Source organism: Devosia naphthalenivorans (assembly GCF_003056355.1).
Classification (GTDB): domain Bacteria; phylum Pseudomonadota; class Alphaproteobacteria; order Rhizobiales; family Devosiaceae; genus Devosia; species Devosia naphthalenivorans.
The window spans coordinates 1-57,671 of the sequence record NZ_PYVW01000009.1 but is presented as its reverse complement, the minus strand read 5'-3'; the positions used below and the strand labels follow the sequence as shown (position 1 = coordinate 57,671).

52 protein-coding genes (1 of these 52 running past the window's edge) are annotated in these 57,671 nt (G+C 60.9%); 29 read left to right on the top strand and 23 right to left on the bottom strand.

What is annotated here, in order from left to right:
- The 3 genes from secD to C8264_RS12480 form a co-directional block, all read left to right on the top strand.
- Positions 1–1,735, top strand: the 3' portion of a protein-coding gene (secD, locus tag C8264_RS12490; RefSeq protein WP_108461316.1) for a protein translocase subunit SecD. The gene continues 812 nt to the left of window position 1, outside the view; 1,735 of the gene's 2,547 nt are visible here — the last part of the coding sequence; its start codon lies beyond the left edge, outside the window; the stop codon is at positions 1,733–1,735.
- Positions 1,736–1,877: 142 nt separating this feature from the next.
- Positions 1,878–2,270, top strand: a complete 393-nt coding sequence (locus tag C8264_RS12485; RefSeq protein ID WP_108461315.1) for an Mth938-like domain-containing protein — start codon at positions 1,878–1,880, stop codon at positions 2,268–2,270.
- Positions 2,270–3,115, top strand: coding sequence for a phytoene/squalene synthase family protein (locus tag C8264_RS12480; RefSeq protein ID WP_108461314.1), 846 nt, complete (start codon positions 2,270–2,272; stop codon positions 3,113–3,115). The genes C8264_RS12485 and C8264_RS12480 overlap by 1 nt, the downstream gene beginning before the upstream one ends.
- Here the strand turns inward: C8264_RS12480 and trmFO are convergent.
- A complete protein-coding gene (gene trmFO / locus C8264_RS12475; protein WP_108461313.1) occupies positions 3,112–4,491 on the bottom strand; it encodes a methylenetetrahydrofolate--tRNA-(uracil(54)-C(5))-methyltransferase (FADH(2)-oxidizing) TrmFO in 1,380 nt (459 codons plus the stop codon). The genes C8264_RS12480 and trmFO overlap by 4 nt on opposite strands.
- 218 nt (positions 4,492–4,709) lie before the next feature.
- Positions 4,710–4,859 carry a DUF1127 domain-containing protein gene (locus C8264_RS12470; RefSeq protein ID WP_074797262.1) on the bottom strand — a complete coding sequence of 50 codons (150 nt, stop codon included), beginning with the start codon at positions 4,857–4,859 and terminating at the stop codon, positions 4,710–4,712.
- 510 nt (positions 4,860–5,369) lie between these two features.
- On the opposite strand from C8264_RS12470, the gene C8264_RS12465 reads away from it, so the two are divergent.
- Positions 5,370–5,867: a GyrI-like domain-containing protein gene (locus tag C8264_RS12465; RefSeq protein WP_108461312.1), complete on the top strand. Its 498-nt coding sequence runs from the start codon at positions 5,370–5,372 to the stop codon at positions 5,865–5,867.
- On the opposite strand, the gene aat is transcribed toward C8264_RS12465, so the two are convergent.
- The 5 genes from aat to C8264_RS12440 form a co-directional block, all read right to left on the bottom strand.
- Positions 5,851–6,498, bottom strand: a complete 648-nt coding sequence (gene aat / locus C8264_RS12460; protein WP_108461311.1) for a leucyl/phenylalanyl-tRNA--protein transferase — start codon at positions 6,496–6,498, stop codon at positions 5,851–5,853. The genes C8264_RS12465 and aat overlap by 17 nt on opposite strands.
- A 49-nt stretch (positions 6,499–6,547) precedes the next feature.
- Entirely contained in the window at positions 6,548–7,894 is a 1,347-nt protein-coding gene (gene accC / locus C8264_RS12455; RefSeq protein ID WP_108461310.1) for an acetyl-CoA carboxylase biotin carboxylase subunit, read from the bottom strand.
- Positions 7,895–7,905: 11 nt separating this feature from the next.
- Positions 7,906–8,400: an acetyl-CoA carboxylase biotin carboxyl carrier protein gene (gene accB, locus C8264_RS12450; RefSeq protein WP_108461309.1), complete on the bottom strand. Its 495-nt coding sequence runs from the start codon at positions 8,398–8,400 to the stop codon at positions 7,906–7,908.
- Between the two features lie 34 nt (positions 8,401–8,434).
- Entirely contained in the window at positions 8,435–8,872 is a 438-nt protein-coding gene (aroQ, locus tag C8264_RS12445) for a type II 3-dehydroquinate dehydratase (protein ID WP_108461420.1), read from the bottom strand.
- An 80-nt stretch (positions 8,873–8,952) separates the two neighbouring features.
- Positions 8,953–9,816: a DsbA family protein gene (locus C8264_RS12440; RefSeq protein ID WP_108461308.1), complete on the bottom strand. Its 864-nt coding sequence runs from the start codon at positions 9,814–9,816 to the stop codon at positions 8,953–8,955.
- Between the two features lie 44 nt (positions 9,817–9,860).
- On the opposite strand from C8264_RS12440, the gene C8264_RS12435 reads away from it, so the two are divergent.
- Positions 9,861–11,126: a pyridoxal phosphate-dependent aminotransferase gene (locus C8264_RS12435; RefSeq protein ID WP_245893143.1), complete on the top strand. Its 1,266-nt coding sequence runs from the start codon at positions 9,861–9,863 to the stop codon at positions 11,124–11,126.
- A 53-nt stretch (positions 11,127–11,179) separates the two neighbouring features.
- Here C8264_RS12435 and C8264_RS12430 read toward each other — a convergent pair whose 3' ends face one another.
- A complete protein-coding gene (locus C8264_RS12430; RefSeq protein WP_108461418.1) occupies positions 11,180–13,897 on the bottom strand; it encodes an Rne/Rng family ribonuclease in 2,718 nt (905 codons plus the stop codon).
- A 610-nt stretch (positions 13,898–14,507) separates the two neighbouring features.
- On the opposite strand from C8264_RS12430, the gene C8264_RS12425 reads away from it, so the two are divergent.
- The 5 genes from C8264_RS12425 to prfB all read left to right on the top strand — a co-directional run bounded on the left by C8264_RS12425 (position 14,508) and on the right by prfB (position 20,529).
- Positions 14,508–15,761: an N-acetylmuramoyl-L-alanine amidase gene (locus tag C8264_RS12425; RefSeq protein ID WP_108461307.1), complete on the top strand. Its 1,254-nt coding sequence runs from the start codon at positions 14,508–14,510 to the stop codon at positions 15,759–15,761.
- Between the two features lie 181 nt (positions 15,762–15,942).
- Positions 15,943–18,450, top strand: coding sequence for a penicillin-binding protein 1A (locus C8264_RS12420; RefSeq protein ID WP_108461306.1), 2,508 nt, complete (start codon positions 15,943–15,945; stop codon positions 18,448–18,450).
- Positions 18,451–18,948 carry a peptide deformylase gene (locus tag C8264_RS12415; RefSeq protein WP_108461305.1) on the top strand — a complete coding sequence of 166 codons (498 nt, stop codon included), beginning with the start codon at positions 18,451–18,453 and terminating at the stop codon, positions 18,946–18,948.
- 70 nt (positions 18,949–19,018) lie between these two features.
- A complete protein-coding gene (locus tag C8264_RS12410) occupies positions 19,019–19,336 on the top strand; it encodes a hypothetical protein (protein ID WP_108461304.1) in 318 nt (105 codons plus the stop codon).
- 67 nt (positions 19,337–19,403) lie between these two features.
- Positions 19,404–20,529, top strand: a protein-coding gene (gene prfB, locus C8264_RS12405; protein ID WP_108461303.1) for a peptide chain release factor 2 whose coding sequence is annotated in 2 segments (ribosomal slippage) — positions 19,404–19,472 and positions 19,474–20,529 — 1,125 coding nt in all. Because the reading frame shifts where the segments join, the coding sequence is not laid out codon by codon here.
- Between the two features lie 30 nt (positions 20,530–20,559).
- Here prfB and C8264_RS12400 read toward each other — a convergent pair.
- Both C8264_RS12400 and C8264_RS12395 read right to left on the bottom strand, forming a co-directional pair.
- Positions 20,560–21,651 (bottom strand): M23 family metallopeptidase, encoded by a 1,092-nt coding sequence (locus tag C8264_RS12400; protein WP_162783612.1) that lies wholly within the window; start codon positions 21,649–21,651, stop codon positions 20,560–20,562.
- A gap of 202 nt (positions 21,652–21,853) precedes the next feature.
- Positions 21,854–22,342 carry a peroxiredoxin gene (locus C8264_RS12395; protein WP_108461301.1) on the bottom strand — a complete coding sequence of 163 codons (489 nt, stop codon included), beginning with the start codon at positions 22,340–22,342 and terminating at the stop codon, positions 21,854–21,856.
- A 147-nt stretch (positions 22,343–22,489) separates the two neighbouring features.
- Here C8264_RS12395 and C8264_RS12390 point away from each other — a divergent pair, with 147 nt between their 5' ends.
- The 4 genes from C8264_RS12390 to gatB all read left to right on the top strand — a co-directional run bounded on the left by C8264_RS12390 (position 22,490) and on the right by gatB (position 28,508).
- Positions 22,490–25,975 (top strand): AsmA-like C-terminal region-containing protein, encoded by a 3,486-nt coding sequence (locus tag C8264_RS12390; protein ID WP_162783611.1) that lies wholly within the window; start codon positions 22,490–22,492, stop codon positions 25,973–25,975.
- Positions 25,976–26,044: 69 nt separating this feature from the next.
- A complete protein-coding gene (locus C8264_RS12385; protein ID WP_108461417.1) occupies positions 26,045–26,356 on the top strand; it encodes a chorismate mutase in 312 nt (103 codons plus the stop codon).
- A gap of 44 nt (positions 26,357–26,400) precedes the next feature.
- Positions 26,401–26,913 (top strand): GNAT family N-acetyltransferase, encoded by a 513-nt coding sequence (locus C8264_RS12380; RefSeq protein WP_162783610.1) that lies wholly within the window; start codon positions 26,401–26,403, stop codon positions 26,911–26,913.
- 176 nt (positions 26,914–27,089) lie between these two features.
- Complete coding sequence (gene gatB / locus C8264_RS12375; protein ID WP_425430680.1) at positions 27,090–28,508, top strand: Asp-tRNA(Asn)/Glu-tRNA(Gln) amidotransferase subunit GatB; 1,419 nt, start codon at positions 27,090–27,092, stop codon at positions 28,506–28,508.
- Between the two features lie 20 nt (positions 28,509–28,528).
- Here the strand turns inward: gatB and C8264_RS12370 are convergent, their stop codons facing one another.
- From C8264_RS12370 to ruvX, 8 genes are all read right to left on the bottom strand, one after another.
- Positions 28,529–29,113: a carboxymuconolactone decarboxylase family protein gene (locus C8264_RS12370; protein ID WP_108461297.1), complete on the bottom strand. Its 585-nt coding sequence runs from the start codon at positions 29,111–29,113 to the stop codon at positions 28,529–28,531.
- 57 nt (positions 29,114–29,170) lie between these two features.
- The gene (locus C8264_RS22175; RefSeq protein WP_162783609.1) at positions 29,171–29,359 is read right to left on the bottom strand and encodes a hypothetical protein; all 189 of its coding nucleotides are present in this window, start codon (positions 29,357–29,359) and stop codon (positions 29,171–29,173) included.
- A gap of 48 nt (positions 29,360–29,407) precedes the next feature.
- Entirely contained in the window at positions 29,408–30,298 is an 891-nt protein-coding gene (locus C8264_RS12365) for a DMT family transporter (protein ID WP_108461296.1), read from the bottom strand.
- Between the two features lie 108 nt (positions 30,299–30,406).
- Positions 30,407–31,525, bottom strand: a complete 1,119-nt coding sequence (dprA, locus tag C8264_RS12360; RefSeq protein WP_108461295.1) for a DNA-processing protein DprA — start codon at positions 31,523–31,525, stop codon at positions 30,407–30,409.
- Positions 31,526–31,528: 3 nt separating this feature from the next.
- Positions 31,529–32,128 carry a glycerol-3-phosphate 1-O-acyltransferase PlsY gene (gene plsY, locus C8264_RS12355; protein ID WP_425430679.1) on the bottom strand — a complete coding sequence of 200 codons (600 nt, stop codon included), beginning with the start codon at positions 32,126–32,128 and terminating at the stop codon, positions 31,529–31,531.
- Between the two features lie 73 nt (positions 32,129–32,201).
- Positions 32,202–33,512 (bottom strand): dihydroorotase, encoded by a 1,311-nt coding sequence (pyrC, locus tag C8264_RS12350; RefSeq protein ID WP_108461294.1) that lies wholly within the window; start codon positions 33,510–33,512, stop codon positions 32,202–32,204.
- Positions 33,509–34,495: an aspartate carbamoyltransferase catalytic subunit gene (locus C8264_RS12345; RefSeq protein WP_108461293.1), complete on the bottom strand. Its 987-nt coding sequence runs from the start codon at positions 34,493–34,495 to the stop codon at positions 33,509–33,511. The genes pyrC and C8264_RS12345 overlap by 4 nt, the downstream gene beginning before the upstream one ends.
- A gap of 67 nt (positions 34,496–34,562) precedes the next feature.
- Complete coding sequence (gene ruvX, locus C8264_RS12340; protein ID WP_108461292.1) at positions 34,563–35,024, bottom strand: Holliday junction resolvase RuvX; 462 nt, start codon at positions 35,022–35,024, stop codon at positions 34,563–34,565.
- Between the two features lie 69 nt (positions 35,025–35,093).
- On the opposite strand from ruvX, the gene C8264_RS12335 reads away from it, so the two are divergent.
- The 5 genes from C8264_RS12335 (at position 35,094) to C8264_RS12315 (ending at position 38,460) form a co-directional block, all read left to right on the top strand.
- Complete coding sequence (locus C8264_RS12335; protein WP_108461291.1) at positions 35,094–35,618, top strand: hypothetical protein; 525 nt, start codon at positions 35,094–35,096, stop codon at positions 35,616–35,618.
- Between the two features lie 87 nt (positions 35,619–35,705).
- Complete coding sequence (gene gatC / locus C8264_RS12330; RefSeq protein WP_108461290.1) at positions 35,706–35,993, top strand: Asp-tRNA(Asn)/Glu-tRNA(Gln) amidotransferase subunit GatC; 288 nt, start codon at positions 35,706–35,708, stop codon at positions 35,991–35,993.
- Positions 35,994–36,476, top strand: a complete 483-nt coding sequence (locus C8264_RS12325) for a GNAT family N-acetyltransferase (protein ID WP_108461289.1) — start codon at positions 35,994–35,996, stop codon at positions 36,474–36,476. It abuts the gene before it with no gap.
- A 61-nt stretch (positions 36,477–36,537) separates the two neighbouring features.
- On the top strand, positions 36,538–38,022 hold the full coding sequence (gene gatA / locus C8264_RS12320; protein ID WP_108461288.1) for an Asp-tRNA(Asn)/Glu-tRNA(Gln) amidotransferase subunit GatA: 1,485 nt from the start codon (positions 36,538–36,540) through the stop codon (positions 38,020–38,022).
- Between the two features lie 120 nt (positions 38,023–38,142).
- A complete protein-coding gene (locus C8264_RS12315; protein WP_205245673.1) occupies positions 38,143–38,460 on the top strand; it encodes a hypothetical protein in 318 nt (105 codons plus the stop codon).
- A 190-nt stretch (positions 38,461–38,650) separates the two neighbouring features.
- Here C8264_RS12315 and tyrS read toward each other — a convergent pair whose 3' ends face one another.
- Together tyrS and C8264_RS12305 are read right to left on the bottom strand one after the other, a co-directional pair.
- Positions 38,651–39,901, bottom strand: a complete 1,251-nt coding sequence (gene tyrS, locus C8264_RS12310; protein WP_108461286.1) for a tyrosine--tRNA ligase — start codon at positions 39,899–39,901, stop codon at positions 38,651–38,653.
- 152 nt (positions 39,902–40,053) lie between these two features.
- Positions 40,054–40,716, bottom strand: coding sequence for an alpha/beta hydrolase (locus C8264_RS12305; protein ID WP_108461285.1), 663 nt, complete (start codon positions 40,714–40,716; stop codon positions 40,054–40,056).
- A gap of 285 nt (positions 40,717–41,001) precedes the next feature.
- On the opposite strand from C8264_RS12305, the gene C8264_RS12300 reads away from it, so the two are divergent.
- The 8 genes from C8264_RS12300 (at position 41,002) to aroA (ending at position 49,404) form a co-directional block, all read left to right on the top strand.
- Complete coding sequence (locus C8264_RS12300; RefSeq protein ID WP_108461415.1) at positions 41,002–42,141, top strand: cysteine desulfurase family protein; 1,140 nt, start codon at positions 41,002–41,004, stop codon at positions 42,139–42,141.
- Between the two features lie 66 nt (positions 42,142–42,207).
- The gene (gene sufB, locus C8264_RS12295; protein ID WP_108461284.1) at positions 42,208–43,710 is read left to right on the top strand and encodes a Fe-S cluster assembly protein SufB; all 1,503 of its coding nucleotides are present in this window, start codon (positions 42,208–42,210) and stop codon (positions 43,708–43,710) included.
- 180 nt (positions 43,711–43,890) lie between these two features.
- On the top strand, positions 43,891–44,640 hold the full coding sequence (gene sufC / locus C8264_RS12290) for a Fe-S cluster assembly ATPase SufC (RefSeq protein ID WP_108461414.1): 750 nt from the start codon (positions 43,891–43,893) through the stop codon (positions 44,638–44,640).
- A gap of 3 nt (positions 44,641–44,643) precedes the next feature.
- A complete protein-coding gene (gene sufD / locus C8264_RS12285; protein ID WP_108461283.1) occupies positions 44,644–45,876 on the top strand; it encodes a Fe-S cluster assembly protein SufD in 1,233 nt (410 codons plus the stop codon).
- A 109-nt stretch (positions 45,877–45,985) separates the two neighbouring features.
- Complete coding sequence (locus C8264_RS12280) at positions 45,986–47,206, top strand: cysteine desulfurase (protein WP_108461282.1); 1,221 nt, start codon at positions 45,986–45,988, stop codon at positions 47,204–47,206.
- A gap of 14 nt (positions 47,207–47,220) precedes the next feature.
- The gene (locus C8264_RS12275) at positions 47,221–47,616 is read left to right on the top strand and encodes an SUF system Fe-S cluster assembly protein (protein WP_108461281.1); all 396 of its coding nucleotides are present in this window, start codon (positions 47,221–47,223) and stop codon (positions 47,614–47,616) included.
- A 53-nt stretch (positions 47,617–47,669) separates the two neighbouring features.
- Positions 47,670–48,050: a HesB/IscA family protein gene (locus C8264_RS12270; protein WP_205245672.1), complete on the top strand. Its 381-nt coding sequence runs from the start codon at positions 47,670–47,672 to the stop codon at positions 48,048–48,050.
- Positions 48,051–48,123: 73 nt separating this feature from the next.
- Positions 48,124–49,404 carry a 3-phosphoshikimate 1-carboxyvinyltransferase gene (aroA, locus tag C8264_RS12265; RefSeq protein ID WP_108461279.1) on the top strand — a complete coding sequence of 427 codons (1,281 nt, stop codon included), beginning with the start codon at positions 48,124–48,126 and terminating at the stop codon, positions 49,402–49,404.
- Here aroA and C8264_RS12260 read toward each other — a convergent pair.
- The 3 genes from C8264_RS12260 to parE all read right to left on the bottom strand — a co-directional run bounded on the left by C8264_RS12260 (position 49,401) and on the right by parE (position 54,481).
- Positions 49,401–50,468 carry a GGDEF domain-containing protein gene (locus tag C8264_RS12260; RefSeq protein WP_108461278.1) on the bottom strand — a complete coding sequence of 356 codons (1,068 nt, stop codon included), beginning with the start codon at positions 50,466–50,468 and terminating at the stop codon, positions 49,401–49,403. The two genes, aroA and C8264_RS12260, sit on opposite strands and share 4 nt — an antisense overlap.
- Positions 50,469–50,618: 150 nt before the next feature.
- The gene (locus C8264_RS12255) at positions 50,619–52,148 is read right to left on the bottom strand and encodes a DEAD/DEAH box helicase (RefSeq protein ID WP_108461277.1); all 1,530 of its coding nucleotides are present in this window, start codon (positions 52,146–52,148) and stop codon (positions 50,619–50,621) included.
- Between the two features lie 311 nt (positions 52,149–52,459).
- Positions 52,460–54,481 carry a DNA topoisomerase IV subunit B gene (gene parE / locus C8264_RS12250; RefSeq protein ID WP_108461276.1) on the bottom strand — a complete coding sequence of 674 codons (2,022 nt, stop codon included), beginning with the start codon at positions 54,479–54,481 and terminating at the stop codon, positions 52,460–52,462.
- 185 nt (positions 54,482–54,666) lie between these two features.
- On the opposite strand from parE, the gene C8264_RS12245 reads away from it, so the two are divergent.
- Positions 54,667–54,975 (top strand): hypothetical protein, encoded by a 309-nt coding sequence (locus C8264_RS12245; RefSeq protein WP_108461275.1) that lies wholly within the window; start codon positions 54,667–54,669, stop codon positions 54,973–54,975.
- 584 nt (positions 54,976–55,559) lie between these two features.
- The gene (locus C8264_RS12240; RefSeq protein ID WP_108461413.1) at positions 55,560–57,080 is read left to right on the top strand and encodes an ABC-F family ATP-binding cassette domain-containing protein; all 1,521 of its coding nucleotides are present in this window, start codon (positions 55,560–55,562) and stop codon (positions 57,078–57,080) included.
- The last annotated feature ends 591 nt before the right edge of the window (positions 57,081–57,671 follow it).

The window sequence follows — 57,671 nt, the reverse complement described above, 5'->3', positions numbered from 1 at the left end:
CCAGCAACGCGCCATGCCTGTCGTCAGCTTCCGGCTGGATACCCGCGGCGCCGTTACCTTCGGGCAGATCACGTCCTCCAATGTCGGCCAGCGCTTCGCTATTGTGCTCGACAACTCCGTTGTCACCGCGCCGGTTATTCAGTCTCCCATCACCGGAGGCACCGGGCAGATTAGCGGTGATTTCACCACCGCAACTGCCAACGATCTTGCCGTGCTGCTCCGCGCCGGCGCCTTGCCCGCCAGCCTCGACATCATTGAAGAGCGCACCGTCGACGCCAGCCTTGGTGCCGATTCGATCCAGCATGGTTTGACGGCAGGTATCGTTGCCTCCGTGCTGGTCATTGCCTTCATGGTCGTTGCCTATGGCCTCTGGGGCGTCTTCGCCAATATCTCGCTGATCCTCAATATCGTGCTGATCTTTGGCGCGCTCTCCATGCTTGGTGCAACGCTCACTCTGCCCGGTATTGCCGGCATCGTGCTCACCATCGGCATGGCCGTCGACGCAAACGTGCTGATCTACGAGCGCATGCGTGAGGAGCAGAAGGCTGGCAAATCGCCCCTGCAGGCGATCAATGCGGGCTTCGAGCGTGCGTGGGGCACCATTGTCGATTCGCACCTGACCCAGCTCATTGCGGCAATCGTACTCTACTTCCTGGGCTCCGGCCCGGTGCAGGGCTTCGCTGTCACGCTGGGCCTCGGCATCCTGACGTCACTCTTCACGTCCTACACGGTGACGCTCTATTTCGTGGGCATGTGGTATCGCAACAAGCGGCCCAAGACCCTCAAGATCCAGCATTTCCGCTTCATTCCGGACGGCACCAAAATACCGTTCATGAAGATCTCGCGCTATGTGATCGCGTTCTCCATCGTCGCGAGCCTGCTCTCCATCGGGTCGGCCTATTTCAAGGGCTTCAATCTGGGCATCGACTTCGTGGGCGGCACGGCCATTGTCATCCAGCATGAAGATGGCCCGGCCGACGTTGGTAGCGTACGCGAGCTTCTGGCTGATCTCGAACTGGGCGAAGTGCAGGTTCAGGGCTTCGGTACCCCCGAAGACGTTCTGGTACGTGTGCAGGCCCAGGAAGGCGGCCAGGATGCTGACCAGGCTGCCGTAACCAAGGTCCGTGATGCTTTGGCTACGGAGAACTACACCGTCCGCAGTACGGAGGCCGTTAGCGGCACCGTGTCTGGGGAGCTGGCCTGGAAGGGCGCCATTGCGGTTATCGTCGCTCTTGCCGCGATCCTGATCTACATCTGGTTCCGCTTCGAATGGCAGTTCGCCCTGGCAGCGGTGACCACGACGACGCACGACATCATCATGACCATCGGTCTGTTCTCCATAACGGGGCTCGAGTTCAACTTGACCTCGATTGCGGCGGTGCTGACTCTTGTGGGTCTGTCACTGAACGAAACGGTGGTGGTTTCCGACCGCGTTCGTGAAAACCTGCGAAAACATCGAAAGATGCCACTGCCTGACCTGATCGATCTGTCGATCAACCAGACCATCGTGCGTACGTCCTTGACGCAGTTCACCGTGTTCCTGGCCCTAATTCCGCTGGTTATCTTTGGCGGCGAGGTCATCCGCAGTTTCACCATCGCCATGACCTTCGGCTCGCTGGTGGGCATGTATTCCTCGATTATCGTCAACGGACCGATCCTGATCAATTTCGGCCTCAAGTCGCGCTCTGAACAGGATGATCTGCCCGCAAAAACCGCGGACGGTGCATCGGTATAAGTATTGCTCACACACCGGGTCATTCCCGCGAAAGCGGGAATCCCACTTTGGTGTCGAAGAGAAATGAGATTCCCGCCTTCGCGGGAATGACGCGGAGGGTCCGGAACCAGACCAAACCCCGCCCGTTCCCGCCAAACTATGGATGCACACAGTGAACGACACCGGGCACTATCCATACCAGGTCGGCATCGACGCCTATGGCAATGGCGGCTTCCGTTTCGCGGGCATGTCGCACCGTGGGTCCCTGTTATGCTTGCCAACCGGCATGCACGCCTGGGCGGCTACCACGCCGGCCGAGATCACCCGAGAATCACTGGAACGGGTCTTTGCCGCGGCTGATCAGATCGATGTACTGCTGATCGGCTTGGGCCCGGGCGTTGCGGCTTTCCCAAAGGCGCTGCGCGAAGAACTTCGTGAACGCAGGATCATCGTGGAAGCGATCGGAACTGGTGGCGCCGTGCGCACCTACAACGTGCTGCTCGCCGAGGAGCGGGCCGTCGCCGCAGCCTTGCTTGCGGTCGAGAGTGTGCGCTGATGGCTGAAGGCAGCTACGCTCATGCGGCCGAGGCGCTGCGGGCAGGCGACCATGACCGCTATCTTTCAACGCTGGTCCTTAGCGGCCAACATCGTGACGCCGTCACCGCGCTTTACGCCTTCAACGCAGATATCGCCGCCATTCGCGAGCGCGTCAGCAATCCCGCGCCGGGCGAAGTCCGCCTGCAATGGTGGAGTGACGCCCTAACCGGCGAAGGCCACGGTGCAGTTCGGCAGAACCCGGTCGCCGATGCGTTGCTCGACAGCATCCAGCGCTACAACATACCGACCGGAACGCTGTTGCGCCTGATCGGCGCCCGCCGCTTCGATCTCTACGATGACCCGATGCCGGACCTTGAAACCTTCGAAGGCTATGCCGGGGAAACCAATTCGACGCTCTATCAATTGGCCGCGATGATTCTCAATGACGGCGCAATGGTAGAGACCGGCGACGCCGCCGGGCACCTCGGCGTGGCCCACGCCATGATCGGTCATCTACGAGCTTTGGATTACGTCTCGTCTCAAGGCCGCATCATGCTCCCCTGGACCATCATGGAGGCCAATGGCGTGCGCGAGACAGAGTTGTTTTCGCGCACCGACAGTGAAGGTCTGCAGGCTGCTTTGGGCCAGATCAGTGAATTGGCGAGCATGCACCTGGGCAAAGCTGAGGCAGCTATCAAGCTGCTTCCCGGCAAACTCAAAGCAGGCTTTGCCATGCTTCCCGTCCTGCGACACCAACTGGATCAGATCGACCAGCGAAACAGCTCCCCCTTCGAGCCCCTGCCAGAGGAGCCCGATTGGCGCAAAATCGCCCGCATGACCTGGTGGGCATTCCGGAACCGCTAGGCCCAGGCTTTCAGGTCCTCCAGCGCCCGAGACGTAATCGCCTTGCGCTTGGCCATGGTTTTATCGTTGCCACGCCAGCGGGTAACCCCTTCCGGCCGTGTGATGCTCACCTCCGGAAACAGCCCAAAATTGACGTTCATCGGCTGAAAACTGCGAGCCCCGCTATAGCCCTCGGCCTCAATATGACCCCCCGTGATATGGTCAACCAGTGCGCCCAGCGCCGTAGTGCGCGGTGGCGTTGCCATCGGTTCGCCGCGCGCGTCGGCCGCTGCCAATCGCCCGGTAATCAGGCCAATCGCCGCACTCTCGACATATCCTTCCACGCCCGTGACCTGGCCGGCAAATCGGATGCGCGGGTCAGCCTTGAGCTTGAGATCCGGCCCCAGAACCTTGGGCGAGTTGAGGAACGTGTTGCGGTGCAGCCCGCCCAACCGGGCGAATTGCGCATTCTCCAGGCCGGGGATCATGCGGAAAATCTCGGCCTGAATGCCGTAGCGCATCTTGGTCTGGAAGCCGACCATGTTCCACAAAGTGCCCAAGGCATTGTCCTGCCGCAATTGCACAATGGCGTAGGACTTTACAGTCGGATCGCGCGGATTGGTCAGGCCAACTGGCTTCATCGGCCCGTGGCGCAAAGTTTCCACGCCTCGCTCAGCCATCACCTCAATCGGCAGGCACCCATCGAAGTAAGGCACCTTTTCCCAGTCCTTGAACTCGTGCAGCGGCGCGGTCTTCAGCGCCTCGACAAATGCAAAGTACTGATCCTTGTTCATCGGGCAGTTGAGGTAGTCAGCCCCCGTGCCGCCTGGGCCGGCCTTGTCATAGCGCGACTGCGCCCAGACAATGTCCATATTGATGCTGTCGTAGTGCACGATCGGTGCAATGGCATCGAAGAACGCCAGCGAGTCTTCCCCGGTCTTCTCTAGGATGGCCTCCGCCAGGGCGGGCGAGGTCAATGGCCCCGTGGCGATGATGACGTTGTCCCATTCTGCAGGGGGCAGGCCGGGGACCTCCTCACGCGCCATGGTGATGTTGGGATGGTTCTCGATGGCCCGGGTAACCTCGGCTGAGAAGCCGTGCCGGTCGACCGCCAGAGCGCCACCCGCGGGCAGCTTGTGCTGGTCAGCCGCGCGCATGATCAGCGAGCCGCAGCGGCGCATCTCTTCATGCAGAAGTCCGACGGCATTGTGCTCATGATCGTCCGAGCGGAAACTGTTGGAGCACACCAGCTCGGCCAGGCTATCGGTCTGGTGAGCGTCGGTGCCGCGTACCGGGCGCATTTCGTGGAGGATGACTTTGGCGCCGGCTTCGGCCGCCTGCCAGGCAGCTTCAGAGCCGGCAAGACCGCCGCCGATGATATGGATGATTTTGGACATGATGGGCAGATACCAAGCCGGTCATGTTGAGGCAATCACTCGTTTAGCCCGCACCCTAGTGAAGCTCTCAACGTTAGCACTATGCTAACGAAAAGCAGCTTTCACGGGCAATGTGTGACATCGGGGTCGAACGTCATATTACGCATAGAAAAACACCCGCATCTCAAAGAGAAGCGGGTGTTCGAAATGCCAGTTCTGAAAGATCAGTGGAGCAAGTCTTAGAGGCCAGCAGCATGATCGCGCGCAATGCGATTGATGTCGGTGCGCGAAATGCCCAGATCGTTGAGCTGACGATTGTCGAGAGCGGCAAGCTCACGAACGGTTTGCTGGTAGGCTGCCCACTTCTTGAAAGTCTTACGAATGTCCATTTGTAGTCTCCTGTCGTTTACGGGTTCATATTTAGGGCAGCACTCACCGTATGAGCAGGTAGTCTTTGGTCAAACGCGCCATGCATTCTACGCGGGTCTCTGGGAGCGGCCGTTCACCTTCCGTTAAGACGAGCGGCCGCCGGAAGAAAATCCGGCGGCCACTAGGAAAATACCGGCGAGCTTACTCAGCGATCAAACAGCGCTCGCGTCATCTTGGAAAAATCGGGCCCGTAATGCCCAGCAAATCTGCATCCCTCGTTGAGGGCACATCCATTTCCCGCAAAGTCTGACGGATATCAACCAGACGCTTCACACGCCATACCGCGCGCACGAACATGGGTCGCCCTCCTGGGCCATGGATAGAACTCCCGCAACCATGATGCATTTCCCGCCCTCCCGCCATTCCGCCTGTTTTCATCTCAATCATGCATCTCACGCATGGCAAAATTCTCTGCCTCCCGTGTCGAATTCCCGCGCGCTCATTCGTCTTGATCTGCAAAGGAGAAAGCAATGCTGACACTGCCAAAGGTAATAGAGCGTTCGGTTCAACCCTACGCCTACATGAATTTCACGGTTCGAATGGACCAGATGCAGACCCCTGCAACGACAGGGTTTCCTGCCATCTTTGCCCATTTGGCAGAGCATGGAATAGACCCAGTTGGACCGGCGTTCTACAACTACCGGCGGATCAATATGTCGGACACGCTTGATGTAGAAGCCGGAGTGCCAGTGCGTGAGCCGGGGCAGGGCACTGACAAGATCCAATTTGGTACCCTGCCGGCCGGCCGCTATGCCGCCCTGACCTGGTTTGGTCACCCCGACAAACTCGAACCCGCCACCGCTGTACTCATCGGGTGGACCCGCCTGATGCAAATGCCCTTCGACATGGAAGAACGCGCCGGCAGTGATCACTTCGCGTGCCGATTAGAGATCTACGAAACTGATCCCCAGGAAGAACCTGATATGGAGGAATGGGTTACTCACCTGGAGTTCAAGCTGAAGGGCTGATGTTAAGCTTGTCCCAGGCATTCCAGTCGGCTTCGAGTTGAAGAGCGTCCGCAAGGCGCTCTTCATATTCGGCGCGCGGGATCTCCACTCCGCCAAGGGACTCCAGATGATCGGTAATGAACTGTGTGTCGAGCAGAACGAAGCCTCCGGCATTGAGGCGCTCAACAAGGTGCGCCATCGCCATCTTGCTGGCGTTTGTTTTGCGATGGAACATGGATTCGCCGAAAAAGGCACCGCCGATCGCTAACCCGTAGAGACCGCCAACTAGTTGGTCACCTTCCCAAACTTCTACAGTATGGGCGACCCCGCGGCGGAACAGCTCACCATAGACGGACCTGATGGTTTGGTTGATCCACGTCGAGTGCCGATCCTCGCCAACTGTGGCGCACCCCTTGATGACCGCGTCGAAGTCCGTGTCCACCTTGATGGTATACGGTGACTTGCGAATGGCCTTGCGTAAGCTGCTCGAGAGGTGAAAGCCGTCGAGCGGAATGATGCCGCGCAGCTCTGGGCTGACCCAGAACAGGTCTTCATCCGTCGCGTCTTCGGCCATGGGGAAAATGCCGGCCCGATAGGCTCGGATGATGAGCTCGGGGGTAATTTCGATATCGAAAGGGCTGGGCTTGGACATGGGCTGTGTTGCGTAGAAAAGCGAAAGGGCGCAGAGCGCCCCTTCAAGTTCAGACCTTGTTCTCGGCCAGGTATTTTTCCAGCCAGTGAATGTCGTAATTTCCTGCCAGAATATCCGGCTCGCGAATGAGCCTCTGGAACAGCGGCAGGGTGGTCTTGATACCATCCACCACAAACTCATCGATCGCACGGCGCAGGCGCTGCAGGCACTCGTCGCGCGTACGGCCATAGACGATCAGCTTGCCGATCAGAGAGTCGTAGTAGGGCGGGATCTTGTAGCCCTGGTACACGGCAGAATCCACGCGGACGCCAACGCCGCCGGCCGGGTGATAGAAGGTTATCGTTCCCGGGGAAGGAGCAAAGGTTTGAGGGTCTTCGGCGTTGATGCGAACTTCGATGGCGTGGCCTAAAAATCCCACATCCGACTGGCGCATCGACAGCGGCTCGCCTGATGCTACGCGAATTTGCTCATAGACAATATCGATGCCAGTGATGCGTTCGGTAACGGGATGCTCGACCTGCAAACGGGTGTTCATCTCGATGAAATAGAATTCACCGTTCTCGTATAAAAACTCGATGGTGCCAGCACCCGAGTATTTCAGCTTGCGCATGGCCGCGGCACAGATTTCGCCGATCTTGTCGCGTTCCTCGGCCGAAATCGTGGGGCCACCAGCCTCTTCCCAGACCTTCTGGTGCCGGCGCTGCAGCGAGCAGTCACGCACACCGAGGTGCACGGCATTGCCTTGGCCGTCGCCGAGCACCTGCACTTCGATGTGCCGCGGTTTGCCGAGGTATTTTTCCATGTAGACGGAATCATTGCCGAACGCGGCCTTGGCTTCCGTACGGGCTGTTGACCACGCCTCAAGCAGATCCTTTTCGGTCTTCGCGACCTTCATGCCCCGGCCGCCACCACCAGCCGTCGCCTTGATCAGGACTGGGTAGCCGATCTCGGAAGCGGTCTGCAGTGCATCGGCGTCGGATTCAACAGCACCGGCTGAGCCGGGAACCACCGGAATGCCGAGTTCCACAGCGGTTTTCTTGGCGGTAATCTTGTCGCCCATGATCTCGATATGGTGCGACGAGGGACCGATGAAGGTGACCTTGTGCTCGGTGAGAATCTTGGCGAAACGAGCGTTTTCCGACAGGAAGCCGTATCCCGGATGCACAGCATCGGCGCCGGTGATCTCACATGCCGCCATGATGGACGGAATGTTGAGGTAGCTGTCCTTGGCCGCAGGTGGCCCAATGCAGACGCTCTCGTCTGCCAGCCGAACGTGCATGGCATTAGCGTCTGCCGTCGAGTGCACGGCGACGGTCTGGATGCCGAGCTCCTTGCAGGCGCGCAGGATACGCAGGGCGATTTCGCCGCGATTGGCGATCAGGACCTTCTGGAACATGAAGTTCCCCCTTACTCGATGACGACGAGAGGCTCGCCGTATTCCACCGGCTGGGCATCCTGTACCAGGATGCGCGTGACGGTGCCCGAGCGGTGCGCGGGTATCTGGTTCATCGTCTTCATCGCTTCGATGATGAGCAGTGTCTGGCCTTCGCTGACCTTGGCGCCAACGTCGACGAATGGCGGCTTGCCAGGTTCAGGAGAGCGGTAAGCGGTGCCAACCATGGGCGAGGTGAGGGTGCCCGGATTGGACGCGAGGTCCTCGACCGCGGCGGGCGCCGCCGCTGGCACCGAGCCAGCCGGGGCGATGGAAGCTGGCGCTGCCTGTGGTGCGGCATGCAGGTACTGCGGCGGAGCAGCGTAGGTCACGCCTTCATTGGCGTAGGAGCGCGTCACGCGAACTCGGAAATCTTCCTGCTCGATCTCGATTTCGGCGAGATTTTCCTTGTTGAGGAGTTCTGCAATGGCTCGGATCAGATCTTGATCCACTTGCGATGACTTGGTCATTCTTGTTGGTCTCCCGCGTGCTACGCGTTGATCTTTATTGAAGCTTTTCGGCAAGTGCTATGAGCGACAGTCTATACCCGGTGACCCCGAAGCCGCAAATGACACCAGCAGCAACGGCCGACACATAGGAATGGTGCCGGAATGCTTCGCGCTGGTGGATGTTGCTGAGATGCACCTCTGCCACTGGCAATCCAACCGCCTTGAGTGCGTCATGAATAGCCACGGAAGTGTGCGAGTATGCAGCCGGGTTGATAAGGATCGCATCGGCGCTTGTTTGCGCCTGCTGAATCCATGTCACCAGTTCACCCTCATGGTTGGACTGGCGAAAGTCGATGCTCAGCCCAAGTTCGTCGCCGGTGGCCCGGCACAAAGCCTCCACATCCCCAAGCGTGTGGGCGCCGTAGATTCCAGGCTCGCGGGTGCCGAGCATGTTGAGGTTCGGCCCGTTTAGGACAAGAACGCGTTTTGACATGATTTTTGCCTTGTGCACCGGCGGATTGGGCTGCTGCAAGCCCGGTTATATGAAATGCACTGAAAAGGCAAAACCTGAGACTAGCCGTTGCATTGCGTTTCGCCACATGCGCGCATGTTGGCGATGCGGCTACGCAGTTCATCCACGCCGATCGCGCCCGGAATAATCTCGTTGCCGATGATATAGGTCGGCGTGCCGGTGATGTTCAGCGCCTTGGCTATTTCATAGGAAGTCTGGATGGACTGCGCCACGCCCTCGCTACCCATGTCCAGTTCCAGGCTTACTGGGCTAAGGCCCAACTCGGCCGCCGCATCGAGCGCCACTTTCTTGTCCACTTGCCCGCGGCTCGTAAACAGCGCCTCGTGGAACGCCCAATAGTCCACGTCAGACTCGCCGACCAGTACGGCCACGCGCGCAGCGTCGATTGATTCGTTCGACAGGATCGGAAATTCCTTGAGGACGATGCGCAGGTTCGGATCCTCTGCCAAGAGGGCCGCCGTGTCCGGCAGTGCCGCGCGACAGTAACCGCAATTGTAATCGAAGAACTCGACCAGCGTGACGTCGCCTTCGGGGTTCCCGAGTACGACCTGCTTGGGATCGTTGAAGATTTTTTCATGCATCGAAGCAATGGCCGTGGTCGCCGCCGAACGCTCTTCCGCCTGCAGCGTCGAATCGAGCGCCACGGACATGCGCTGCAGAATTTTGGGATCGCCCATGAGATAGGATTCGATCATCGGATTGAGCGTCGTCGCATCGATCGGCTTCGTTTCCGCCACAGGTGCGGCCGTCGCACGCTTGAGATCATATTCACTGATCGCCTGATCGATCAGCGTCTGAACCGCCGCTGTATCCGTCTGGGGGGCGGGCCTGTTTATCAGGGAATATCCAAGCCCCCCGGCCAAAATACCCACCAGGGCAACAAGGGCTAGAGTGACGCGCGACATGGATTTGAACTCCCAGACAATCGGTGACCTGCTCCTAGCAGACCTTGTGCCAGATTATCAGGGGGGTGCAAAGGCAAGGCTACTCGAGGGATCAATTGTTGTTGAGAGCGAAGCACGAACGGGATAGGCCATCTTTATCTCGCGACAAGCTCAGGAAAAAAACCGTGACCAGCACGTCGGCCGATGGCTTGATGCCCTTCCATGCAATGGAAATTCTCAAGCGCGCGAAGGCCATTGAGGCCAGCGGACGCACCGTGTGTCACCTCGAGGTGGGCGAGCCCGGCTCGCCTCCGGCGCCTCGGGTTATCGAAGCGGTTGCCAAGGCGCTGCCGCAGGCGCAGGGCTACACCAACGCCAAAGGTCTGGCAGAGCTGCGCGAAGGGCTGGCGGGCTACTATGCCCATCAGCATGGCGTAGCGGTTGATCCAGATGCGATCCTTGCCACGATGGGATCGTCTGCGGGCTTCATCATCGCCTTCCATGCGGCTTTCAAGCCAGGCGCACGGATTGCCATTACGCGGCCGGGCTATCCAGCTTATGTGAACACGCTGCTTGGCCTGGGTTTTGCGATAGCCGAGATCCCGGTGACGGCTGAGAACGGTTGGAAACTGACTGGTGCGGACATTGTCGCAGCACACGCCGCAGAGCCATTCGATGGGATGCTGTTTGCGAGCCCCGCCAATCCTACCGGCGCGGCTGTGGACCGGGAGCAGATGGGCGATATTGTTGTGACCTGCAAACGGCTTGGCGTTCGGCTGATCTCGGATGAGATCTATCATGGGCTGGACTATCGCGGCCCGTCGGTGAGTGCGCTTGAGCTGACGCGGGAGGCCATCGTTATCAACAGCTTCTCGAAATATTACTGCATGACGGGGTGGCGCATCGGCTGGATGGTGTTGCCAGATGAACTGGTGCGGCGGGCCGAGATTCTGCAGCAAAACCTGTTTATTTCTGCTCCGACTCTGAGCCAGATCGCAGCAACTGTGGCGCTCGGTGAGCGGGAGTACTCCGAACAACAGAAGGCGGGATACGCGGCAAATCGGGGTTTGCTTAATGACGGACTGGCTTCATTGGGTTTTCATATGGGTAGCCCGTCCGACGGAGCCTTCTATGCCTATGCCGACATCTCTCGTTTCTCGAATGACTCGATGAGCTTTTGTGAGGCGATGCTCGATGAGGCTGGAGTGGCGGCGACGCCGGGGGTGGATTTTGACCGGGTAGGGGGCAACCGATATGTGCGGTTTTCCTATGCCGGCAAGCAGGAAACGGTTGACGTCGCGCTGGAGCGCATGCGCGCATTCCTGAAGTAAGTCACTGGTACAGAACGAAAAAAGGCGGCCCGCGAAGGCCGCCTTTGTTGTTTCTAGCCTAGGCCGAGGCGGCGCTGCCACCAGCCGGCTTTCTTCTTGGGCTGCTCGGCTGGCTCGCCTTCGGCTTCGGGTCGTGCAGCGCTGCTGGTGACCACAACCCCTTCTTCCGGCAGTTCTTTTTTCACCCGGCGAGTCTTTGGCGCCTCTTCGGCTGGCGCGGCTTCGACAGGTGCAGGTTCCACCGCTGGCGTGGAAGCAGGCTCTTCGACGGGCGCAGCCTGACTCACTTCTGCTGCGGGAATGACCTCAGCAGCCTCGACTTTTGGCTTGCGCGTGCGTGGTTTCCGCTTCGGCTTTTCTTCGACTTGGACCGCGTCTTGCTCCGCTGGTGCTTCGACCGGTGCTGCATCCAGGGGGGCAGATTCGGCTGTCTCGACAACCTTCTTGCGGCGCGTGCGCTTCGGCTTCTCGATGGGTGCCTCTGGCTCCACGGCGGGTTCCTCGGCGACGACCGGCGCTTCCACGGCAGCAGGCTCGGGCGCCGCAGCAATTGCCTCCTGCGCCAGAAGTTCCTCGCCAACAACGTCGGCGGCTTCCGGTGTCAGTTCTTCCTCGCCGGCCGGCAGGGCAGCTTTTTCGACAAAGCCTTCTTCACCCTCGCGACGATTGCGGCGACCGCCACGACGACCGCGCCGGCGGCGCTTGCGACCTTCGGCATCGCCGTTCTCGCCGGTGGGGCGTTCGGACTGCTGCGCGGCCGATTCGCCTTCATCGGCGTCGTCGGCAATTTCAGCGTCTGCTTCGCCTTCGGCCTGCACGGACGGGGCGGCGCGCTGCTGCGGGCGCTCTTCGCCGCGATCGGCTCCGCCACGACGGCGGCGACGGCGGCGGCGGCGGCCATTTTCGCCTTCGCCGTTTTCGGCGGTCGCTGAAGCGGCTGTTTCCTCGACGGCTTCGTCTTCGACTTCATCGGGAATGTCATCGTCGATGTCGTCATCGATGACTGCACTATCGACCCTGACGTGCTCGGTCGCGCGCTGGTCAGCATAGGCCATCACGCGGGCTTCGCCCTTTTCGATGGCAAACTGGTGCCCGGTCAATTTTCCATCCGCCGTGATGGTGATCGACAGGTGATTGCGCAGTTCGAGCGCGGTCAGCGTCTCGCGCTTGAAGTTGAGGATATAGAGCGCGACGTCGACCGGAACGCGAACGTTGATCGACTGGCCCTGGCGGCGCAGCACGTGATCCTCGATGTGGCGCATGATCATCAGCGCCAGCGACTCGGTCGAACGCACCAGCCCGGTGCCATCGCAAATCGGGCACTTATGGGTGGAGCTTTCCACGACGCCGAAGCGAATGCGCTGGCGGCTCATTTCCATCAGGCCGAAGTGCGAAATGCGCCCAACCTGGATACGGGCACGGTCGTCCTTGAGGCAATCCTTGAGCTTGCGCTCGACCGCACGATTACTGCGGTTCTCCATCATGTCGATGAAGTCGATGACGATGAGGCCGGCGAGATCACGCAGGCGCAGCTGGCGGGCAACTTCGTCGGCTGCTTCCAGATTGGTCTGGAGAGCGGTGTCCTCGATATTATGCTCCTTGGTGGAGCGGCCCGAGTTCACGTCGATCGAAACCAGGGCTTCGGTCGGGTTGATGACGATGTAACCGCCGGAGGGCAGGGTGACCGTGGGCGAGAACATCGAATCGAGCTGCTGCTCGATGCCGTACTTGGAGAACAGCGGCTGATCTTCCTTGTAGAGCAGCACGTTCTTGGCGTGGCTCGGCATGATCATGCGCATGAAATCTTTGGCTTCGCGGAAAGCGTCTTCGCCCGCCACGAACACCTCGTCGATCTCCTTGTTGTAGAGATCGCGAATGGTCCGCTTGATCAGCGAGCCTTCCTCATAGACGAGGCATGGCGCCTGGCTCTTGAGGGTGAGCGAACGCACGCTCTCCCATAGGCGCATCAGGTATTCGAAGTCGCGCTTGACCTCGGCCTTGGTGCGCGAAGCGCCAGCCGTGCGCAAGATGACGCCCATGCCCTGTGGCACCTCGAGATCACTGGTGATCTCCTTGAGGCGCTTGCGGTCGGCGGCATTGGTGATCTTGCGCGAAATGCCGCCACCGCGAGCGGTGTTGGGCATCAGGACCGAATAGCGTCCAGCCAGCGAGAGATAGGTGGTGAGAGCCGCGCCCTTGTTGCCGCGCTCTTCCTTGACCACCTGCACCAGCATGACCTGCCGGCGCTTGATGACTTCCTGGATCTTGTAGTGGCGGCGGCTGGGGCTCTGCCGACGCCGTTCGGGCACTTCCTCAAGCGCATCGGCACCACCGATGGATTCGATGGGCTCGGAATTCGCCGGGGCCTGCTCGATGTGGCTGTCGTCGTCGCCTTCGCCGGCCTCGGCTTCCGATTCTGCGCCGGCACCAGCGTCAGCCGCTTCCAGAGCCTCTTCTTCGGCTTCCTCGGCGTGTTCTTCCTCGTGCTCTTCATCGCGCAGCAGGGCTTCGCGGTCGGCTACGGGAATCTGGTAGTAGTCAGGGTGGATTTCGCTGAAAGCCAGAAATCCGTGGCGATTGCCGCCATATTCGACGAATGCGGCCTGCAGTGACGGCTCAACGCGCGTCACCTTGGCGAGGTATATGTTACCCCGCAACTGGCGGCGGGTCGCCGATTCAAAGTCGAACTCCTCGAGCCTGTTACCTGCGGTAACGACGATCCGTGTTTCTTCCGGGTGGATGGCATCCACCAGCATTCTCTTGGTAGCCATAATGAACTCCGCGCGCTCGCGCGCCGACAAGGGGGCGCCGGCAAGCCGGAACCCTCCTGGTGGCGCAGTGCGAGGCGAATGGTTTGAAGGTGATTGCGCGCACAAGCTCTGCCTTTAGCGCGCCGATATGTGTGGTCATGGCCGGAAGATGCAGCATGGCAAAACGGCAATCGTCTTGTTCGATCGCGTCGCGTTCTGTCCGCCTGCGGGCCATATGACCTCTTCCTATTAGGCTGTCTGTATCCGGGGATTGGCAGACAACCGTCCGGCCCAGATGGGGCCGAAATTCCGATTGAGGCGCCGGATTTGCCGCTTCTGGATCGAGCCGCGATGGTTCTTCTAAACCGCGCTGCCCGCCACTTTCTGACACCACTGTCGCAAGCCTTGTGGCTTGGGGAACGGGTCCTTCAGAAAGCGAGCGCCTCCCTTCTAGCGTGTAGGGTTATTGCGACCGAATGGCAACAAGAAAGTCAAAATCCGCGGTTCACAGGCTTTTGCCCCAGCCAATATTGGCCGTGCCCCCAAATCGTCGCATAAGAACCCTCCGGCCGCAGAATCGCCCGATCTCGGGAGCAGATGCAGGCTATATTTTCGCAGGGGCGATCCAGATTTGTTGCGTCACTTCCACAGGCTCATAACCTCGATTGTTGCCGTCACCTTCCTTGTGGCACCTGCTGGCCCTGCTGGGGCGCAGGATGCGGCTCAGGCGGCAGCGCAACTCGCATTGCCCAATGTCATGGACGTTCGCGTGACGGTTACGCCCGAACGGGCGCGACTTGTGGTGGACCTTGCGGCGCGCACCGAGTTTTCATTCGTCTCCATGAGCGGACCTGACCGGCTAGCCGTCGATGTGCGGGCCGCAACCATGTCCGTGCCCGAACCGTCCGGCAAACCGGGCGGCGAGGAGGGGATGATTTCCGAGTATCTGGTGGAGCAAGCCGGGCCGGATCGTGTCCGCACCACGCTTACGCTATCGGCGCCCGCACAGGTACAGCAGGCCTATGTCCTTGCCGCCTTCGAGGATCAGCCGGCGCGCCTCGTGGTGGATATCATTCCTGCCACCGCAGAGGAATTTGCGACTAATGTCGCCAAGGCTCTGGAGGTATCTACCGCCGTCGCTCCGGCAGTCACGGCAAGTTCCACCCCCGCGGGCGGCTCGGAACTCCCCCTTGCCACCAAGCCTCTCGTGGTCCTCGACCCCGGCCACGGGGGCATCGACAGCGGCGCCGAAACCGCGAAAGGCATCAAGGAGAAGGACATCGTTCTGGCCTTCACCCTGCGCCTTCAGGAATTGCTGGTCGACTCCGGCAGATTCGATGTGGCCCTGACCCGGGACGATGACACATTCCTTCGTCTCGAAGAGCGCGTTGCACTCGCCCGCGCCAACAAGGCCGACATCTTTATCTCCATACATGCCGACAGCTTCCAGCAACCCCAAATTCGCGGTGCAAGCGTCTATACCCGCGACGAGAACGCCACGGACGTTCTCGATAAGGTGCTGGCCGACAACGAAAACAAGACCGATGTGATTGCCGGCTTTTCCATGCCCCAGATGGCGCCGCAAGTGGTCGACATCCTGCTCGATCTGATGCGGCGCGAGATGCGTCATCATTCGTTCTCCCTGGCGCAATCCATCGTGCACCAGCTCGAGCCCAGCGTGGAACTGCGACGGTTTCCTGTTCGACAGGCGGATTTCTTCGTGCTGCAGGCGCCCGACGTTCCTTCGGTGCTGGTGGAGCTTGGCTTTTTGTCCAACGCCGATGACATGGCCAATTTGATGCAGGGCGACTGGCAGGACCGCACCGCCGAAGCGCTGGCGCGTGGCATCTCGACCTATTTCGACAGCCTGGAAATGCCGGAATGATGTGACAAATCGATCACTTGGCGCAGCGACCGACTGCGCCGGGTCGCTGTTGCGGTCTTGTGATCTACATTAGTTCTCGCCTCTGGTATGATTCCGGATAAGTCGGACGCGTCGCTCTGCTCCGGGATAACATGCCAGGCGCCTCGACCTCGCGAATGGATGACACGGAGAAACCGAGTATATGCTGCGCTTAGTGGGCTGGCTGTTTGGCTTTGGCATGTTCCTGGCCCTTGGTGCCGTAGGCGCCGCCGCCATTTACCTGACAACCGTCGCGTCCGCCCTGCCTGACTACACCGTTCTCAAGGATTATCAGCCCCCGGTGACCACGCGCGTGCATGCAGCCGATGGAACCCTGCTGGCAGAGTTTGCGCGCGAGCGGCGCCTGTTCCAGCCCATAGAAACCGTACCGCCGCTGCTGGTGCAGGCCTTTCTGTCGGCGGAGGACAAGGATTTCTACAAGCACGGCGGTATTGCCATCGACGGCGTGTTCCGCGCCCTGCGCGACAATGCGCTGGCGCGAATGGACGGCAATTCGGCCATCCAGGGTGGCGGTTCCTCCATTACCCAGCAGGTCGCCAAGAACTTCCTACTGACCTCCGAGCAGACCTGGGACCGCAAGATCCAGGAAGCCTTGCTGGCGATCAGAATCGAATCGACCTTCTCCAAGGACCGGATCCTGGAGCTTTATCTCAACGAGATTTTTCTGGGCCTGAACTCCTATGGGGTGGCGGCGGCGGCATTGAACTATTTCGACAAGGCGCTTTATCAACTCGATCTTGCCGAGGCGGCCTATATAGCGGCGCTGCCAAAGGGCCCCAATAATTACCATCCGTTTCGCCGACCGGAGGCGGCAATCGAGCGCCGGAACTGGGTCATCGACCGGATGGTCGAGAATGGCCATGTGACGCTCGAAGAGGGCGAACTCGCCAAGGAAGAGCCGCTCAATGTTCTGCCGCGCGCCGGCGGCAGCCAGCTCTATTCGGCCGAATATTTCACCGAGGAAGTGCGCCGCGAACTGGCCAAGCTCTACGGCGAGGACCAGCTTTATGGCGGCGGCCTGTCGGTGCGCACGACGCTTGACCCCAAATTGCAGGAACATGCCCGCAAGGCGCTGATGGATGGGCTGATCGCCTATGATCATACCAAGGGCTTCCGCGAACCTGTGGCCAGCATTGAAATCGGCGAGGATTGGGGTCTCGACGTCGCCAAGGTCGTTCCCCTGAGCGACGTGCCGGAATGGCAACTCGCTGTCGTGCTGGAAATCGCCGGCAATGAGGCGCGCATCGGGTTGCGTCCAGATGGCGTCGCTGATGGCGGGGTCGCATCCGATCGTGTTGAGGGGACTTTATCGGGACCTGAAATCAAGTGGGTCTCCAGGAGCTTGAGCGACATCCTTAAAGTTGGAGATGTGGTCTATGTCTCGCCGGTTGTCGGCAAGACCGGCATCTACACCCTGGAACAGGTTCCCGAAATCGAAGGCGCCCTGGTCGCCATGGACCCGCGCACGGGGCGGGTATTGGCCATGGTGGGGGGCTTCTCCTACGCGATGAGCGAATTCAATCGCGCGACCCAGGCCCTGCGCCAGCCGGGCTCCTCGTTCAAGCCGATCGTTTACGCCGCCGCGCTCGACAATGGCTACACGCCGGCATCGGTGGTGCTGGATGCGCCTGTCGAGATCCGCAACAGCGATGGCTCGATCTGGCGGCCCGAGAATTATGCTCAGCAGTTCTATGGTCCACAAACCCTGCGGCGCGGCATCGAGCGCAGCCGGAACGTGATGACGGTGCGCCTGGCCAAGGACATAGGCATGCCGCTGGTCGCCGAGTACGCACGGCTTTTCGGCGTCTATGATTCGATGCAGCCCGTGCTGGCCATGGCCCTGGGTGCCGGCGAAACGACCGATATGCGGATGACTGCGGCCTATGCGACCATTGCCAATGGCGGCCGCAAGATCGTCCCGACGCTGATCGACCGGGTGCAGGACCGCTATGGGGTGACCGTCTACAAGCATGACCAACGGCTGTGCCGGGGATGCGAAGCCACGGCGTGGGAAGGGCAGGGTGAACCGACCATCATCGATAACCGCGAACAGGTACTCGATCCGATGACGGCCTATCAGATCACTTCGATGATGGAAGGTGTGGTCCTGCGGGGCACGGGGACGGCGGCAAAGGTCCTTAACCGCCCGGTGGCCGGCAAGACCGGCACCACCAATGACTACAAGGACGCCTGGTTCGTGGGTTTCACGCCCGAACTGGCCGTGGGGGTTTATGTCGGGTACGACCAGCCGCGCTCCATGGGTAGCGCCGTTACGGGCGGGTCTTTCGCCGTACCGATCTTTACCGATTTCATGCAGAAGGCGCTGGCGGGAAAGCCTGCAACGCCATTCCCCAAGCCCTCGGGGATGACGACGGCCTGGATCAACCCCAATTCCGGCGTGGAGGCTTTTGATGGCGAGGCGGCGATCGAGGAGGCGTTCAAGCCTGGAACCGGACCCAATTTGATGACCTCGGTCATCGGGCTGGACAACAACACCTTCAATGAAATCCAGCGCCAGCAGCAGATGCAGCAGCAATATGGCAGCGCCTTCGAAACCGCGCCGCAGCCAGCGCCGGATACGGGCTATGTCGACCCGACGGCCCGCATCAACGGAACCTATTACGAAAACGACCGCGGCAGCTTGTTCTAGGTGGTGGAGTTTATCGCGTACCCCGATGCACGTTTGCGGCTGAAGGCGCAGCCGCGCCCGGTTGATGCACCTATGCTGGCCGCCGGAGAACAATTGCTGGCCGCGGCCCGGGAAGCGCAGGCTTTCGGTCTGGCGACCGCGCATTTAGGCCACAATGAACCCGTCATAGTGGTCAGCGTCGCCGCAGATGGCGCGAGCAGGGATCATCGATTGTTCTTCAATCCCGAAATCGTCGAGCGTGCGGGGGAAGGTGCAGCGGGGCCGGAAGGGTCGGTTTCCATGCCGGGCACCGAAGTGGAAATCGAACGCGCTGTCTGGGTCGGAATGAGCTATGACGATGCCAGCGGCACCCGCCAGACTGCGCGCTTCGAGAACTTCGTGGCGCGCGTCATTCAGCACGAGATCGATCAGATGAACGGAATCTTTTTCCTGGAGCGGCTGTCGAGGTTGAAACGCGACATTGCAATACGCAAGTTTGCCAAGTTACGTGCCCGATGAACAACAGGCCGTCGCGCCTCGATGCGCGGCAGCGTTTACCGATAACAAACCACCAATTGGGGTGACGACCATGAAGCCAGCCAAACTTGCCCTTGCGGGTATCCTGACCGCCCTGGTGGCGCTGCCCACGCCGGCCTGGGCAATTTTCTGCGCCAATGAAGGCCCCACCGCACCCAAGACTTTCGTGGACGATGGTGGTGGCCGGAGCAGGCTGCAGATCGACACCGAACTGCAGGACCGGATGGACACGCGGCGCCTACGCGAAATCGGGGTCGAAGCCCAATCGGTCGAGCGCTGGAACGGCTGCATGCGCGCATTCGTCAAAACGCCCGATGGCCGGAACATCATGGAATTCTATGATCCGGTAACCCTGCGCAAGTTGCAGTAATCGGCTCGGACGGTTGATCCTTCCGGCCCCCTCCGCTACATGGGGGCCGGAATAAAAGGAACTCAACATGCGTGCGGAAATCGAAAAGACCGTCGCCGAAATCGAGCAGGTTCTGACCCTGCTGAGGAGGCATCTTTGACTGGGATACTGCAGAAGTTCGCCTCGACGCGCTGACGGCGCAAACCGAATCTCCCGAATTCTGGAATGACCCCGAAAAAGCTCGCGTCGTCATGCGCGAGCGCGATGAGCTCGACGCTGCCGTCAAGGCAATGCGTGAGCTCGAAGCCGGCATTCGCGACAACGTCGAACTCATCGAGATGGGCGAAGCGGAAGGGGATGCCGAGGTCGTCAAGGACGCCGAGGCCAGCCTGATTGCACTCAAGCAGGACGCCCGCCGACGCCAGATCGAAACGCTGCTGTCCGGCGAAGTCGATAGCAACGACGCCTACGTCGAAATCCACTCCGGTGCCGGTGGCACCGAAAGCCAGGATTGGGCGAACATGCTCCTGCGCATGTACACCCGATGGGCTGAACGGCGCAAAATGAAGGTCGAAGTGCTTGAAATGCACGACGGTGAAGAAGCCGGCATCAAGTCCGCGACCATCAAGGTGTCGGGCCATAATGCCTATGGCTGGCTCAAGACCGAGAGCGGCGTGCATCGCCTCGTGCGCATCAGCCCCTACGACTCCGCCGCCCGCCGCCACACCAGCTTTTCCAGCTGCTGGGTCTATCCGGTGGTCGATGACAGTATCGACATCGAGATCCGGGAAGCCGACCTCAAGGTCGACACTTACCGCGCATCCGGCGCCGGTGGGCAGCACGTCAACACCACCGATTCGGCTATTCGCATCACCCACGTGCCATCCGGCATCATCGTGGCCTGCCAGCAGGAGCGCAGCCAGCACAAGAACCGTGCGACGGCGATGGCGATGCTGAAGTCACGGCTTTACGAGGCGGAACTGCAGAAGCGGGAAGAAGCCGCCAATGCGCAGGCTGCCAGCAAGACCGATATCGGCTGGGGGCACCAGATCCGCTCCTACGTCTTGCAGCCCTACCAGATGGTCAAGGATCTGCGCACCAGCGTCGAAAGCGGCCAGCCTTCGGTAATCCTGGACGGCGATCTGGACGAGTTCATGGAAGCGGCCCTGGCGCAGCGCGTGGGCGTTGCAACCGATGTCGCGGCCGAAGGCTAGTAGTTTGCGCCCTCTACGGAGGGCGCATTCTTAGCTGCGCAGTTCGATCAGACGCTTGCCCGCTTCAAGGAATGCCTTGGGATTGACGGCACTATCTGCTTTCCGCACCTCGAAATGCAGATGCGGCCCGGTGGAGCGACCCGTCGACCCTACTTTCGCGATTGGCGTGCCGGTATTGACCGCCTGACCTTTTTTGCTGAGGAACCCGGACAAATGTCCGTAGCGGGTGACCAGGCCATTGGCGTGAGTCACCTCCACCACCTTGCCATAGCCGGACTTGGTGCCCACGAAACTGACCACGCCCCGGCCAGCGCTGAGAACTGTCGTGCCGGTGGGCGCTGCGAAATCGAGGCCGGAGTGAAAGGCACGCGATCCACTGAACGGGTCGGAGCGATTCCCGAAACTGGAGCTTTGCCGGAAACTGCCGCTAATGGGCATATGCACCGGAGCAGCGTCGCTGGTTTCCCTTGCAGCTTTGTAGCGCAGCAATGCGGCCATGACGTCGTTGGCATCGTTGATCATCGGCGATGTGTGGGTCTCGCCAATGGCGGGCAGCAGAGGACCGCCCATTGCGTCTTCCGGCTCAGGCAGTGCCACCTGGATGCCGAGATGCGATAACTCGGCGACAATGCTGTTGGTGCGGGTGACCGCCGTTTCGGCGATCGAAGTCATGGCGAACTGGGTTTCGTCCATCATCTGTGACACAGCGGAAACGGTGGCATCGATTTCCGGATTGCCAGTCATCGCGTTGGTTGCAGCGAGATCGTCCGCGGGGCTTTCCGGCAATACGGCCGCCGTGATGCCAAGCTCGTCTGCCTTGTTGACCAGCACCTTGACCAATTGATGCTGCTCGAGCAGCACTTCCTGCTGCTGGGCCAGTTCCTGCAATTGCAAATTGATGTCGCCGCTTTGCGCATAGCTGCGCGACTGAAGGCGATCTACCTCGACCCGCAACTGCGCGATGCGATCCTCATAGGCTTCCACGATCTGTTCGGTACTGCCGTCCAGCAGCTTGGCGATGTCTGGCGAGAGCAGCACTGCCGTACCCAGGAAGGCGTTTCCGGCGAGGAGCACCGTGAACATGCCGTAGAAAAGGGCGGGGCAAATGCCTTGGCGGTTCACAAGAGTCGTATGGCTCGACCTGTCCCTGGTTCGACCAAAACTGGCTTGGTTTCGCACGCGCCCAACTCCACGACACCGCAATACATGGTGACCAGAGTATGACCGGGCATGGTTAACAAAGCTTCGAAGGACGCCAGGGAAACCGCTCGCCTTTGCTTCAGAATGAGCAGAGTTCCAAATAATTAGCGCGAACTCTGCTCGCCTAGTCTGATTTGCGCTGTGCTACATGCTGGGTAAGCGCATCGAGCATCTTCTCGGCGTGGCCAACTATGCGGGTCGCTCGCACAATTCGCGCCACCGTGCCCTCCGCATCGATGATGAAGGAAGTTCGGATCAGGCCCAAGAATTCCCGGCCGTAGAGCTTCTTCAACTGCCAAAGACCGAAAAGCTCGATGGCAACATGGTCCGGATCTGACGCGAGTGGAACCTGCAAATTGTATTTGCGGCGGAACTTGGTGTGGCTCTCGATCGTGTCCGGCGAAATGCCGACGAGCCGAGCCCCGAGATTCTCGAATGCGGCTTTTCGTTCGGAAAATTCCTGGTTCTCGTTGGTGCAACCACCAGTGTCATCTTGAGGGTAGAAATACAGCACCACTGGCCGGCCGCGTTGCTCGCCCAGGGTGAAGCTCGTGCCATCGTCCAGAGCCAGGGTAAAATCGGGAGCGGGATCGCCCTCTTTCAATGCTGGCATAAGCCTACTCCGGTTCTAGCTGTGTACCCACGATTATGTGGGTGTCGATGCCATATTCCAGCCGGTATCATCGGGCAAGTGACCGCCTTCTGCGGTTGATTCTTTGGGCTGCCAGCAGAGTTCGGCAGATCCTCTTTTTGGAAGCAAGTGACCGCGCCAACCGCTCCCGCAGACATTACCGTAGCACCGTGTGCCAAGCGCAAGCGGTCTCCTGCGCGGCACGCGGCCAAGGTGGCCGTGTGGGTTTTGGGCATTCCCGCCACGCTGCTTCTCCTGCTCTACGCCGTCCTGCTTTTTACGCCGGTGCAGCTTCCCTTCGGCAGCGATGCCGCGGAAGCGCTGGCCAGATCGACATTGCCCCCGACCAGCGAACTCGAACTGGGCGACATGGCCCTCGCGCTGGAAAACAACGTCTGGCCCGTTATACGCTTCTCGCCGGTCACCATAAACGACAGCAAGACCGGCGCGCGCATTGCAGTGGACGCGCTGGAGATCGGATTCTCGCCGGTTCGTGCCCTGGTCGGGCAGCCAGGCGCCACAGTATCGGTGGTCGGGCCGCACTTGCAGGTGGTTCAGGACTTGTTCGGTCCGCGGCCTGCCAGCTTCGAGATGCTGGAGGACCCGGAAGGCGGCCTGCCCACAGTTCGCGTGCAAGAGGGGGAAGACGCCTTTCCTACAGTGGGCATTTCGCCCACCGGTATTGACCTCAGTGGCTCTACGCAGCCAGTGCCGATGCGTTCTGATAATGATTGGCTGATCTTCAACCTGGAAGGCAGCGAGAAGGGCATTGCGGACATCGTCAACCAATCGGTCCAGGGCCGCTTCTCAAGGCTCAAGGTCAGGGACGGCACAGTCGACATGATCGATGCCGTTTACGGCTTGTACAGGCGCTTCGACAACATCGACCTGGACATCGCTCCTTCGGCGAATGGCCGCAACACCAGCGGCAATTTTTCCGCCAGGCTCGGCGGGAGAACCATGACCGGCACCTTGTCGCGAACGGTGGACGAGCAGGGTGCGACGCGCCTGGAAACCGACGTCATCAACATCGATTTCGCGGCCTTTCTGCCGTTTATCGACGATCCCACCAGCATGGCGGCAATGCGCGGAGCCGGGGCGCTGTCGATCGATGTCAATTTCGACAAGCCCGCAGGCAAACTGACCGGTGGCCTGTTCAAGGTGGATCTGACCGGGCTCGATTTGCGCGTGGAGGAAAACTATTTCCCCATCGCCAGCTCGATCATGAACATCAGGTGGACCCCCAGCAACGGCCACTTCACCCTTGAGGAGAGCGCGCTTCAGATCGGGCAAAGTTCGGCAAAAATCGCGGGTACTTTCGCGTTGGGGTTGGACCCGACGTTCGGCCCGACCATCGGCATGTCCATCAAGGCCCGCGACGTTTTCCTGCACCCCAATGATCTGCCTGCGCCAGCGGCGCCATTCGACAGCATGGAGTTCTCCGGCTGGTCGGCGCCGCTTTATGGCGCGCTTGGTGTTGATCGTTTCATCGCGCGCAAAGGCGCCGCAGTGGTGGAGACCACGGGACGCATAGACATGCTGCGGGAAGGTCTTGGTGTCGAAATGAGCGTGGCGGGGCAGGGTGTCTCCGCCGATGATATGAAGCGCCTCTGGCCCTATGTGGTTGGCGAGGACAGTCGCGACTGGTTTGTGGCCAACATCACCGAGGGCACTGTCGTGCGCTCGCGCATGAATTTCCGGTTCCCTGTTGGCTCGCTTGCTTTGGGCGAGGAGGACAAAGAGATTCCCGACGGCGCCATGCAGATCGAGATGGTGGGAGCCAATGTTTCGGTCAAGCCGATGCCGCAGATGGACCCCATCGCGATAGATGGCGAAACGCGATTGCAGGTCGATGATACCGAGTTGACTGTTTCGGCGGGCGGTGGTCGCCTGCAGACGGCGGCGGGTGAGGTCACTGTTACCAATCCGGCGTTCATCATGGACTATTCCTCTGCGTCCAACAACATAATCGAGCTATCGGGCGACGTTGCAGCGCCTATCCCGGCAATGCTGGCCCTTGCGCGCGCACATCAGCCGGCGGTCCTAGAAAATTCCGACCTGCCGGTGAAACTGGACGCACTGAGCGGGAAACTGGATGCGGGGCTTGTTGCCACCATCCTTCTCGCCGACGAAGCGAGCGGCCGGCCGCTGGATTTCGACTATGTCCTCAATGGCACGGTCGCCGATTTCGGCAGCACCGAGCCCATCAAGGATCGCACCATCGACAATGGCCAATTGGCCTTCAGCGCATCGCAGGATGGCTATCAGCTCGGCGGCACGGCTGAAATCGACGGCATGGCAGCCGAGGTGGAAATCTCCGGCACGCCCACTTCGGCGCCGCAGTTCAAGCTGGCCTCCACCATCGACGTTGCCGACCTCACCAAGATGGGCTTTGACGCCTCGGCGTTCCTGGCTGGCAAAATCCGCTTCGTCGCCCAGCCCATGGCGGACGGCGCTATCCAGATGGCTGTCGATCTGCACGATGCTGCCGTAACACTCAGGGATATCGGCATCACCAAGGCCGCTGGCCGGCCAGGCACCGTCAGCGCGACCATACGTCAGGTGGGGAGCGTCACCGATCTCGACGCCATTGAACTCGCCTTCGGCACGGTGACGGCCAAAGGCGATCTGACCTTCGACGCGGAAAAGGGGCTGCAATCGGCCACGTTCAACCAGTTCGGCCTGAGCAATGGTGACAGCGCCCAGCTTTCTGTCGCGCCGATCGATGGCGGTTATGCCATAGAAGTCCGCGGCGCCCAGATCGATCTCAAGCCCATGCTGCGCAGGTTCTTTGGGCTCGGCGAAGGCTCGGGGGGCGTGCAGGCCACCCAGGTCGACCAGACCTTGTCGCTCGATGTCCAGCTCGACCGTGCCCTTGGCCACTACGCGACGACGGCGTTCAACCTGGACCTCGATATGCTGCTGCGCGGCAGCGATATGCGGCGCGCCAACCTCACAGCGCAGTTCAGCGACGGCAACGCCGTTTCCATCACCACCAATCCTGCACCTCGCGGGCGCACATTGAGCGTTGCCTTCAACGACGCCGGGACGATCCTGCGGCTGCTGGGGGTCTATTCCCAATTGGCCGGCGGCAGCGGCAGTCTGGTGCTGACCACCGACCGCGATGCCGAAGCGGAAGCCGGCCGGCTGCTGATGCGGGACTTTGCCATCGTCGATGAGGCCAATGTCGCGCAGGTGCTCGGCAATCATTCGGATTCCCGCACCGCCATTGCCGCCCGGAACCGGCTCGATTTCGATGTCGCGCAGGTAGATTTCCTGCGCCGCTCCGACCGGGTGGAAGTCAGCAATGCCATGCTGACCGGTGGCACGGTGGGCGGCACGATGCGGGGTTTCATCTACACCGACAGGCGCCAGTATGACCTCACCGGCACTTATGTGCCGCTGTTTGGCCTCAACAGCGCCTTTCAGAAAATTCCTCTCCTTGGGCCCCTGTTGGGCGGGCGCGACGGGGAGGGGCTGGTAGGCGTGACCTTTGCCGTGCAGGGGCCCCTCAACAATCCGCAATTCCTGATCAACCCGCTGTCCGCGCTGGTTCCCGGCGCTTTCCGTGAGCTCTTCGAGTTCCGCGCCAAGGAACAACCGCCGGCCGAGTAGCGGGTACAGGTTGAATTTTGCGGTCGTGCGGTGCAAACCAGCATCAAACCAATTTATGCGGACAGCGTCGTGACCACTCCCAAATCGCCCCAGGACTGCCAGACCAAAGATGATGTACGCGCCGAGATCGATCGGGTCGACCAGGCGCTTCTGAGCCTTTTTGCGGAACGGCACCGCTACGTGACCCGCATGGCAGAGATCAAGACCGATCCCCATGAAGCACGGGACCCGGCGCGCATCGAATCCGTCATCGCCAAGGTACGTGATCGCAGTTTGGCTCTTGATCTCGATGAAGATCAGGCCGAACTTGTGTGGCGGACCCTGATCGATTGGAACATCAACTACGAGAAGGGCATCATCGCCGCGCGACGCCGCGGCTGACGGCCAGCTGGATGACAGCTTGGCCTAGCGATGTGGAGGCCAAAATGCCAGTCATTACCATACGCAAGGCCGAGCCCGCAGATGCCCCGCGTCTCTCGGAAATCGCTTATGATGCCTGGGAAGCCGGCATCTTCCCGCTGCTCAGCGAGCAGCCTGGTATGCGCGAGGCCGAGCGCCGCCGCCTGAGGGAGGCGGTGGCCGAGCAACTCGGGCAAACCATCGTCGCGGTGATCGATGATGTCCCGGTGGGCTGGTGCTCGCGGGCCCGGCGCCGGGCCTATATTCCCTACCTCTTTGTTATGCCCGAACTACAGGGACATGGCCTCGGCTCGATCCTGCTGCGGCGCATGGAGTCGATGCTGGAGCTGGAGGGAGCGGAACGGGTCCACCTCGAAACGCCAGCCGACAATGTCCGCGCCGTGCGGTTCTACGAACGGCAGGGCTATCGCATACTGGCGCTGCGCCCGGACGGGAGGGCGGTTCACTCGCCCTTCATGAGCGTGCATCTGGAAAAGCGCCTGCGGCCTTTTGACGGCGATATCGACGACGAGGATTAGTGGTCCATCCTCCGATGGACGAAAGAGCCGTTGCATCGACACGCTGGGGTAAGTAAGCACTTACACAGCTTCGCCTTGCCTTTCAGGACGTTCAATTGACCCTTATCGATACGCGCACGCCAAATCCCAAGAGCTTCATCTCTGGTTCCACCGGTGACTGGGAAGTCATCATCGGCATGGAAGTGCACGCTCAGGTCACATCCGAAAGCAAGCTGTTCTCCGGCTCCTCCACCGCGTTCGGCAACCCGCCCAATTCCAACGTTTCGTTCGTCGATGCGGCCATGCCCGGCATGCTGCCGACCATCAACGAGGAATGCGTTCGCCAGGCCGTGCGCACCGGGCTGGGGCTCAAGGCTGCCATCAACAAGCGCAGCGTGTTCGACCGGAAGAACTATTTCTATCCCGACCTGCCGCAGGGCTATCAGATTTCCCAGTTCAAGGACCCGATCGTGGGCGAGGGCGTGGTCTATCTCGACATGCCCGAGGGTCAGATCGAGATCGGCATCGAGCGGCTGCACCTGGAACAGGACGCGGGCAAGTCCATCCACGACCAGCATCCAAACATGAGCTTCGTGGACCTCAACCGGTCGGGCGTCGCGCTGATGGAAATCGTCAGCAAGCCGGATTTGCGTTCGTCTGAGGAAGCCAAGGAATACCTCGCCAAACTGCGCTCGATCCTTCGCTATCTCGGCACCTGCGACGGCAATATGGAGCAGGGCTCCATGCGGGCCGACGTGAACGTGTCGGTGCGGCGGCTTGGCGGCGAGTTCGGCACCCGCTGCGAAATCAAGAACGTCAACTCGATCCGGTTTGCTGGTCAGGCTATCGAATACGAGGCGCGCCGCCAGATCGATATTCTGGAAGGTGGCGGCAAGATCGATCAGGAAACTCGCCTGTTCGATCCCAAGCTGGGTGAAACCCGCTCCATGCGCTCCAAGGAAGAAGCACATGACTATCGCTACTTCCCCGACCCGGATTTGCTGCCGCTGGAGTTCGATGACGCCTTCGTTTCGGCGCTGGCCGAGAATCTTCCTGAACTGCCTGACGAGAAGAAGGCGCGGTTCATTTCAGATTTCGGCGTGACGCCCTACGACGCGATGGTGCTGACGCTCGATCGCGAAACGGCAGACTATTTCGAATCCGTGGTAGCGTTTGGCGGCACCAAGCGGGACGGCAAGGCTGTGGCGAACATGCTCAACGCCGACGTTGCCGCCTATGCCAACAGCCAGGGCCTGGCGGTGTGGGAAACACACCTGAAGCCCGGGCAGATTGCCGGCATTGTGGACCTGATTGCAGCTGGGACCATCTCCAGCAAGATTGCCAAGGATTTGCTGCAGGTCATCATCGCGGAAGAACCCGAAGGCGAGCCCGCTGAAATCGTGGAGCGTCGCGGCATGAAGCAGGTGACGGATATGAACGCGATCGAAAAGATCGTGGACGATATCATCGCCGCCAATCCCGACCAGGTCGCCAAAGTGCTCGCCAAGCCGACCATGATCGGCTGGTTCGTCGGCCAGGCCATGAAGGCCTCGGGTGGCAAGGCCAATCCGCAGGCGCTCAACGACCTGATGAAAAAGAAGCTCGGCCTCGAGTAAGGGAGAGGCATGCCGCCCAGCTAGATCGGCTTGCCCACTGTCATTGCGCTCCGGAAGTCCAGATCCTCATCGAGGAATGCGGCTTCGGGCGTTGCGCCCGTCGCGTCGTAGAACCGGCTCATGAAACACCGGAGCGAAGCGCAAAGCGCGATGTCGGATATTTCGATGTCGGTGAAGCCGTGCCCTCGCAGCGTCTCAATATCTGCGCCCGTGATCCGTGAAGCGTTTCTGGCGACCTGCTCGGCATAGGCGAGCATGGCGATCTCCTTCTCGCTTAGTCCCGCAGTGCGATAATCCCGCTGTATGGCGAGCACCTTGGCTTTGGATCCAAGATCCTCCACCAGCGCTTGGGCATAGACATGGCTGCAATAGGTCGAAGGCACCTGCTTGGCAGCGACAAAGGTGATGAGCCGCCATTCATGCGCACCCAGCGAGAAGTTCGCTTTCACGCCGGCAAGGAAATGTTCAAACAGCGGCAGCAGATCCGGCCGAGTTGTCCAGCACGCCGTAGCTTCCATCAGGAAACCGCGTTCGGCGATTTCCTCGTTGTAGATTGCGGCAATTTCTCCAGTCGCATCTTCCGGCGCAATGGTTTGAAGAAACATCGAAGCCTCCCATGTCGGGGTAGGCTATCAAAATACTGTGGAGCCGGAAATTAGCCCTCAGGAGCGTAGGGGTTGACCGAGGTCGGGTGCCGGTTGCCCAGGCGTGGGGTCCTCCACAGGCTCCGGCACGTCCGGGAACTCGTCTGGTCCTGGTGGCCTCGGATTGATCGGCTCTGGCTGGTCAGGCGTCGGCTGCGGAATGATTTCGGGCGCGGGACGCGGATCGATTTCTGGCATCTGGGTCATGGCTGCTCCTCCCCCACGCAAACGGGGGAAGGCGACGAGCCGTTCCATTCAGGCGGCGGCGCCTCTCCAGAGCTTGCCAATGCGCCCATCGATCAGCATCAAGCCAGCAAAGATCACCAGCATGCCGAGGATCTGGATCGGCAGCACAGTCTCGCCGAGTAGCGTGACACCCAGGATGATCGCCGAGACAGGAGCGATGAACGTCGTGGTTGCGAAGTTGGTAGCGCCTACGCGCGGCAATATCCGGTACATGATCTGGAAGGTGAAAGCCGTCGAGACCAGCCCGATTGCTGCCGCCGCAAGCCAGGTTTCTCCGCGCACCATTACGGGAGCTCCTTCGACCAAAAATGCAATAGGGACCGACACCACCGCGGCGCCGGTCAGCGCGATGGAAGCCAATGCGGTCGGCTCCACGGCCTTGAAGCTTCGCGTGATGTTGAGCGAAAGCGCGTAGCACAGTGTTGCGAGGAGGCACGCACCTACGGCCCAAAGTTGCGACTGTCCGCCCGAGGCAAGTGCCGGGGAGGCGAGGATCGCCGCGCCAGCGAAGCCCAGGACCACCCCCGCACTTTTGGTGCGACTGGCCTTTTCGCCGCCAATCCAGAAATGGCTGACGATCACCGTCATAATGGGAGTTAGTGCATTGACGATGGCGGCAACACCACTCGCAAGATTGGCCTGCGCCAGTGGAAACAGGGCAAAGGGAATGGCATAGGCAAGGATGCCGAGCGCGCCCAGCTTGACCCACAGAACTGGATCACGCGGGATGGGTTTGCGCAGGGCGATCATCACCGCCCAGCAGCCCAGCGCGCCGATGGCGACCCGGAACGAGGTTACCCAAAGCGGCCCGATCTCGCGAATCAGCACCGCATTGAAAATAAACGAGCAGCCCCAAATGGCGCCGAGAAATATGATCCAAAACCAATCGCGCCGGTCCATTTGTGCCTCCAAAGAGGGGGCACCATATGCCTGTGTCGCGGCGGGGTCGAACCGATTTTGACGATGAGAGCTATCAATACCGGTGATGCGAACCTGAGAGCCTGGCGGCTAGTATCGCAGCGCCACCAATTGCCCACTGGACCATTCGATCTGTCCGGCCAGATCGAGCTCCAGCAGAAGCATCTGCATGCTCGAGGCAGTAAGGCCGGACTGCCGCACGAGTTCGTCCACCTCCACCGGCGTGGCGCTCAGCGCTGACAGCAGCCGTGACTTGTCGTCATCATTTATGGAGACTTCGGGAGTGAGGTCGGGCTCCCAATCACGATCAAACAGGGCGCTTCGGGAAGGGTCGGCGCTGCCGAGTGTTTCCACGATGTCCTCGACGCCGGTAATCAGCTTGGCTCCCTGCTGGATCAGCAGATTGCCACCTTCCGCCCGCGGATCGAGCGGTGAGCCGGGCACCGCGAAAACATCGCGATTCTGCTCCAGCGCCAGACGTGCCGTGATCAACGAGCCGGACCGCTTGGCTGCTTCCACCACGACAATGCCCAGTGAAAGGCCAGACACCAGCCGGTTGCGCCGGGGGAAGTCCCGAGCGCGCGGTTCCCAGCCTAGCGGCATTTCAGTCAGCAAGGCGCCGCCGCTATCCAGAATGTCGTGTGCCAGCGGAATATTTTCGTCAGGGTAGATCTTGTCGAACCCGCCTGCGAGAACAGCAATCGTTCCGGTGGCGAGACTCGCCCGATGCGCCGCTGTGTCGATGCCGCGGGCAAGGCCCGAGACGACCGTGTAACCGCGTTCGCCCAGCCCACTTGCGAGCATGCGCGTCATCTTGATTCCGGCGGAAGACGCGTTGCGCGCGCCGACGATGCCGACGCTACGTTGCCAGTCGAGGTTCTCACCGCCAGCCATGGTGATGATCGGCGGAGCGGCGGGGATGTATTTCAGCAGGTTGGGATAGTCCGGTTCACCGCTTGCCACGAGGCGGGCGCCATAACGAACGAGGCCCGCAATCTCGTCTTCTGCCGCAGACTGGCTGGCGATGCGCAGTGGCTTGCCCGTACGCTTGAGCAGGTCGGGCAGGGCATCCAGCGCTGCCTCGGCCGATTCGAAGCGATTGAGCAATTGCCGGAAGGTGGCGGGCCCAACATTGTCCGAGCGGATGAGGCGCAGCCAGGCTACGCGCTCTGCTGGCGACAAATGCTCACCCTCAACCCAGCGCGCCAAAGCCTATGAAGCTTTCTTGCCGGAGCCGATCTTTGGCTCCGTGCCGGCCAGAAGCCGGGCGATATTGCTGCGGTGCTGGAAGAATACGAGGATGGCGAGCACGGATACAGCAGCCGCCAGCCATTCATCAACGACTACATAGGCAAAGATCGGTGCCGTCGCAGCAGCGGTCAACGCGGCCAGTGAAGACATCTTTCGCGTAAGGGCGATCAACAGCCAGACAGCGCAGAAGATCAGGGCGACCGGCCAGCTCAGCGCCAGCAGCGCGCCGATCATTACCGCAACGCCCTTGCCGCCCTTGAAATTGAGCCAGACGGGGAAGCAGTGACCAAGAAATGCTGCAATCGCCGCCAGGTAGAGGGGCAGGGCGGCAACGCCTCCAACGGGTATGTTCGGATCGTTCAGCAAGGTCCGCGCCACCAGCACGGCAATTGCTGCCTTGCCCGCATCAAGCACCAGAGTTGCAGCGGCAAGGCCCTTGTTGCCCGTCCTCAGCACATTGGTCGCGCCGATATTGCCCGATCCCACTGCGCGGATATCGCCAAGACCGGCAGCGCGCGTCAGCAGCAGGCCGAAGGGAATGGACCCGAACAGATATGCCATCAGCACGGTTATGATCAGGCCGGGAACGAGCGAGCCGCCCAGCAACCAGGGCGCAAACATCGACGCAAGCGAATCACTCATGGCCCTGGTTCTCCTCGGCATGGGTGTGAACGGTTTCGCCGCCCACTATTGTTCGCATCACCTTGCCAGCAAGCCGCGCGCCTTCAAAGCTCGTATTGCGTGACCGGGAGCGGATTTCCCACTCGCTGACGTGCCACGGATAGTCCAGATCGAACAGGATCAGGTCGGCGGGTGCGCCTTGCGCGATTCGGCCAGATGGCAGGCCCAGGATCTCGGCGGGCCGGCTGGTCATTGCCCGCAAGACGGTGAGGATATCCACATCGCCCGAATGAACCAGCCGCAGCGCGGCGGCGAGCAGGGTTTCCAGTCCGATCGCGCCGTCGGATGCTTCGGCGAACGGCTGGCGCTTGACCTCGGTGTCCTGCGGATCATGGTCGGAATGGATGGTGTCGATCGTGCCGTTGCGCAGTCCTTCGATGACGGCCTGACGCTCATATTCCGATCGTAGCGGCGTCGATAGTTTGAAGAAGGTGCGATAGCGGCCGATGTCGTTCTCGTTCAGCGCCAGGTTGTTGATCGACACACCAGCGGTGACGTTGCGGTTGCGCTTCTTGGCTGCGGCGAGGAGTTCGATGGAGGCTTCACAGGATATCTGCGCCGCGTGATACTTGACCCCGGTGAGCGCCGCCAGTTGCAGGTCCCGCGCCAGCGGAATGGTCTCGGCTTCGCGCGGAATGCCTTTGAGCCCAAGGATCGTTGCGAATAGCCCCTCGTTCATTACTCCGTCGCCGGTCAGGCTCTTGTCCGACAGGTGGTGCATGACGGTGAGGCCGTAATTGGCCGCGTAGCTCATCACCGCACGCAGCATGGAGCTGGACTGGATCGACTGCCGGCCATCGGTGAGGCAAACGGCACCGGCCTCCTGCAACAGGCCGAACTCGGTCATTTCCTGGCCGCCCAGCCCTTTGGTCATCGCCGCCGCGGGGAGGACATTGACCTTGCTGGTCGCCTTGGCGCGGCGGATCAGGAAATCCACCAGTGCGCCGTCGTCCACCACCGGCGTCGTGTCGGGCATCATCACAAAGCTCGTGACGCCGCCGGTTGCCGCCGCGTCGCTGGCCGATTGCAGCGACTCGCGATATTCCTTGCCGGGCTCGCCGGTGAATACGCGCATGTCGATCAGGCCGGGCGCGAGAATCAGCCCCTTGGCATCGACGACCTCGGCGCCCTCGGGAACGCCAATCGGTGCGCCAAACGCTACCTCGGCGATCACGCCGTCTACCACCAGCACGGCGCCGGGCGCATCCTTGCCGGAAGCTGGATCGACGATCCGGGCATTCTCGATCAGCAGCGGCCGGCTCATGAGGCGTCTCCCGAAACCAGCGCATCAAGCACCGCCATGCGCACGGCAACGCCCATCTCGACCTGATCGGTGATCACCGAGGCGGGGCCGTCAGCGATAGCGGGATCGATCTCGACGCCCCGATTCATAGGACCCGGGTGCATAACGATAGCGTCCGGTTTGGCATAGGCCAGCTTTTCGGCGTCGAGGCCATAGAAGCGGTAATATTCGCGCACGGACGGGATCATCTTGCCGTTGGCCCGCTCGTGCTGCAGCCGCAGCATCATCACCACGTCAACGTCCTTGAGGCCCGTTCGCATGTCGGTGAAGACTTCGGTCGCGAGGTGCTCGATGCCGGCGGGAAGCAGATTACGGGGCGCGATGACGCGCGTGCGCACATTCAAGGCGCCCAGCAACAGCAAATTGGAGCGCACCACCCGCGAATTGGCGATGTCTCCGCAAATGGCGACGGTCAGGCCTGAGATGCGGCCCTTGTGGTTGCGGATGGTCAGGGCGTCGAGCAGCGCCTGCGTTGGATGCTCATGCGCACCGTCGCCGGCATTGATCACCGAGCAGCCGACCTTCTGGCTCAACAGTTCCACCGCGCCTGCCGCCGAATGGCGCACCACGATGACATCGGGGCGCATGGCATTGAGCGTTGCCGCCGTGTCGATCAGCGTCTCGCCCTTGCTGACGGAGCTGGTCTTGACCGACATGTTCATGACCAGCGCGCCAAGCCGCTTGCCGGCGATCTCGAATGATCCCTGCGTGCGCGTGGAGGATTCGAAGAACAGGTTGATCTGCGTCTTACCCGAAAGGGTAGGGTGCGACTTGCGCTCCTGCCGGCTGACGGGAACCATTCGCTCTGCCCGGTCCAACAGGTCGATGATCTCGTGCTGCTTCAGATCAGCAATGGAGAGCAGATGCTTCTGATTGAAGGGTGGAAAATCGCCGGATGAACCGGCAGGCGTGGTTGAGGCTGTCGCCGCGCGTGTGTGGGCCATGCGCTCCCGTCCCTGACGTTTGCTGCGGTCTATCGGAGCACCCGGCGCTATTCAACAATTTGTTGAATTATCCCCTGCGTAACCGGTCCAGCGCACCCTGCAGGATGTAGCTGGCGGCCAGCTTGTCCACCACCTCTGCTCGTCGGTCGCGGCGCAGATCTGCTTCGATCATCATTCGCGTGACGGCCGAAGTCGAAAGCCGCTCGTCCCAGAACGCGATGGGGATGGTGATGCGTTGGGCAAGGCTGCGGGCGAAGGCGCGCGTCGATTGTACCCGCGGCCCCTCAGACCCATCCATGTTCAGTGGCAAGCCGAGAATGATGGCGACGATCTGGTTTTCGGTAATGAGCTGATCGATTCGCTCGGCATCCTTGGTGAACTTGGTGCGCTTGATCGTCTCCAGCGGGCTGGCCGAATAGCGCATGGCATCGCACACCGCCACGCCGATGGTTTTCGTCCCCAGATCAAGGCCGAGGATTTTCCCCGTTGCCGGGATGAGCTCGAGAGGATTGGCGTAGTCGTCTGTCACGGGGAGCTCGCTTGCCACAATGAAGCCGTCCTATAGGGTACGCGCCAGTTTGGCGACAGGAAAGCAGCAATGAAACTCACCTGGTTTGGCGGCACGACTGTTCGGGTGCATATCGGCGGGGTGATTCTGGTTGTGGATCCGGATGGCGCGCCGGCGGCTGTCGATAGGGCGGAACTGCTTTCGGGTGCTGATCGGGTGATCAAGGCGGGGGAACTTCGGTCCGTCGACTTCTCCAACTGGCGCCCCCGGAAGGTTGGTCGTCTGCTGGATGAGACTGAGGAAACTTCAGTAGATGCTTGGTCAAATGAGTCCGGCGCGATTCTGATCGAAGCTTTGGGCGAAGCGCCGCTTTTGCTAATTCCACACAGCGTGCCGCCGCTTGGACGTTGGGTCGAGGGTGCAATCGTGGTGCTTTTCGGAGGCGGTGGGCAATTGGTTGATCTCGGTCGGGCGCTGCTCGATGAGAGGTCCCCGCGCTTGCTGGCGCTGGCCGGCAACGAAGCGGCTATCGATGATGCCGTGCCGCGTCTGCGGGATCATCTGGACGGCTCGGGACTTGTAGCGCTTGAAGCGGGGATGGCTTTGGAAGTCTAATCCGGCTTATCAGCCATTTTCATTGTCTTTTTGCACGAGCGGTTGCTAATAACCTCCGCAAACGAGCCGCTGTTTCTGGAGTTTCTCATGTCTGTCGACGCCGCAACCGTGAAGCGCATGGCGCGCCTGGCCCGCATTCGCATCGAGGAAGACGAGATCGCCAGCTACCAGGGCGAGCTGAATGCCATTCTGGGTTTCGTCGAGCAGCTGCAGGAAGTGAATGTCGAAGGCGTTGAGCCGATGACTTCGGTTACGCCAATGACCTTGCGCCGCCGGGACGACCTGATCACCGATGGTGGCTTTGCCGAAAAGATCGTCAGCAATGCGCCACTGTCGGAAGACAATTTCTTCATGGTGCCCAAGGTGGTCGAATAATTGGCCGTCTCCATTTCCATCGAAACGCCCCTGCAGGACGACGTGCGCGGGCTGGTCGCGCAGCTGAACGATCATCTGCTGCCGCTGTCGCCGCTCGAATTCCAGTTCAAGATGACGGTCGAGCAGATGGCCGAGCCGCATACGACGCTGTTCGTTGCACGGGATGAAGCCGGCAAGGCCGTTGGCATGGGCGCACTAAAAGCCCACTCGGCTGAACTGGGCGAGGTCAAGCGCATGTTTACCGATCCACAAGCGCGCGGTCAGCGTGTTGGATCGGCGCTTCTGCAGGCCATTGTTGCTCTGGCCCGTGAAAAGAACCTGCCCATGTTGATGCTGGAAACCGGTACCGGTGACGGGATGGCCGAGGCCCACCGGCTTTATACCCGTAGCGGCTTCAAGCCGCGTGGACCGTTCCTCGACTACCCCGATAGCGAATGGTCCGCCTTCTTCGAATTGCCTTTGCAAACAGAGCAGCCGGCGTGACGCTGACCATCAATCCGATGAAAGCACCTGCTACCGCTGCACAATCTGAGCGAGATTTCCATTGACTGACCTCACAAAGCTGAGCCTGGCCGACGCCCGCAAGGGGCTTGTCGACAAGAGCTTCACCTCGACCGAACTCACCAGCGCCTATCTCGGCGCTATTGAAGCAGCCAATCCGAGCTTGAATGCCTATGTCGCGGTAACCGCTGACCAGGCGATTGAGATGGCCAAGGCCAGCGACGGGAAGCTGGCAAAGGGACAGGGCGGCTCGCTCGAGGGCATTCCGCTGGGCATCAAGGATCTGTTCGCCACCAAGGGTGTCCACACCCAGGCGGCCAGCCACATTCTGGATGGCTTCAAACCTGAATACGAATCGACGGTCACCAGCAATCTCTGGCGCGATGGCGCCGTGATGCTCGGCAAGCTCAATATGGATGAGTTCGCCATGGGATCATCCAGCGAGACCTCCTATTATGGCCCGGTCGTCAGCCCGTTCCGCGCTGAAGGCAGCAATGCCAATCTGGTTCCCGGTGGCTCCTCGGGCGGTTCCGCGGCCGCTGTTTCGGCTTGGCTCTGCGCGGGGGCGACAGCCACCGATACCGGTGGTTCGATCCGCCAGCCAGCTGCCTTTACCGGCACTGTAGGGATCAAGCCAACCTATGGCCGCTGCTCGCGTTGGGGTACGGTGGCCTTTGCATCCTCGCTCGACCAGGCGGGGCCGATCGCACGTACCGTAGAGGACGCAGCCTTGCTGATGACGTCGATGTCCGGGTTTGATCCCAAGGATTCGACCAGCGTCGACATGGCGGTTCCCGATTTCGCCGCTGCCGTCGAGCGGGGCGTAAAGGGCCTCACCATCGGTATTCCGCGCGAGTACCGGATGGAGGGCATGCCGGCTGAAATCGAGACGCTTTGGAAGCAGGGGCTTGATTGGCTGGTAGCCGAAGGCGCGACCGTCAAGGACATCTCCCTGCCGCACACGAAATACGCGCTGCCCGCCTACTACATCGTGGCACCGGCAGAGGCTTCGTCCAACCTGGCTCGATATGATGGCGTAAAGTACGGGCTTCGCGTGTCGGGCAAGGACATCACCGACATGTACGAACTCACCCGCGCCGCCGGTTTCGGCCGTGAGGTGAAGCGGCGCATCATGATCGGCACCTATGTGCTCTCCGCTGGTTATTTCGACGCCTACTACGTCAAGGCACAGAAGGTACGCACGCTGATCAAGAAGGACTTCGAAGACGCATTCAATGCTGGTGTCGACGCCATCCTGACGCCGGCAACGCCTTCGGCGGCTTTTGGCATCGGCGACGAGGCTCTGGCGGCCGATCCTGTGGCGATGTATCTCAACGACATCTTCACCGTTACCGTGAACATGGCGGGCCTGCCGGGCATCGCAGTTCCCGCCGGCAAGGACGGGCAGGGGCTTCCCCTGGGCTTGCAGTTGATCGGCAAGCCGTTCGATGAAGAAACGCTCTTTGCCGCTGCTCGCGTTATCGAGCGCAACGCCGATATGGACTTCTCGCCCAAGCCCTGGTGGTGACCGGCTCATTCAGCGCCACTTGATCGTGGCGCTGATCCGCCTTATCTGGCGTCCATGCACAAATTGAAATTGGTAGTGACTTCGCCGCGGGCGGCGTCCGGGCCTACAAGGGTTTTGCCGATGGCCTCTGACATCTTCACCTCACTCGACTGGTCCGAACCACCCAAGGACATGAGCAAGCCACTGCAGGCACTCTGGTGGCTCAAGAAGGGAAATTTCCGAGTTGGCCCCGAATGGGAGCAGGCCCATGTCATCGTGCAGGCTATGGAAGGCGTTCAGGCTTTCGATTGGGTCCACGCCCTGATGCACTGGATCGAAGCCGATATGGGCAATGCCGATTATTGGTATCGCCGCGCCAACAAGCGTCGCGCAACGGCAAGCGTAAGTTCTGAATGGGAACACATTGCCGCGGCGCTGAGCGAGGTGACGAGGCACTAGCACGTGGGCGCGTAGTGCCTTCTGATTGCCGCGCTCTTAGCTGTAGCTCCCCGATTACTCCCAACCACTGTTGCTTCCCCTGGACTTGATCCGGGGGTCTCTGGCCGCTTGTGCTGCGCTAGGAGTGGCCCGCGGATCAAGTCCGCGGGCAGCAACGGTGGCTTGGGCACCCCAGAGCCAATGGCCGGTATCAGACCGGCTTGATTAGCGCGTGGCGCTTCTTGCCTACGGACAGCTTGATTACGCCCTCTGACAGCAGCGCGTTTTCGCCTAGGCTGAGTTTGTCATCTTCGATAACCGCATCGTTCACCCGTACAGCACCGGATTGCACGTGCCGGCGCGCTTCGCCGTTGGAACCGGCCAAGCCGGCAGTCACCAGTGCGGCCAGGATTCCAACGCCGCCTGAAAGTTCGGCATGCGTAACCGTGGCGGTCGGCAGGGACAGATCGATTGCTCCCGACTCAAACGTCTGACGAGCCGTATGGGCAGCCTCTTCTGCTGCCGCCCGGCCATGCACAATGGCGGTGACCTCAGTTGCCAGCACCTTCTTGGCCTCGTTGACCTCGTTGCCACCCAATGCTGCGAGCTTGGCTATCTCGCTCAGCGGCAGCCGGGTGAAGATCTTGAGGAACTTGCCGACATCGGCGTCCTCGGTGTTCCGGAAATACTGCCAGAAATCATAGGGGCTAAAGAGGTCGCCATTGAGCCACACGGCGCCCGACGCTGACTTGCCCATCTTCTCGCCGCTGGACTTTGTCAGCAGCGGCGTGGTCAGCGCATAAAGCTGCTCGCCACCCATGCGGTGGTTGAGGTCGACACCATTGATGATGTTGCCCCACTGGTCCGAGCCGCCCATCTGCAACACGGTGCCATAGCGCCGGTTGAGCTCGGTGAAATCATAGCCCTGCATGATCATGTAGTTGAATTCGAGGAAGCTCAGCGACTGCTCGCGGTCGAGCCGCAGCTTCACCGAATCAAAGCTGAGCATCCGGTTGACCGAGAAGTGCCGGCCCACATCGCGCAGGAACTCGACATAATTCAGCTTCAGCAGCCAATCGGCATTGTTCACCATGATGGCAGGGTTGGAGCCTTCATAGTTGAGGATATTGCCGTAGACCTTCTTGATGCTCTCGATATTGGTCGCGATCTGCTCCACGGTCAGCAGCTTGCGCTGATCGTCGCGGAACGAAGGATCGCCCACCATCGAGGTACCGCCGCCCATCAGGCTGATCGCCTTGTGGCCGGTTTCCTGCAGCCAATAGAGCATGGTGACGCTGATCAGGTTGCCGATATGGATCGACGTCGCCGTGGCGTCATAGCCGACATAGCCGCTGATCGGTCCCTTGAGGGCGAGTGCATCGAGCCCTTCGGGGTCGGAGATCTGGTGGATGAAGCCGCGCTCGTCCAGAACGCGCAGGAAATCGGATTTGAACTTGGTCATGGAGTGCGATCCAAACGTGAGTCCCACCACAGGGTCATTCCCGCGAAAGCGGGAACACCTGTTTAGGGACCACCGAAAGAGAAACGGAGGTTCCCGCTTTCGCGGGAATGATACCGTGGGTGGAACTTGATCGCGGTGTCTGCGCCTGGAACCTAGCGCCCGCCGCCGGCGGCGATCTCCTGCCGGCGACGGTCGAGATAGTCGGCGCAACGCGTCGTCAGATCATCGATCTTGCCTTCGAAGAAGTGGTTGGCCCCTTCCACGATCTGCTGCTCGATGGTGATGCCCTTCTGGGTCTTGAGCTTGTCGACCAGCTTCTGCACCGAGGTCGGGGGCGCCACGCGGTCCTTGTCACCATGGATGATCAGGCCCGAGGAGGGGCAGGGCGCCAGGAACGAGAAGTCATAAAGATTCTCTGGTGGGGCCACCGAAATGAAGCCTTCAACTTCCGGACGGCGCATCAGCAACTGCATGCCGATCCAGGCGCCAAACGAGAAGCCGGCGATCCAGCAGCCGCGCGACTCGCGATTGATGACCTGCAGCCAATCGAGCGCCGCTGCGGCGTCGGACAGTTCGCCCACGCCATGGTCGAACAGGCCCTGGCTGCGCCCCACGCCGCGCGAATTGAAGCGCAGCACCGCAAAACCGCGCTGGGCGAACATGTAGAAGAGATTATAGACGATCTGGTTGTTCATCGTCCCGCCGAATTGCGGGTGCGGATGCAGTACAATGGCGATCGGAGCGTTCGGCTCCTTGCCTGGCTGGTAGCGGCCTTCCAGACGGCCTTCGGGCCCGTTGAAAATCACTTCTGGCATGGTCTTGTTCTTCCGGCCTTGTTGGCTCTGTTGGTGAGACTTTGCGACCATGCCGGGAGGTTCTGGCGGCTTGACTAAGCCAGTGCCCATCCCTAAAACAGGGGCGCAAATCTAGTTTAGAATAATTCGAAACTCGGTTTTTGGCCGTGTAATGGCCAGCAAGAGCGCCCCTTGTAATGAAGTTGGGCGTCAAATTTCAAGAAGTGTTTGGAGTCGGTGGCGTCGCAGCGCCCGGCTTCGGGCATGGAAGGTATGAATGGCGCGCATGCGCCGCACAGGACTTCGATGACCAGACCGGCGATCTACCTTGATCATAACGCCGCGTCCCCGCTCTTGCCGGAGGCGCGTGAAGCGCTCGTCTCCACTTTGGCGCTGACGGGAAATCCGTCTTCGGTCCACTCGCATGGTCGGGCCCTGCGCAACGTCCTGGAAACGGCACGTGGGCAGGTTGCCGCGTTGGCGGGTGCCGAGCGCAAGCAGGTTGTGTTTACCGGTTCCGCGACCGAGGCGATTACCCAGGCGATCGTGGGCGGTGCCAGGGTTTTTGGCTCAACGGCAGTGGTCATCAGCGCGGGCGAGCATGCCGCGGTTGCCAAGGCTGCGGAAGCTACAGGGTTGCCTGTGATCACCGTGGGCTTGCTGGCGGACGGCAGTATCGACCTCGATCAGTTGGCCGAAGTGGTTGCGCAAGCCGATGGCAATCTGCTGGTCGCGCTGCACTGGGTGAACAACGAGACCGGTGTGGTGCAGCCGGTCGGACGGATCAATGCGCTGGTTGGTCCGACCCGTCACACGCTGTTTATCGATGCCGTGCAGGCTTTCGGGAAGCTGGAACTGGATTTTGCGGCTTCGGCTCCCGATATGATGGCTGTGAGCGGACACAAGATCGGTGCGCCGGCGGGCGTCGGTGCCCTGCTGGTCAAGTCGCATGCGGACCTCGTCCGGCTCATCCCAGGCGGTGGGCAGGAACAAGGCCGTCGTGGCGGCACCGAGGCTGCAGCGTTGATTGCGGCATTTGGCGCGGCCGCCGCAGCCATCGCAGGCCGCTACTCGGGTACGGATGTGCCGGCACTGATCGCGCGGCTCGAGGCAGGGCTTGTAGCCCTGTCACCGGATCTGGTGATCTTCGGCGGCGAACGGCTTGGCAACGTGACCAATTTCGCCGTGCCGGGTGTCAAGAACGCCACGGCGATGATGGCTCTGGATTTGCTGGGTCTTTCCGTTTCGTCGGGCTCAGCCTGCTCGTCCGGCAAGGTTGGCCCGAGCCATGTGCTTGCTGCGATGGGCGTTGCGCCCGAGCTTGCCGAGTGCGCCCTGCGCGTGAGCCTGGGCTGGAATTCTACAGCCGACGACGTTGACGCGTTTGTCGCCGGTTACCAATCGATCCTTGAGCGCCAGCGGGCGCGGCAAGGGCAGGCAGCCTAGAGGGCTGCAGTTTTAGAAGGCTCGCGGCGACCTTGAATCGCCGCCGGGCAAAAAGGAGAAGCCGCAATGGCCGACTATGACGATATCCCGACGCTGAAGGACAACATCGATCGCGCAACCGTGGACTCCGTCCTGGCGCTCGATGTCGACAAGTACAAGTATGGCTTCGAGACCGATATCGAATCCGACATGGCCCCCAAGGGCCTGAGCGAGGATACCGTTCGCTTCATCTCGGCCAAGAAGAACGAGCCCGAGTGGATGCTGGAATGGCGTCTGGAAGCTTATCGCCGCTTCCTGACCATGACCGAGCCGAGCTGGGCCAAGGTGCACTATCCGCAGATCGATCTGCAGGACATGTATTATTACGCCGCGCCAAAATCCTCGCCTGCGCCCAAGAGCCTGGACGAGGTGGACCCGGCACTGATCGCCATGTACGACAAGCTGGGCGTGCCGCTGCGCGAGCGCGAAATCCTGGCCGGCGTCGAGCGCCCCAATGTTGCGGTTGATGCCGTGATGGACTCCGTTTCCGTGGTCACGACTTTCCGCGAGGAACTGAGCAAGGTCGGCATCATCTTCTGCTCGATCTCCGAAGCGATCCGCGAATATCCCGAGCTGGTGCAGAAGTACCTGGCTTCCGTGGTGCCGGTTTCCGATAACTATTACGCCACGTTGAACTCTGCGGTCTTCACTGACGGTTCTTTCGTCTACATCCCCAAGGGCGTTCGCTGCCCCATGGAACTGTCGACCTATTTCCGCATCAACGAAAAGAAGACCGGCCAGTTCGAGCGCACGTTGATCATCGCCGAGGCTGACTCTTATGTGAGCTACCTCGAGGGCTGCACTGCCCCGATGCGCGACGAAAACCAGCTGCACGCGGCGGTTGTGGAACTGGTCGCGCTCGACAATGCCGAGATCAAGTACTCCACGGTCCAGAACTGGTACCCCGGCGACAAGGACGGCAAGGGCGGCATCTACAACTTCGTCACCAAGCGTGGCGATTGCCGAGGCGTCAATTCCAAGATCTCCTGGACCCAGGTCGAGACCGGTTCGGCCATCACCTGGAAGTACCCAAGCTGCATTCTGCGTGGCGACGGTTCGCGCGGCGAGTTCTATTCGATCGCCATTTCGAACGGCTACCAGCAGGTCGATAGTGGCACCAAGATGATCCATCTGGGCAAGAACACGTCCAGCCGCATCATCGCCAAGGGTATCGCTGCCGGCTTCTCGGACAACACCTATCGTGGGCAGGTTTCGGCGCACGCCAAGGCCAAGAACGCGCGCAACTTTACCCAGTGCGACTCGCTGCTGATCGGTGACAAATGCGGTGCCCACACCGTGCCTTATATCGAATCGCGCAACGGCACGGCGGTGTTCGAGCACGAGGCGACCACGTCCAAGATCTCGGACGACCAGATGTTCTACTGCCAGCAGCGTGGCCTCAATGAAGAGGAAGCGGTGGCGCTGATCGTCAACGGGTTCGTTCGCGACGTGCTGCAGCATCTGCCCATGGAGTTCATGGTCGAGACGCAGAAGCTGATCTCGATCTCTCTTGAGGGAAGCGTTGGCTAACGCTGCCCCCTTATGAGGCCCCGTGGTGAGCCTGTCGAACCACGGGGTCGGAACCACAAATTCCGACACGACCCCGTCCTTCGACAAGCTCAGGATGAGGTCTACTGAAAAGTTCACCGCTCTGCTGGCGCTCAAAGCGACAAGGGCACCGAAATTGGAGACTGCACGATGACCACCCCAATCCTTGAAATCCGCAATTTGCATGCCCGCATTGAAGATCGTGAAATCCTCAAGGGCGTGAACCTCATCATTCCGCCCGGCGAAGTTCACGCCGTCATGGGCCGCAATGGTTCGGGCAAGTCGACGCTGAGCTATGTGCTGGCCGGCAAGGAAGACTACGAGATTACCGAAGGCGAAGTGCTGCTCGACGGCGAGAACCTGCTGGAGATGGAGCCCGCCGAGCGCGCTGCCGCAGGGCTGTTCCTGGCGTTCCAGTATCCCATCGAAATTCCCGGCGTTGCCACGATGACCTTCCTCAAGGCCGCGATGAACGCCCAGCGCAAGGCGCGCGGCGAAGGCGAACTTTCGACGCCAGACTTCATGCGCGCCGTCAAGACCGCCGGCACCGACCTGCACATCGACACCGATATGCTCAAGCGCCCACTCAACGTCGGTTTCTCCGGCGGCGAGAAGAAGCGCGCCGAAGTGCTGCAGATGGCACTCTTGCAGCCCAAGATGTGCATCCTCGATGAGACCGATTCCGGCCTCGACATCGATGCGCTGCAGGTCGTCTCCAAGGGCGTCAACGCGCTGCGCAATGCCGGCCGTTCCATGCTGGTCATCACGCACTATCAGCGCCTGCTCAACCATATCATCCCCGACGTCGTGCACGTTTTCTCCGACGGCAAGATCGTCGAGAGCGGCGACAAGTCCCTTGCACTTCAGCTTGAAGCCAAGGGCTATGCCGACTTCGACAACGCGGCGGCTTGAACCATGGCCTTTTCCGTTCCTGTCCGGCTCGGCGCAGCCGAAAATACCCTGATCGAGCAGCTCAATAGCGCAGGTGCTGCGGCGACAGCCGAGCGCATCAGCGTTGCCGGCCTGCCCACGCGGCGGGTCGAGAGCTATCACTATACCGATCTCAAGACCTTGCTGCGGTCGGTGCCGCCGCTTGCCGACCAGAACGACACTCTGGATGCCTTCCTCAAATCTGGCGCTACGCCGTTCCACGTCGAAGGCGCGCACCAGATCACCATCGCCAACGGGGCAGTGGCCTATGACGACAACGCACCTGCGGGCGTGATTGTCGGGAAGGCCGAGGGCAATGCACTCAGCACGCGTGACGATGTGCTGGTGCACCTCAATACGGCGCTGGCGAAGGAAAGCCTGACGCTGACCATCGAGAACACGATCGAGCAGGTCATCCAGATTGATCGCCGGATCGAAGGCGAAGCAGCGCACGTGCTGGATTCTGCCAAGATCTTCGTGGCCGACAACGCCTCGGTCACGATCCTCGAGACCCTGTCGAGCTCCGATGCGGCCCATGTGGGCAATCACGCGACCTATCTGGCTGTCGGCAGGAATACCGTGGTCACCCACATCGTGATCGATCTTTCGCCCAGGGCTGCGACGCAGTTCTCCACCAGCGAATATACCATCGCTGATGGCGCCAAGCTGCGCACGGTGACGATCCATGCCGGCGCGGCCCTGTCGCGCTCGCAGATCTTCGCCCGCTTCACGGGCGAGGGCGCCCATGGTGATTTCACCGGGCTCAACCTCGTCGAAGATGGCCAGCACAACGACATCACCATCGATATCCGGCACGGCGTCGCCAACACGACCAGCCAGGAGCTCTACAAGCAGATCGCTCGTGGCCGCTCCAAGGCGGTGTTCCAGGGCAAGATCGTGGTTGAGCGCGATGCGCAAAAGACCGATGCCAAGATGATGATGCAGGGCCTGATGCTCTCCAACGAGGCCGAGATCCTGAGCAAGCCCGAGCTCGAGATCTACGCCGACGACGTGGTTTGTGGTCACGGCTCCACCTGCGGCGAGCTCGACGAAGATAGCATGTTCTATCTGATGAGCCGCGGTATTCCAAAGGCCGAGGCGGAGACCATGCTGGTTCGCGGTTTCATCGAGGAAGTGCTCGATCCGGTCGAGAACGAAGCTCTGGCCGAGGCCTTGCACGGCGTGGTGGATCGGTGGCTGCTGGGCAAGGCTGGTTGACAAACTATCGGGTTATTCCCGCGAAAGCGGGAACCCCTGTTTGTCGACGCCAGCGCTCATGGAAAACGGAGGTTCCCGCTTTCGCGGGAATGACTCCGTGGAGTTGGATATGACCTTCGATCTCGAAAAAGTCCGCGCCGATTTTCCGATCCTGTCGGAGCAGATCCATGGCAAGCGGCTTGTCTATCTCGACAGCGGCGCCTCGGCGCAGAAGCCGGTGCAGGTGCTTGACCGGATGGATCATGCGTTTCGGCACGAATATGCCAATGTGCATCGCGGCCTGCACACGCTCGCCAATCGTGCCACCGAAGCCTATGAAGGCGGGCGCCTCGCCGTGCAGCGCTTCCTCAATGCCAGCCGGCCGGAGGAAATCGTCTTTACCAAATCGGCGACCGAGGCCATCAACCTCGTCGCGCAATCCTTCGCCGGTCCCCGCATCGGGGAGGGCGACGAGATTGTCACCACGATCATGGAGCACCACTCCAACATCGTTCCCTGGCACTTCCTGCGCGAGCGCAAGGGCGCGGTAATGAAGTGGGTCGACGTGCGCGACGATGGCAGCTTCGATCTTGATGCTTTTGTCGCCCAACTGTCCCCCCGCACCCGTATGGTTGCCGTTACGCATATGAGTAACGTGCTGGGCACCATTACCCCGATCAAGGCGATTGTAGCCGAATGCCACGCCAGGGGGATTACGGTGCTGATCGACGGCTCGCAGGGCGCCGTGCACACCAAGGTCGACGTGCAGGATATTGGCGCCGATTTCTACGTGATGACCGGCCACAAGCTCTATGGGCCCACCGGCATCGGCGTTCTCTACGGCAAGTATGACCTGCTGGCCGAAATGCAGCCCTACCAGGGCGGCGGCGAGATGATCGACACCGTCACCACGGAAGGCGTCACCTATAACCAGCCGCCACATCGCTTCGAAGCCGGCACTCCGCCCATCGTTCAGGCCATCGGGTTGGGACGTGCGCTGGAGTATATGGACGATATCGGCCGCGAGGCGATCGACGCCCACGAGCATGAGATTGCCCAATACGCCCAGGAACGGCTGACCCGCATCAATTCTCTCCGAATGATCGGTACGGCGCCGGGCAAGGGCGGCATCTTCTCGTTCGAGATCAAGGGTGCCCATGCCCATGACGTCGCGACCATTCTCGATCGCTACGGCATTGCTGTTCGCGCCGGCACCCATTGCGCCCAGCCGCTTCTCAATCGCTTCGGCGTCACCTCTACCTGCCGCGCCTCCTTCGCCCTATATAACGGCAAGGACGATGTGGATGCGCTGGTGGACGGCATCGAACGCGCCCAGAAATTTTTCGCTTGAGCCGCGAGGACCCCATGACCGACGAACCCGAAATCGCGCCAGCCCCAACCATTCCAGAGGCTCGGATCACGCCGAACGTCTCCGCTGCATTGCCCGAGGCGGAGGTGGAGCGCATCACGTCCGATTTGATCGGGGCGCTCAAGACCGTCTACGATCCCGAAATTCCTGTCGATATTTATGAGCTTGGGCTCATCTACAAGGTCGACCTGGACGATGACCGCAACCTTAGTATCGACATGACGCTCACGGCGCCCGGCTGTCCGGTGGCTGGCGAAATGCCCGGTTGGGTCGAGAACGCGGCCCGCGGTGTCGAAGGCATCCAGGATGTTACGGTCAACATGGTGTTTGATCCGCCCTGGGACGCATCACGAATGAGCGAAGAAGCCCAGGTGGCGTTGAACTGGTGGTAATCACCAGCGTTCCGTCATATATATCGTGAAACGCCGATAGACGAGGTATCTCCATGGCCTTCAAGATCATGTCCCTGACCGACGCCGCCGCCGAGCGCATCACGGAGATCATCGAGGATTCCGAGAAGCCGGTGATCGGCCTGCGCGTGGGCATCAAGAACGCTGGCTGTGCTGGCGTGTCCTACACCATGGATTACGTCACCGAGCCGATGAAGGGCGACGACCATGTCACCGACAGGGGCGTGAACGTCTGGATTGACCCCAAGGCGACCATGTACCTGCTCGGCACGGTCATGGATTTCGAACATTCCCGAATGAGCTCAGGCTTCACGTTCACGAACCCGAACCAGACCGGCGCATGCGGCTGCGGCGAGAGCGTTACGCTCAAGGCTGCGGACCTCAAGGCTATCGCCGAGGCGCGCGCCACGGCCTGAGCGACCCGCTCCGAGCCCGGCGGTATCTATCCAGTTGCGTAGCGGGCCACCATGAGGCATCTATCGCGCCATCATGCTTAGTTCGCTCCCTCCCGCCCTGACCATCGTTCCCCCGGCCCATCCGCTCGTCGGGCGGATTTCACCCCCCGGCAGCAAGTCCATCACCAATCGCGCGTTGCTTCTGGCGGCTCTCGCCAAGGGGACGAGCCGCCTTACGGGTGCGCTCAAGAGCAAGGACACCACGCTCATGGCTGCCGCACTGCGCCAGATGGGCGTGACCGTGGATGAGCCTGATGCAACGACCTTTGTCGTCACCAGCAGCGGCCGCTTGCAGCAGCCGGATGAATCATTGTTCCTCGGCAATGCCGGCACGGCGACGCGCTTTCTCACCGCAGCAGTGGCGACTGTCAGCGGCGAAGTCGTTGTCGATGGCGACGCGGAGATGCGCGTCCGTCCGATCGGGCCCCTGGTCACGGCTCTTCAGTCGCTCGGCATTGATGCAACCAGCCCGACCGGTTGCCCGCCGGTTACCGTTCGCGGCAATGGCAGCTTCGGCAATGGGCGCGTCGAAATCGACGCTGGCCTGTCCAGTCAATATGTTTCGGCCCTGCTCATGGCCGCCCCTCTGGGCGACGGCCCGATCGAGGTTGCCCTTACCGGCACCGAGATCGGCGCTCGCGGCTATGTCGATCTCACCTTGGCGGCCATGCGCAGCTTCGGCGCCGAGGTCGAGCAACGCGACGCTGGCACCTGGCTGGTTCGTCCGACCGGCTATGTCGCAACTGATTTCCACATTGAACCGGATGCGTCTGCGGCCACCTATCTGTGGGCAGCGGAGGCGCTTACGGGCGGCAAGATCGATCTCGGTGTTTCCCCCGAGGCGTTCTCGCAACCCGACGCCGCGGCGCAGGCGGTGATCGCACAGTTTCCCAACATGCCTGCTGTCATAGACGGCTCGCAGATGCAGGATGCGGTGCCCACGCTGGCTGTGCTCGCCGCCTTCAACAACAATCCCGTTCGCTTCGTTGGTATCGCCAATCTGCGCGTCAAGGAGACGGACCGCACCCGCGCGGTGGCGACGGAGTTGTCGCGCATTTTGCCGGGGCTCGGCACGGAGGAGGGGGATGACCTGCTGGTCGCCTCGGACCCGGACCTTGGCAGCAAGCTGGCCCATCGCATTGACCTTACCCGTATCCAGACCTACCACGATCACCGCATTGCCATGAGCTTTGCGCTGGCTGGTCTCCGGATAACGGGCATAACGATTCTGGATCCAGCCTGTACCGGCAAGACCTACCCTGAATATTGGGACATGCTCCAAGGCTTGGGCGTGGAGCTCAAGCCGGCGAGTTAGGCGGCGGAGGCACCGGCGCTGATTCTTTCCAGCACACTGTTCAGCTCGTCCTCGCTGACCACACGATTGCGACCGGCGCGCTTGGCACCATAGAGGCACCGGTCGGCGCGTTCGATCAGTGACGCTGCTGTGTCGGTCTGCTGGAACACAGCCACGCCGAAGGAAGCCGTGATCCGGCCGAGTTTCTCGTTGGTCGACCGCTTCAACAATTCCTTGGCCTGGATCGCCTTCCGAACGTTCTCGGCCACGATTACTGCCCCAGCGAGGTCGGTCGACGGCAGGACGGCGACGAACTCCTCGCCGCCATAGCGTGCCGCCAGGTCCTTGCCCTTGATGTTCGATTTCAACGTCATGGCCACAAGCCGGAGCACCTGGTCTCCGGTTTGATGGCCATAGGTGTCGTTGAAGCTCTTGAAGTGATCGATGTCGGCGATCATCAGGCTGAGCGGCGAACTGCTTGATAAGGCATTGCCAATCGCCTCTGCGAGTCCTTCATCGAAACTCTTGCGGTTGGCGATCTTGGTCAGTGGATCAAGCAGGGATTCGCGGCGTACATCGTCGAGATCGCGCTGCAGCCCGGCTATGTCGTCACGAGAATCCTGCAGCTTCTGTTCAAGAGACAGATTGGTCTCCTGCATGTGCAGCGTTTCCTTCAGCAGCCGCTTGGCGAGGGCGCTGATCGCCGCTGGTGATATGGTTTTTTCGAGGTCGCCAGTCGCCGCTTCGAGCGAGCCTGAATAAGCATGCGCGGTCAACAGGGCCGCGTCGATGGCATGATGGACCGCTTCGATGCGGTCGTGCATCCGCTGTGAAACATGGTTCATCCGATCGTTCACATCGGACTTCAGGAACTCGTTGTAGAGCGTTTCAGCAAGATCGGCGTCCGGCGATCCGCCGTCCCGGAATATCGCATTGATGCGATTGTTCAGGTCTGGGTTGACGCCAGTAGAATAAGTGTAAAGTAGTTCGTAGAACTGCGGATAGGGTGGAATGCCACTGCGCCGCAGAAGATCAAGTGCTGCATTGGCATAGCCGAGCGCCCGCTTATATTCCTGCTCCGACACCAGAACCCCTCACGCGTCGATATTCGGAATCGACACGGCAGTTGTCTGCACCCGCCGATCAGCAGAATACTTCTATCGCTTCGGTGTTAAGGAATACAACACCAAGACGGAGCGCCGAAGATTGCCTTGCACAGCAATCTTCAAGTTCAGCTAGCCTGCGATACGGACGGGGCGCAACAAGAAGGCTGGAATCGGGCCGTCATTGCCAAAAGGCGAGTTGCTGACGTCTTCGGTCTCTGCATCACGGTCTTCGGTTGGACGACGTGTGCGCTGCCGGCGGGAGCGTTCTTGTTCCCGGGCGGGCGGGGTGTCTGCCTGCTCGGAAGCAACTGGCGAAGGAGCTTCAATTGCCTGAACGGCCTCGGCCACTGGTCGCGTGCGCTGCCGGCGTGGACGTTCCTGTTCAGAAGCGGGTTTGCTCGGCGACTGCTCTGCTGGCTGGACCTCTGTTGCCTCGGCTGCGGCAGCAACCGGACGCGTGCGCGCTCCGCCGCGGCGGGTGCGAGTCGGGCGAGCCGAGCGCTCCTCCTTGGGCTCTTCGGCTTCCACGGCTGTGGCTTCCATCCATTCGATCGGTTTCTGGATCAGCTTGACGATGGCATCGAGGTGCTTGCTGTCGGCGGGGCCGACAAGCGTGTAGGCCACACCCGAACGGCCTGCGCGACCCGTGCGACCGATCCGGTGCACGTAATCTTCGGCATGAACCGGAACGTCGAAATTGAAGACGTGGCTCACTGCGGGGATGTCGAGCCCGCGTGCGGCAACGTCGCTGGCCACCAGCAGGGTCAGCCGATTGTTCTTGAAGGCGTCGAGCGTGTCGGTGCGGCTCTTCTGGTCCATGTCGCCATGCAGCCCGCCGGCGCTGAATCCATGCCGCTCCAGTGAGCGCGCCAAGGTCGCCACGTCGCGCTTGCGATTGCAGAAGATGATCGCGTTGGTCAGCCCTTCGGCCGAATGTATCAGGTCGCGCAGCTTGGCGCGTTTTTCATCGGGCTTGGATGGGACATGGACCAGCTTCTGGTCAATAGTGTCGGCCGTCGAGCTCTGGCGGGAAACCTGAACGTGCACAGGGTCCTTGAGGAACTTCTTGGTCAGCCGCTCGATCTCAGACGACATGGTCGCCGAGAACAGCATGGTCTGGCGGCGCACCGGCAGGCGCGAGCAGATCTTTTCGATGTCGTCGATAAAACCCATGTCGAGCATGCGGTCGGCTTCGTCGATGACGAGGATTTCGACGCCATTGAGCATGATCTTGCCGCGCTCGATCTGATCGAGGAGTCGGCCGGGCGTGGCGATCAGAACGTCGACGCCGCGATCAAGCTTCTTGTTCTGGTCTTCAAAGGAAACGCCGCCAATGATCAGCGCCATCGAGATCCGGTGGTTCTTGCCGTACTTCTCGAAGTTCTCCGCGACCTGCGCAGCGAGTTCGCGCGTCGGCTCGAGAATAAGCGTGCGGGGCATGCGAGCGCGGGCGCGGCCGTTTTCCAGCAGCGTCAGCATGGGCAGCACGAAAGACGCCGTCTTGCCGGTGCCGGTCTGTGCAATGCCGATAATGTCCTTCTTCTGAAGAACATGCGGGATTGCCTGTGCCTGGATTTCGGTTGGCTTGGTGTAACCGGCTGCGGTGACCGCGTCGGTTACTTTGGTTGAAAGGCCAAGCCCGGAAAAATCGTCGCTCAAATCTGCTAATCCAATATTAGGGCAGCCCGGGGCCAGTTCCGCATCGAACTATTCGAACGGTACACCGGGTCGTCAGTTGCGGGCATAACATCCTGAAAAGCGCACGCGCCCGCGAACTGGAGCGGCCACCGGACGGGATGCAAGACCTGCAGAAACGACGGAGTGGCCCTGAGGCCCCTTCAGCATCTGCCGACCGTGTCAATAAAACGGCCGTCAAGCCGGAGAAGCTTCACCGGCGCGGACCATAGCGCAAAGACCTTGTCTGTCAACGGCCTTGCCGTTTTTGTGCTTAATTGGGACAGCGCAAGTCTTCAGATATCGAGGTCGGTGACGAAGGCGGCGTTCTCCTGGATGAAATCGAACCGCGCTTCCGGCTTGGTGCCCATCAGGCGGTCGACGCTGATCCGCGTTGCATCCAGATCGTCCCTGATCTTCACCTGAAGCAGCGTGCGCGACTTCGGTGACATGGTCGTTTCGCGCAGATGCGCAAACGGCATTTCGCCAAGGCCCTTGAACCGGGTGATGTCGACCTTGCCCTTGCCGGTAAACTCGGCCGCCATCAACTCGTCCTTGTGCAGGTCATCGCGAGCATAGAGCGTTTTGCCGCCCTGGGTGATGCGATAAAGCGGAGGCAGGGCGAGGTACAGATGCCCGCCATCGATGAGCTTGGGCATTTCCTGGAAGAAAAACGTCATCAGCAATGAAGCGATATGGGCGCCGTCCACGTCGGCGTCGGTCATGATGATGATCTTGTCGTAGCGCAGATCGTCTTCGCGATAGCGGTCACGCGTGCCACAGCCGAGCGCCTGGATCAGATCGGAGATCAGCTGGCTCGCCTGCATCTTCTCGCGGCTTGCGCCGGCAACGTTGAGGATCTTGCCACGCAGCGGCAGCACGGCCTGGCTCTGGCGATTGCGCGCCTGCTTGGCGCTACCGCCTGCCGAGTCGCCTTCGACGATGAAAAGTTCGGCGCCCTGTGCCGCCGTTTGCGTGCAATCGGCCAGCTTGCCGGGCAAACGCAATTTGCGCGTGGCGCTGGCGCGGTCGATTTCCTTTTCCTTGCGGCGGCGCAGGCGCTCTTCGGCGCGCTCCACGGCCCAATCCAGCAACTTGCCAGCCTGGTTGGGCGAGGCGGCCAGCCAATGATCGAAAGCGTCGCGCAGGGCAGTGTCCACGATGCGCGTGGCTTCGCCCGACGCCAGCTTGTCCTTGGTCTGGCCGACGAATTCGGGTTCGCGCACGAAGACCGACAGCATGGCGCTGCAATGGGCGAAAACGTCTTCCGCAGTCAGGATGGTGGCGGCCTTGTTCTTGGTCAGCTCCGCATAGCCCTTGAGACCACGCAGCAGCGCCAGCCGCAGGCCGGCCTCATGCGTGCCGCCATCGGGCGTGGGCACGGTGTTGCAATAGGAGGAAACCCCGCCATCGCCCAAGGTCCAGGCAATTGCCCATTCCACTGCGCCGTGGGTGCCGGGCTTGCCGTGGCTGCCGGCGAACAGCTCATCGACGATCCGCGTCTCGCCCTCGATACGGGCGGTCATGAAATCCTTGAGACCGTCGGGATAATGGAAGACCGCCTTCGCCGGGGCATCTTCGGTAACGAGGTTTTCGTCGCAGCTCCAGCGTAGTTCCACGCCGCCGAACAGATAGGCCTTGGCCCGCGTCATGCGGAACAGGCGCGCAGCGGAGAAATGCGCAGTATCGCCAAAGATCTGCGCATCTGGATGGAAGCGGGTCGTGGTGCCGCGGCGGTTGTTCACCCGGCCGACGACTTCCACCTTGGTCTGGGGAATGCCGCGCGAATAGGTCTGGCGATACAGCACCTGGTCCCGCGCAACTTCCACGATCAGATCGTCGGACAGCGCGTTGACCACCGAAACACCAACGCCATGCAGGCCGCCGGAGGTTTCATAGGCCTTGGAGTCGAACTTGCCGCCGGCATGCAGCTTGGTCATCACCAGCTCCAGCGTCGACATGTCCGGGAATTTCGGGTGTGGCTCGACGGGCATGCCGCGGCCATTGTCCGAGACGGTGACATAGCCGTCGGCGCCGACATGCACCTCGATGCGCGTGGCATGACCGGCAATGGCCTCGTCCATCGAGTTGTCGATGACTTCGGCAAACAGATGGTGCAGGGCATTGGCGTCGGTGCCACCGATATACATGCCGGGGCGGCGGCGGACCGGCTCAAGCCCCTCCAGAACCTCGATGTCCGCTGCGGAGTAGGACCCGGGCGCGGCGGCCGACTTGGGTGCCAGCTTTGGCGCCTCGGTCTTGGCGCGCTGGGGCTCGACTTCGATCGAGCCGCCGAAAAGGTCTTCTGCTTGCGACATTCATGTTCCGTTTCTGTACCCGAATCGGGCGAGGTCAACTTCTACCATATTGGGGCAGGCGGGTTGAAACCCAGGGCAGGGTTTGCTGCAGCCTTCGTACTATAGCAACTGCGCTCTTAGCCATGCGTTTACGTCAGCAAAGTGTTACCCGTGACAGTGTCGGATCGTGTCCGGAGGAGGCTAAGGTGAGATTTCTGAAGATTGCGCTGGCGGCATTGCTGTTTGCTACGCCGTCGGTGTCACACGCTCAAGGCTTTGGCATCTTTTTCGGGGACGAACCTTCTGATCTGCATCGACGCGATCCGCGCCTGCCGATGTGCATGACCGATCGGCAGATCCGCAATGCCATCGCTGACCTCGGATATGAGGACATCGCGCTCAATGTGCAGCATGAAGACAACATCCAGGTTCGGGCTACGCGGGGCGGCGTCATCTATCTGATCGACTTCAACGCATGCACCGGGGAGATCGAGGGTCGGGACCGCCTGCGCTGATCCCGCCACGGAACAGAACCGTCCCAAGATTGGGCGGCGGGTTTACGTTCCGTTTGCTTCTTGAAAGCACTTTCTTAAACGCAAGGGCGTAGAACAACTGACATACGGTCTTTTGTTTGGAGTTGCCGTATGCGAGCCGGCCGGGATCTTCGTACTGCGTATCAATCCCCATCTGGTTCACCTGCCGTCATCCATTGGCCGCAAGCCGGGTTTATTGGTATTGCGTACCGGCTGGCCAAGCTTTCCGTCCCGCGTATTGGGGCGTTGTTTTTGGCGTCTGTCCTATTCTACCTGGTCTAATCCTGCTGCGAATTGATTTTCGCGGCGGGTTTGGCTATGGCTGGTATATGGCCAGCACCAAGCGAAGGGAGGGCTCCATGATCGAAATGTTCGAGCACCGTTCGCGTGGCCCCGTCCAGGCCCTGTGGCTCAAGCTGCAGGGCTGACCAGGACCTGGTACGGACGTTTCTTCCTGTCTTTCCCATTCCGGTTTGCCCTTCGTGGTGGCTCGGGCGCTTGCGCCGGCCACCTCCCAATCGGCAATGGCGCGCTGCACGGCAGCCGCCGCACCCAGTGAGATCAAGATGGGCTCGATCAGCCTCCGCAATGCCGGCCTTGTGGCCACCGAAACACTGTTTTCCAATCTGAACTTCGTCATCGGCGATGGCGACCGTGTCGGTCTCGTCGCCGGGAACGGACGCGGCAAGACGACCTTGCTCAAGGCCATGGCCGGGCAGGGTGAGTTGACCTCCGGCGACATCGTCCGCTCGCGAGGGCTGCAGGTGGGCTATGTCGAGCAGGACATGCCGGCCGAGAGCATGGGCCTGACGCTTTACGAGGCTGTGCTGGAGGCGCTGCCTGTGGCGGAGCGCGAGACTGATAGTTGGCGGGTCGATGTGGTGCTGGACGAATTCCAGGCGCCTGAGGCGATGCGTCACCGCAAGCTGAACGAGTTGAGTGGCGGTTGGCAGCGCATTGCGCTGATCGCGCGCTGCTGGGTGCTGCAGCCGGATGCCCTGCTGCTGGATGAGCCGACCAACCATCTGGATTTGGGCAAGCTGGTGCAGTTGGAGAACTGGATCAACGAGGCGGCGCGCTATATCCCCGTGATTATAGCCAGCCACGACAGGCAGTTCCTCGACGCTACGACCAACCGCACGCTGTTCCTGCGGCCGGACGCGTCGCATTATTTCGCGCTGCCCTACAGCAAGGCGCGGCTTGCCCTGGCTGAGATCGATGAAGCCGCGGAAGCCAAGCGCGAACGGGATCTGAAGGAGGTTAGCCGGTTGCGCAAGCAGGCATCCAAGCTCACCAATATCGGCATCAACTCGGGCAGCGACCTTCTGGTGGTGAAGTCGAAATATCTGCGCGAGCGGGCCGAGAAGATCGAGACAGCGGTCCATGCGGTGCACAAGGAGCGCAGTGGCGAGATCAGGCTGGGCAATAGCGGTGCCCAGGCGCGGGTGATGGTCGCGGTGGAGGATGTCGAGGTCACGACACCTGCCGGCGACAGGCTGTTCCGGATCGACAAGCTGCACATCTTCCAGGGTGACCGGCTGGTGATCATGGGACGGAACGGCACGGGCAAGTCGCAGTTCATGGGGCTGCTGCACCGCGCAATGAACGGGAGCGAGACACCGGGCATCCGCATCAGCCCGCAGGTGGTGCCGGGTTATGTCGACCAGGCGATGAGCTTCCTGCCCGACAAGCGTTCGCCGCTCGACTACATCACCTCGGCATTCGACGAGGGTGATCAGAGAAGCAAGAGCCTGTTGGCCGCGGCAGGGTTTCAGCTGGAGAAGCAGGATCGGCCGATCAGCCAACTTTCGTTCGGGCAGCGGGCCCGGCTGGGGCTGCTCGCGATGCGCTTGCTGCAGCCCAATTTCTACTTGCTGGATGAACCCACCAACCATGTGGACATCGCGGGGCAGGAGCGGCTGGAGGAGGAGATCCTGGCACATGGCGCTACGTGTATCCTCGTGTCGCATGACCGGAGTTTCGTGCGTGGGTTGGGCAGCCGGTTTTTGATGATCGATGGCAGGAGGCTCAGGGAGGTTGAGAGCCCTGAAGGCTTCTTCGCCGAGATGGCGGGTGAGATGGGGTAGCGGCAAGACGTGCCAAAGCGCCGCCCGAGCCTGAAACCCTGCGGTTGATGGGTCGGTGTTCGCCGCAGAAGGCTGCGACATGGGGCGAGGTTCGTCCCGGTGCCGGTCGTCCGGCAAAATTGGTAGAGGTGGAACCCACCTCGCCCCATGTTTCCGGGGGCTCTATGGAGTAAGGACCGTCTGCGGCTAGTCGCCCGTGCCGAAAGTCACACCGGGGGCTTTAATCGGTGCCAGATCATCCTTGTGCCACAGGAGATGGAGCGACCCCCATCTCACCCGGCATTCCCGCACCGACCGTTCGTCGCGACCGCGCAGCATGTGCGGGAATGGGGGGATGATGACATGACCCCGTGGGTGAGGGGAGAAGGGGGATAAGTTGGCGCTGACATCAGAACACACGCGATGTCATCCCGGCGCAGGCCGGGAGGTGGACTCACGTTTGAAGTGCAACACGGTTAGAGAAGCTGGAGAAGACCTCATTTGGGGTTTGGAAGTCGAGACATTTTCGCGGGGTGTTGTTGTAGAGGGCGACAATGGTTTGCAGGTGCTCGTCGGTGATGGTTGCCAGGTCGGATTTTCGCGGCAGCCTGC

Excerpts from the sequence above, each read along its gene's own strand:
- C8264_RS12335 (WP_108461291.1), top strand. The coding sequence starts at position 35,094 with ATGAAACTCACCTGGTTTGGCGGCACGACTGTTCGGGTGCATATCGGC.
- gatB (WP_425430680.1), top strand. The coding sequence starts at position 27,090 with ATGGAAGTGCACGCTCAGGTCACATCCGAAAGCAAGCTGTTCTCCGGC.
- C8264_RS12480 (WP_108461314.1), top strand. The coding sequence starts at position 2,270 with ATGGCTGAAGGCAGCTACGCTCATGCGGCCGAGGCGCTGCGGGCAGGC.
- C8264_RS12420 (WP_108461306.1), top strand. The coding sequence starts at position 15,943 with ATGCTGCGCTTAGTGGGCTGGCTGTTTGGCTTTGGCATGTTCCTGGCC.
- C8264_RS12440 (WP_108461308.1), bottom strand. The coding sequence starts at position 9,816 with ATGTCGCGCGTCACTCTAGCCCTTGTTGCCCTGGTGGGTATTTTGGCC.
- accC (WP_108461310.1), bottom strand. The coding sequence starts at position 7,894 with ATGTTCCAGAAGGTCCTGATCGCCAATCGCGGCGAAATCGCCCTGCGT.
- C8264_RS12300 (WP_108461415.1), top strand. The coding sequence starts at position 41,002 with ATGACCAGACCGGCGATCTACCTTGATCATAACGCCGCGTCCCCGCTC.
- C8264_RS12365 (WP_108461296.1), bottom strand. The coding sequence starts at position 30,298 with ATGGACCGGCGCGATTGGTTTTGGATCATATTTCTCGGCGCCATTTGG.
- C8264_RS12275 (WP_108461281.1), top strand. The coding sequence starts at position 47,221 with ATGACCGACGAACCCGAAATCGCGCCAGCCCCAACCATTCCAGAGGCT.
- C8264_RS12315 (WP_205245673.1), top strand. The coding sequence starts at position 38,143 with ATGGCCTCTGACATCTTCACCTCACTCGACTGGTCCGAACCACCCAAG.
- parE (WP_108461276.1), bottom strand. The coding sequence starts at position 54,481 with ATGTCGCAAGCAGAAGACCTTTTCGGCGGCTCGATCGAAGTCGAGCCC.
- sufD (WP_108461283.1), top strand. The coding sequence starts at position 44,644 with ATGGCCTTTTCCGTTCCTGTCCGGCTCGGCGCAGCCGAAAATACCCTG.
- aroQ (WP_108461420.1), bottom strand. The coding sequence starts at position 8,872 with ATGTCAAAACGCGTTCTTGTCCTAAACGGGCCGAACCTCAACATGCTC.
- C8264_RS12370 (WP_108461297.1), bottom strand. The coding sequence starts at position 29,113 with ATGTTTCTTCAAACCATTGCGCCGGAAGATGCGACTGGAGAAATTGCC.
- accB (WP_108461309.1), bottom strand. The coding sequence starts at position 8,400 with ATGACCAAGTCATCGCAAGTGGATCAAGATCTGATCCGAGCCATTGCA.
- C8264_RS12280 (WP_108461282.1), top strand. The coding sequence starts at position 45,986 with ATGACCTTCGATCTCGAAAAAGTCCGCGCCGATTTTCCGATCCTGTCG.
- tyrS (WP_108461286.1), bottom strand. The coding sequence starts at position 39,901 with ATGACCAAGTTCAAATCCGATTTCCTGCGCGTTCTGGACGAGCGCGGC.
- C8264_RS12345 (WP_108461293.1), bottom strand. The coding sequence starts at position 34,495 with ATGGCCCACACACGCGCGGCGACAGCCTCAACCACGCCTGCCGGTTCA.
- sufB (WP_108461284.1), top strand. The coding sequence starts at position 42,208 with ATGGCCGACTATGACGATATCCCGACGCTGAAGGACAACATCGATCGC.
- C8264_RS12395 (WP_108461301.1), bottom strand. The coding sequence starts at position 22,342 with ATGCCAGCATTGAAAGAGGGCGATCCCGCTCCCGATTTTACCCTGGCT.
- C8264_RS12410 (WP_108461304.1), top strand. The coding sequence starts at position 19,019 with ATGAAGCCAGCCAAACTTGCCCTTGCGGGTATCCTGACCGCCCTGGTG.
- C8264_RS12430 (WP_108461418.1), bottom strand. The coding sequence starts at position 13,897 with ATGGCTACCAAGAGAATGCTGGTGGATGCCATCCACCCGGAAGAAACA.
- C8264_RS12465 (WP_108461312.1), top strand. The coding sequence starts at position 5,370 with ATGCTGACACTGCCAAAGGTAATAGAGCGTTCGGTTCAACCCTACGCC.
- C8264_RS12305 (WP_108461285.1), bottom strand. The coding sequence starts at position 40,716 with ATGCCAGAAGTGATTTTCAACGGGCCCGAAGGCCGTCTGGAAGGCCGC.
- C8264_RS12380 (WP_162783610.1), top strand. The coding sequence starts at position 26,401 with ATGCCAGTCATTACCATACGCAAGGCCGAGCCCGCAGATGCCCCGCGT.
- aroA (WP_108461279.1), top strand. The coding sequence starts at position 48,124 with ATGCTTAGTTCGCTCCCTCCCGCCCTGACCATCGTTCCCCCGGCCCAT.
- C8264_RS12270 (WP_205245672.1), top strand. The coding sequence starts at position 47,670 with ATGGCCTTCAAGATCATGTCCCTGACCGACGCCGCCGCCGAGCGCATC.
- aat (WP_108461311.1), bottom strand. The coding sequence starts at position 6,498 with ATGTCCAAGCCCAGCCCTTTCGATATCGAAATTACCCCCGAGCTCATC.
- trmFO (WP_108461313.1), bottom strand. The coding sequence starts at position 4,491 with ATGTCCAAAATCATCCATATCATCGGCGGCGGTCTTGCCGGCTCTGAA.
- C8264_RS22175 (WP_162783609.1), bottom strand. The coding sequence starts at position 29,359 with ATGACCCAGATGCCAGAAATCGATCCGCGTCCCGCGCCCGAAATCATT.
- C8264_RS12240 (WP_108461413.1), top strand. The coding sequence starts at position 55,560 with ATGGGCTCGATCAGCCTCCGCAATGCCGGCCTTGTGGCCACCGAAACA.
- C8264_RS12485 (WP_108461315.1), top strand. The coding sequence starts at position 1,878 with ATGCACACAGTGAACGACACCGGGCACTATCCATACCAGGTCGGCATC.
- plsY (WP_425430679.1), bottom strand. The coding sequence starts at position 32,128 with ATGGCATATCTGTTCGGGTCCATTCCCTTCGGCCTGCTGCTGACGCGC.
- pyrC (WP_108461294.1), bottom strand. The coding sequence starts at position 33,512 with ATGAGCCGGCCGCTGCTGATCGAGAATGCCCGGATCGTCGATCCAGCT.
- C8264_RS12470 (WP_074797262.1), bottom strand. The coding sequence starts at position 4,859 with ATGGACATTCGTAAGACTTTCAAGAAGTGGGCAGCCTACCAGCAAACC.
- gatC (WP_108461290.1), top strand. The coding sequence starts at position 35,706 with ATGTCTGTCGACGCCGCAACCGTGAAGCGCATGGCGCGCCTGGCCCGC.